Raw genomic sequence first — 57671 nt, 5'->3', positions numbered from 1 at the left:
GCCACCAGATCCACCGCCGGCTCCGTGCACAGTGCACCGCCAACGCGGTCGAGATTGCCGGTGACCAGATTGATCAACTGCACGACCCAATGGCACAGCGTGCCGAAGGCCTGAGTGGAAACACCCATCCGGCCGTAGCAAACGGCGCTTGGCGCAGCGGCGAAGTCCCGGGCCAATTGGCGGATCTGTTCGGCGGGCACCGCGCACAACGGGCTCATGGCTTCGGCGGTGAAACCCGCCACCGCCGCGCGAAGCTCATCCAGACCGTCCACCGGCAAATGACTTTCAGACGTCAGGCCTTCACTGAACAGCGTATTGAGCACACCAAACAACAACGCCGCATCGCCCCCCGGACGCACGAACAAATGCTGATCGGCCATCGCCGCCGTCTCGCTGCGTCGTGGATCGACCACTACCACTTTGCCGCCCCTGGCCTGAATCGCCTTCAGACGCTTCTCGACATCCGGCACGGTCATGATGCTGCCGTTGGACGCCAACGGGTTGCCGCCCAGGATCAGCATGAAGTCCGTGTGATCGATATCCGGGATCGGCAACAGCAAGCCGTGGCCATACATCAGGTAGCTGGTCAGGTGATGGGGCAGTTGATCGACCGACGTCGCCGAATAGCGGTTGCGGGTTTTCAACAGGCCGAGGAAGTAATTGCTGTGGGTCATCAACCCATAGTTGTGGACGCTGGGGTTGCCCTGATACACGGCGACTGCGTTCTGCCCATGACGCTCCTGAATCGCCGAGAGTTTTTCGGCGACCAGCTCGAATGCTTCGTCCCACGCGATGGGCAGCCATTCGCTGCCGACCCGGCGCATGGGCTGACGCAGGCGATCCGGATCATTCTGGATATCTTGCAGCGCGACGGCCTTGGGGCAGATGTGCCCGCGACTGAACGTGTCCTGGGCATCGCCCTTGATCGAGGTGATCTGCACCTGGCCGTCGGTTTCGGTGGTCTCGATGGTCAAGCCGCAGATGGCTTCGCACAAGTGGCAGGCACGGTGATGGAGAGTCTTGGTCATGGCCAGTCTCTGTCTTGTTCTGGGCAGGCAATCACGCCCGCGGGAACAAAACTATGGCCCGCGACCCGGTGCAGCGCCAGCGACGTTTGTCTTGTGAATCGGCGGCCATCAGGGCCGCCGATGGACACGTCAGTTCGCCGGAAGCTGAGGCGGCGCGGCCAGCTGGATTTCCTGGATGGTCTCGATCTGCTCGTGGGCGACGTGGACGCCGGTGAGCTCGCCGATCAGTCGCCAATGCTCGTCGAGCCCGGCGCTGATGGTCGCCATGCGGTCGATCATCTGTCGGCTGGCGGCCTTGACCACGTCGTCATCGCTGCGCAGCAGTTCGAAGGACATCGAGGTCATCGACGCGGTGAGGTGGGTCAATGAGCGTGCCGTGTGGCCCAGCAGTTCCATTAACAGTTTTTCTTTCGATTCCATGCGGAGGCTTCCTGCGTCGCTCGTGATTTATTTATAACCCAGCACTTTGCTTTAGCAAATGTTTCAACCTGCGCATCCGACCAAGCGAAACCGCCGGCTCACCGGTCGCAAACCGACCAGAGCTGTGCCATCCCCGCCGCGCCTGATTGCCAAGCCCGGTGGGGCCAGTGTACAAATGCCTCGTTGCCCTCTCGAAAACTGACCGGAAATCACAGTGTTCGCACTGTTTGCACCCCGGCGCATTTCTGCAAAAACCGTAGCCTATTGGAAAAACGCGACATTTAGTGTCAATATCGCGCCTTCCCCTATTTCGTCGCCCCGTGCGGCTTACGCCGCAGGTCTCGCCCGTTGTTCCGATAAACAAGGCTTTGAGCATCTGCGGTTTGTAGCAAAAAGGTAGTCAATGATGAGCGCAAGGCACTTTCTCTCCCTGATGGATTGCACGCCCGAAGAGCTGGTCAGCGTGATCCGTCGAGGCGTTGAGCTCAAGGACCTGCGTAACCGCGGCGTACTGTTCGAGCCTCTGAAAAACCGCGTCCTGGGGATGATCTTCGAGAAATCCTCGACCCGCACCCGGATCTCTTTCGAGGCCGGCATGATCCAGCTCGGCGGCCAGGCGATCTTTCTGTCGCCGCGCGACACCCAGCTGGGCCGTGGCGAGCCGATCGGCGATTGCGCCATCGTCATGTCGAGCATGCTCGACGCGGTGATGATCCGGACCTTTGCCCACAGCACCCTGACCGAATTCGCTGCCAACTCCCGCGTGCCGGTGATCAACGGCCTGTCCGATGACCTGCACCCGTGCCAGTTGCTGGCCGACATGCAAACCTTTCTCGAGCACCGCGGCTCGATCCAGGGCAAGACCGTGGCCTGGATCGGCGACGGCAACAACATGTGCAACAGCTATATAGAAGCGGCCATCCAGTTCGACTTCCAGTTGCGCGTGGCCTGCCCGGAAGGCTACGAGCCGAATCCTGAATTCGTGGCCAAGGCCGGTGACCGCGTGACCATCGTCCGCGACCCGCAAGAGGCCGTGCGCGGCGCGCATCTGGTGAGTACCGACGTCTGGACCTCCATGGGTCAGGAAGATGAAACCGCCCAGCGCCTCAAACTGTTCGCGCCATACCAGGTCACCCGTGCCCTGCTCGACCTGGCGGCCGAGGACGTGTTATTCCTGCACTGCCTTCCCGCTCACCGCGGTGAAGAAATCAGTCTCGACCTGCTTGATGACCCGCGCTCCGTCGCCTGGGATCAGGCAGAAAACCGTCTCCACGCACAGAAGGCCCTGCTCGAGTTCCTCGTCGAACCGGCATATCACCACGCATGAGTCATGAATTACTGCTGAACCTGCGCAACCTCGCTTGCGGCTATCAAGATCAACGTGTGGTGCAGAACCTCAATCTGCACCTCAACGCCGGCGACATCGGCTGCCTGCTCGGCTCGTCCGGTTGCGGCAAGACCACCACCCTGCGCGCGATTGCCGGTTTCGAACCGGTGCACGAAGGGGAAATCTCTCTCGGCGGTGAAGTGATCTCCAGCGCCGGTTTCACCCTCGCCCCGGAAAAACGCCGGATCGGCATGGTGTTCCAGGACTACGCGCTGTTCCCGCACCTGAGTGTCGCGGACAACATCGCCTTCGGCATCCGCAAGCACCCGAACAAGGAGCGTGTCACCGAAGAGCTGCTGGAACTGGTCAATCTGAAGAACCTCGGCAAACGCTTCCCTCACGAGTTGTCCGGCGGCCAGCAACAACGTGTCGCCCTCGCCCGCGCTTTGGCGCCGGAGCCACAACTGCTGTTGCTCGACGAGCCATTCTCCAACCTCGATGGCGAGTTGCGTCGCAAGCTGAGCCATGAAGTGCGCGACATCCTCAAGGCCCGTGGCACCAGCGCGATTCTGGTGACGCACGACCAGGAAGAAGCCTTCGCCGTCAGCGATCACGTCGGCGTGTTCAAGGAAGGCCGGCTGGAGCAGTGGGACACGCCCTACAACCTCTATCACGAACCGGCGACGCCGTTTGTGGCCAGCTTCATCGGTCAGGGCTACTTCATTCGCGGCCAGCTCGGCAGCCCGGAATCGGTGCAGACCGAACTCGGCGAACTGCGCGGCAATCGCGCCTACACCTGGCCGGTCGGTGGGGCGGTGGATGTGCTGCTGCGTCCGGATGACATCGTTTACGCGCCGGACAGTGGCTTGAAAGCGCGGATCGTCGGCAAGACGTTCCTCGGCGCTTCGACGCTGTACCGCCTGCAACTGCCGACCGGCGCACAGCTGGAGTCGATCTTCCCGAGCCATGCCGACCATCAGGTTGGTGCGGATGTCGGGATTCGGGTGGCGGCGGAACATCTGGTGCTGTTCCAGGCGTCGGGCAGCACGGCCGCTCAAATTCCGGCGACAGAGAACGGCGTCCGCCGTTACAGCGCCGCACGCTGATCTGCACGCAAACAATGAGGGAGCCTGATGGCTCCCTGGTTTTTTGGCTTCAGCCCAGCATCAATGTGCCGCTGGCCACCAGCGTCGCATTCCCGCCGATCTTCACTCGCTCGCCTTCCAGCCGACAAAACAATTCGCCGCCCCGCGCCGAACGCTGGCACGCGGTCAGGCTGGATTTGCCCAGACGTTTCGACCAGTAGGGGATCAGACTGCAATGGGTCGAACCGGTCACCGGGTCTTCATTGATGCCGATGGCCGGGGCGAAATAGCGTGAGACGAAGTCATGCTGATTGCCCGGGGCGGTGACGATGGCGCCCAACCACGGCAATTTGGCGAGGGCGACCATGTCCGGCTGGCAATCAAGCACCGCCTGCTCGGACTCCAACACCACAAACAGCTCGTTGGAACTCAGAACATCCACTGCCTGGACATTCAGCGCCCGCTCGATCTCCACGGTGACGCCTTTCTCCACCGCTTCGATGGCCGGAAAATCCAGCCATAGCGTGCCGCCTTCGCGACTGACGCTCAATGGCCCTGACTTGCAGGTGAAGTCCAGACGCTCGGCCGTTTCCTTATAAATCTCGAACAGCACATAGGCGCTGGCCAGGGTCGCATGACCACACAACGGCACCTCGGTGGTCGGTGTGAACCAGCGGATATGCCACGCCTGTGCTTCGCGCACCATAAACGCGGTCTCCGCCAGATTGTGCTCGGCGGCGATCTTTTGCATCAGTTCGTCCGCGAGCCACGCGTCGAGCCGATAGACCATTGCCGGATTGCCGCTGAACGGCCGGTCACTGAACGCATCGACCTGATGAAACTCGAGCTGCATAACCTTCTCCCTGTGTCAGTCGAACGAGCATGCAGCGCCGGCCGGATCAGCGCCAGTGACAGTGCCGGCCAATTTTCTTCATACAGACGTCAAGGGCGACCGATGTCGGCAAATTTCGCCTGGGTGTGTTCTGCCAATACTGCCGGCGCCAGCTCTACTTCCAGCCCGCGCCGACCGGCGCTGACGTAGATGGTCGCAAAAGGCTGGGCCGAGTTATCGATGAAAGTACGCAGGCGTTTTTTCTGCCCCAGCGGACTGATGCCGCCCAACAAGTAACCGGTGGAACGTTGCGCGGCAGCCGGGTCGGCCATCTCGACTTTTTTCACTCCGGCGGCGTGGGCAAGCCCCTTGAGGTCGAGACTTCCGACGACCGGTACCACGGCCACCAGCAACTCACCCTTCTCACTGGCCGCCAGCAGCGTCTTGAACACCTGCGCCGGATCGAGCCCCAGCTTTTCCGCGGCCTCCAGGCCATACGACGCGGCCTTCGGGTCATGTTCGTAACTGTGCACGCGATGTTCGGCACGAACTTTTTTCAACAAGTCCAACGCAGGGGTCATGGCAGCTCCGGGCTCGGCAGTGGCAAAAAATCCTGCGGCGAATTCTAGGCCATCGTTGTGCAAAAGGCTCTAACACGCGCCACGTTTCCCGGAGTTTGCAGGCTGATAACAGCCGCGCAGACCGGGTGACCTGCAGGATCATTCACATGACTGATAGTTTATTTGTGACTGATGGTTCACTTTCGACCTTTGACAGGTTTGTTTCTTGTCTATATTTTTTCGAATCTGAATAATGAAAGAATTATCGTCATCGCAGCACCCAGCAGTAAACCGGGAACAGGATGGGGATCCTGCCTCGGCGAAAATCGCGCCTTGCCCTTTCGGCAACGCGCCAGACAACAACAAAAACCGAGGTTTTCAATGACAACTGCGTTACAGCAACCTTCGCTCTCGAGCCAGTGTCTGGCCGAGTTTCTGGGCACTGCACTCCTGATCTTTTTCGGTACGGGTTGTGTCGCCGCGCTCAAGGTCGCAGGCGCCAGCTTCGGTCTGTGGGAAATCAGCATCATCTGGGGCGTCGGCGTCAGCATGGCGATCTACCTCACCGCCGGCGTTTCCGGCGCGCACCTGAACCCTGCCGTCAGTATTGCCCTGAGCATTTTTGCCGACTTCGAAAAGCGCAAACTGCCGTTCTACATTCTGGCCCAGGTCGCCGGCGCCTTTTGCGGTGCGCTGCTGGTTTATACGCTGTACAGCAACCTGTTCTTCGATTTCGAACAAACTCACCATATGGTTCGCGGCACTGAAGCCAGCCTCGAACTGGCGTCGGTGTTCTCCACCTTCCCGAACCCGGCGCTGTCGACTGCCCAGGCGTTTCTGGTCGAGGTGATCATCACCGCGATCCTGATGGGCGTGATCATGTCCCTGACCGACGACAACAACGGCCTGCCGAAAGGCCCGCTGGCGCCGCTGCTGATCGGTCTGCTGATTGCCGTGATCGGCAGCTCGATGGGCCCGCTGACCGGTTTCGCGATGAATCCGGCCCGGGACTTCGGTCCTAAACTGATGACTTTCTTCGCCGGCTGGGGTGAAATTTCCTTCACTGGCGCACGTGAAATCCCGTACTTCCTGATTCCGATTTTTGCACCGATTGTCGGTGCCTGCCTCGGCGCTGCCGGGTATCGCGGGCTGATTGCCCGTCACCTGACCGGCGCCACACCTGCTACAAAGGATGCAGAACCGGCCATTGACGGCAAACCAAGAACTTCTTGAAACAGTCGGCGCGGGCTCCTGCCCTTATAGAGCCCGCGCCACGGCCCACTCTCCCTTATTTCGTCCAAGGCAATCGACATGACCGACATTCAGAACAAGAACTACATCATTGCCCTCGATCAGGGTACGACCAGCTCCCGCGCGATCATTTTCGACCGCGACGCGAACGTGGTCTGCACCGCACAACGCGAATTCGCCCAGCATTACCCGCAAGCCGGCTGGGTCGAACACGACCCGATGGAAATCTTCGCCACCCAGAGCGCGGTGATGGTCGAAGCCCTGGCCCAGGCCGGTCTGCACCATGACCAGGTCGCCGCCATCGGCATCACCAACCAGCGTGAAACCACCGTGGTCTGGGACAAGACCACCGGCCGCCCGGTGTACAACGCGATCGTCTGGCAATGCCGCCGTAGCACCGAGATCTGCCAGCAGCTCAAGCGCGACGGTCATGAAGATTACATCCGCGATACCACTGGCCTGGTCACCGACCCGTACTTCTCCGGCACCAAGCTGAAGTGGATCCTCGACAACGTCGAAGGCAGCCGCGAGCGCGCGCGCAACGGCGAATTGCTGTTCGGCACTGTCGACAGCTGGCTGATCTGGAAATTTACCGGCGGCAAGGTCCACGTCACCGACTACACCAACGCCTCGCGCACCATGCTCTTCAACATCCACACGCTGGAGTGGGACGCGAAGATGCTGGAAATCCTCGACATCCCGCGCGAGATGCTGCCGGAAGTCAAAGCGTCGTCGGAAATCTACGGCCGCACCAAAAGCGGCATCGCCATCGGCGGTATCGCCGGCGACCAGCAGGCTGCGCTGTTCGGCCAGATGTGCGTCGAGCCGGGCCAGGCGAAAAACACCTACGGCACCGGTTGCTTCCTGCTGATGAACACCGGCGACAAAGCCGTGAAATCCCGGCACGGCATGCTCACCACCATCGCTTGCGGCCCGCGCGGCGAAGTGGCTTACGCCCTGGAAGGCGCGGTGTTCAACGGCGGTTCGACCGTACAGTGGCTGCGCGATGAACTGAAAATCGTCAACGACGCCCTCGACACCGAATACTTCGCCAATAAAGTGAAGGACAGCAACGGCGTCTATCTGGTGCCGGCCTTCACCGGCCTCGGCGCTCCCTACTGGGACCCGTATGCCCGTGGCGCCCTGTTCGGCCTGACCCGTGGCGTACGTGTGGATCACATCATCCGCGCCGCACTGGAGTCGATCGCCTACCAGACCCGCGACGTTCTCGACGCCATGCAACAGGACTCCGGCGAACGCCTCAAGGCCCTGCGCGTGGATGGCGGTGCAGTGGCGAACAACTTCCTCATGCAGTTCCAGGCCGACATCCTCGGCACTCAGGTCGAGCGTCCGAAAATGCGCGAAACCACGGCGCTGGGCGCAGCTTATCTGGCCGGTCTGGCGTGCGGTTTCTGGGGCAGCCTGGAAGAACTGCGCGGCAAGGCAGTGATCGAGCGCGAGTTCGAACCAAGCCTGGACGAAGCGGCAAAAGAGAAGCTCTACAAAGGCTGGAAAAAAGCCGTCAGCCGCACCCGCGACTGGGAACGTGAGGACGCTGAATAAGCCAGTCTGAGGACTGGTAACGGCATGTAACTGGTCGGGAGCGGATTCCTGCGGCATCATGGGCAAATTTTGCACGGCAGCCCAAAGGAAGCCCCATGAATCTGCCTCCCCGTCAGCAGCAAATCCTCGAACTGGTCCGCGAGCGCGGCTATGTGAGCATCGAGGAAATGGCCACGCTGTTCGTTGTTACCCCGCAAACCATCCGCCGCGATATCAATCAACTGGCGGAAGCCAATCTGCTGCGCCGCTACCATGGCGGCGCCGCCTATGATTCCAGCGTCGAAAACACCGCCTATGCGATGCGCGCCGATCAGATGCGCGATGAAAAGCAACGCATCGGTGAAGCCATCGCCGCGCAGATTCCCGATCACGCCTCGCTGTTCATCAATATCGGCACGACGACCGAATCGATTGCCCGCGCCCTGCTCAATCACAGCCACCTGAAGATCATCACCAACAACCTGCACGTCGCTTCGATGCTCAGCGCCAAGGATGATTTCGATGTGCTGCTGACTGGCGGCAATGTCCGTCGCGATGGCGGCGTGGTCGGTCAGGCGAGTGTGGATTTCATCAATCAGTTCAAGGTCGACTTCGCGCTGGTGGGCATCAGCGGTATCGATGAGGACGGCAGCCTGCTCGACTTCGATTACCAGGAAGTGCGGGTGTCCCAGGCGATCATCGCCAATGCCCGACAGGTGATCCTGGCAGCGGACTCCAGCAAGTTCGGCCGTAACGCTATGATCCGCCTCGGCCCGATCAGCCTGATCGATTGCCTGGTCACCGATCAGCAACCGGTGCCGGCCCTGGCGCAACTGCTGAGTCAGCACAAGATTCGTCTGGAAGTCGTTTAACCCCCCTTTGTTTCTCGTTCCCACGCTCTGCGTGGGAATGCAGCCCGGGACGCTCCGCGTCCCATTCAGAAGATGACGCAGAGCGTCAATGCATGCATTCCCACGCGGACGGTTCGACGCCTCGACATGGGAACGATCACTCCTGCTCCGGCGCCTTACGCGCATCTAATGTTCGAAAATTTTCTTTTAACCGTCCTTCGATGAGTTTTTTCAATCGAAGTCGACTGGCTGCGCGCGTCTTTATGGGCTACCATTTTCGCAAATGAACATTTATGTTCGATTTCCAAGACAGAAAATCAAAAGAGCCCGAGGCCAGCCGATGTCCACCTCTACCTTGCGTACGCCCCCCATCTCCGAGATCTACGACCTCGCCGTCATCGGCGGCGGGATCAATGGCGTGGGGATCGCAGCGGATGCCGCCGGTCGCGGTCTTTCGGTGTTCCTTTGCGAAAAGGACGATCTGGCCAGCCACACCTCGTCGGCCAGCAGCAAGCTGATCCACGGTGGACTGCGCTATCTCGAACATTATGAATTCCGTCTGGTGCGCGAAGCCCTGGCCGAACGCGAAGTGCTGCTGGCCAAGGCCCCGCACATCGTCAAGCCAATGCGTTTCGTCCTGCCGCACCGCCCGCATCTGCGTCCGGCGTGGATGATCCGTGCAGGTCTGTTCCTGTATGACCACCTCGGCAAGCGCGAAAAACTCGCAGGCTCCAAAAGCCTGAAGTTCGGTGCCGACAGCGCGCTGAAAAGCGAAATCAGCAAAGGCTTCGAATACTCCGACTGCTGGGTCGACGACGCCCGCCTCGTGGTTCTGAACGCCATGGCCGCCCGTGAAAAAGGTGCGCACATTCACACCCAGACCCGTTGCGTCAGCGCTCGTCGCGCCAAGGGCCTGTGGCACCTGAACCTGGAACGCGCCGACGGCAGCCTGTTTTCGATCACTGCCAGAGCGCTGGTGAACGCCGCCGGTCCATGGGTCGCCAAGTTCATCCGTGACGACCTGAAGATGGAATCGCCGTACGGCATTCGTCTGATCCAGGGCAGCCACATCATCGTGCCGAAGCTGTACGAAGGCGATCACGCGCACATCCTGCAAAACGAAGATCAGCGCATCGTTTTCACCATTCCGTACCTGAACAACCTGACCCTGATCGGCACCACCGACCGCGAGTACACCGGGGATCCGGCAAAAGTGGCAATCACCGACGGCGAAACCGATTACCTGCTCAAAGTGGTCAACGCCCACTTCAAGAAGCAGATCAGCCGTGACGACATCCTGCACACCTACTCGGGCGTGCGTCCGTTGTGCAACGACGAATCCGACAACCCGTCCGCCGTGACCCGCGACTACACCCTCGCGCTGTCCGGCAGCACCGAAGAAGCGCCGCTGCTGTCGGTGTTTGGCGGCAAGCTGACCACCTATCGCAAACTCGCCGAGTCGGCGATGGCGCAGTTGATGCCGTACTTCACCCAGATGCGCCCGAGCTGGACGGCCACCGCCACCCTGCCGGGTGGTGAAGACATGACCACGCCACAGGCCCTGAGCGCGCTGATCCGCGACAGGTTCGACTGGGTTCCGACCGAAATCGCCCGCCGCTGGGCCACCACTTACGGCAGCCGTACCTGGCGCATGCTCGAAGGCGTGGACAGCCTGACCGACATGGGCGAACACATCGGCGGCGGTCTCTACACCCGTGAAGTCGATTACCTGTGCGCCGAAGAGTGGGCCACCACCGCTCACGACATCCTGTGGCGCCGCAGCAAGCTGGGCCTGTTCACCACCCCGGCCGAACAGGAAAAACTGGCGGCCTACCTGAACCAGGTCGAGCAGAACCGCAACAAGATCGAAGCAGCCTGATCTTCAAGCCGCTCAAACGAAAGCCCCTGAATCGCGAGATTCAGGGGCTTTCGCGTTACTGCGCCAGATGCAGCAGGAGGAAATCGATGAACGCCCGGGATTTGTGCGGCAGATGCGCGGTGTTGGGGAAGACGACGTTGATCGACTGCGATGGCAACGCATAGGCCGGCAACAGGCGAATCAGTCGTCCGCTGGCGATATCATCCTCGACCACCCAGCCCGGCAGCACCGAGACACCGAGCGACGACAAGGTCATCGAACGAATCGCCGTCGAGGAATTGGATTCGAAATGGCTGATGCCATTGACCTCCACCGCCCGCCCCTGATCATCGCGCAAAACCCATTGCGTAGGCGCCTGCAGATTGCTGTTGGCAATCCATGGCACACCGTTCAGATCCTGCGGCAATGCCACCGGATGACGTTCGAGAAATGCCGGAGTCGCCACCAGCACGATCTGATAATCCGCCAGCTTGCGACTCTTGAAGGCCGAATCCGCCAGATTGCCAAGACGCACTACCAGATCCAGTTTTTCCGCCACCAGATCATTCAACGACGAGTTGAAGTTGTAGCTCAGGCGGATTTCCGGATAACGCTCGTTGAACAATGGAATCAACGGAAGAATGAACTTCTCGCCGTACTCGCTGGTTGAACTAATTCGTAACTTTCCGGAAACCCGGTTATTACCCTTGAGCACATTATCAAAGGCATTATCGATATCCGCGACAATGCCCTTGAACTCCTCATAGAAGTCCTGACCTATTTCAGTCAGCGATATGTTTCGGGTATTGCGGATCAGCAGTGTCGCCGAAAGAACTTCTTCCAGCGCCTTGACATGCAGGCTGGCCATGGCTTTGCTGATACTCAGATAGTTCGCGGCCTTGGTGTAAGAGCCAAAGTCGACCACGGCGAGAAATGTCTGAACCCGATTCAGATGAGCATGCATGGCGGTAGCGTTCACTGTTTAATTCCTTCAAACATTGTTTCAAGGATAGTCGTATCGACACTCCAAGTCCATCGCCCCTATGCTTTGCGACAAAGAGGAAATAACAATGAACTATCGCTACAAGATCGCGCTGATCTTTCTGATCGGCTTTTTTATTGACTGCATAAACATATTCATGTCTGCCGTGGCATTGCCAAGTATCTCGGCAACATTGCAAGTAAGCAGTTCTTCGGTGGCCTGGGTGGCCAATGCCTACATTCTCGGTCTGACGCTGATCATTCCTGTCAGCACCTGGCTGGCCGGGCGCTTCGGCAGCCGCGAGATTCTCACCGCCTCGATGCTGGTGTTTACCGGGTCCGTGTGGATGTGCGGCCTGGCCGACAGCTTCCATGAGCTGGTGATCTGGCGATTCGTCCAGGGCATCGGCGGCGGTTTGCTGATTCCGGTGGGCCAGGCGTTGACCTTCAACCTGTTCCAGGGTGAGCAACGGGCGAAAATCTCCACGCTGGTGATGGCCGTGGCCCTGATCGCCCCGGCGATTTCGCCGACCGTCGGTGGCATCATCGTCGACAACAGTTCGTGGCGCTGGGTGTTTTACAGCAACATTCCGTTTTCGCTGATTGCCGCAGGACTATCGTGGTTCTGGATCCGCGAAGCACGCCCCACCAGCCTGCCACGCCCGGACGTCCTCGGTCTGCTATTGGTCAGCGCCGCCCTGGGCAGCCTGCTGATGGGCATGTCGCTGTACGGCGGCGACTATCCTGCCATCGAAGCCATCGCCTGTGTCGCGGCAGGCCTGATGTTCGTGGCGCTGTACCTGCTGCACTACCGTCGCAAAAGCGACGCGATCATTGACCTGAGTCTGCTCAAGAGCAAAAAACTCAGCACCTCGATCTTCATCTATTACGCGATTCCCGGCGTGTTCACCGGGGTCAACCTGATGAGCATCTTCTTTCTACAGAACACCCTGCACTTCAGCGCACGCCTGACCGGCATGTTCATGATCCTCTACGCCATCGGCGCATTCATCGCGATGCTGATCTGCGGCCGGGTCTACAACAGAATCGGCGCCCGACGCCTGTTCACCCTCGGCATGCTGCTGCACAGCGCCGGCATCGCCACCCTGATGCTGGTGGATGCACCGACCGATATCGGGGTGATCGTGATCGCCTACAGCCTGATGGGCATCGGCGGCGGAATCGGCGCCAACACCGCGCAAACCACCTCGCTAATGGACTTCAAGGGCGGCGAGACCCACAAGGCCAGCGTGATCTGGAACATCAACCGACAGATGTCGTTCAGCGTCGGCGCGGCCCTATTTCTGATGATCTACAACCTGCTGCTCAAACAATTCGACTCGACCCCGGCCTATCACGCCACGTTCGCGATTGCCGCGCTGGTCGGACTGTTCCCGCTGTTTCAAATGAGTCAACTGAACCCTCCAAAGGAATGCCATGAACAACAACCCGGTTGAACAAGCACGCCACAGCATCCACCACGTGCATGAGCTGATTCATCGTGTTTTCACCAATGCCGACGGTGCCGGCGAATCCGCCATCGCGCCGCTGATGGATGTCTTCAGCGAAGACTTCAGCATGGTCACCACCTCGGCCGCCGTCGTCGGCCGAGCGCAGGTCGAGCAACTGTTCAAAGGTGCGGTCGGTGCCCGACCCGGCCTTGAGATCGACATCAGCGACCTGCACACGATCTGGCACGAAGGCCCGACCGTCGCCCTGCGCTACAAGGAAACCCATCGCCAGAACCAGCGCGAGAGCTCGCGCATTTCCGTCGCGATCCTGCGCGTGCATCAGCACAGCACCCGCTGGCTGTACCTGCACGAAACGCCGCTGCCCCAGGAAAACCCGGCATGAATTACACCGTTACCCATTGCCGGATGCTGTCGGCATCGATCAAGGAAATCACCGTCAGCGGCGCACCCGCCGCCACGGAGTCGGCCCACGCCGGGGCGCACTTCAAATGGCTGATAGCGCCTTCGGGCGAATGGCGCCATTACTCAACCGTAGAGCTGGGCGACAGCGCCGAAGGCCAATTCACCTTCGCCATCCGTCTCAGTGACGAATCCGCCAGCAGCCACTACCTGCGCTCATTGGTGGCCGGTGATCGGGTGCAGCTCGAAGGCCCGTTCAACACCTTCAACTACCCGCTCGACACCCGGACCGGCCGCGACATCGCCATCGCAGGCGGCATCGGCATCACTCCGTTGACCGGCATCCTGCGCCATCTGACAGCGCTGAAGCGTTCGGCACACCTGCATTACTTTGCCCGCAGCGCTGACGATGCGGCCTATGCCGAAGAGCTGCGCGCACTGCTGCAGGAACGGATGAGCCTGCACCTGTCCGGTCAACGCCCGGCGATTCATCAGGTGCTCGCCGACCTTAGCCCCGCAGACCGGCTCTACGTCTGCGGCCCGACAGCGATGCTCAACGACATCCTGAGCCATGCCAAATCCGCCGGACTGGCCCGTGATCGCATCCATCTGGAGGTGTTCAACGTCGCCAGGGACGAAGGTGCCCAGGGCTTCACGGTCGAGGCGGCGGATTCCGGCGTGAACATCGAGGTCGGCCCCGACCAGAGCTTGCTCGAAGCCCTGGAAGCCGCCGGCCTCGACCCGATCTCCGACTGTCGTCGCGGCGAGTGCGGTGTCTGCGCGCTGGACGTGCTGGAAGGCGACGTCGAGCACCGGGATTTCATCATGAGCGAACAAGAAGCGGCCTGCAGCGCACGGATCTACCCTTGCGTTTCCCGGGCGAAAAGCCAGCGCCTGAAGCTGGCGATCTGAAGAGGACTCCCCCGTTGGACAACTATTTCAATGGCAGAGAAGTGCACAAATCTCTGTTCCTTGATCAACAACTGTTCGAACAGGAGCAGCAGCGTGTCTTTGCCGCCAGCTGGTGCTATCTGGGCCACGACAGCCTGATCCCCGAGACCGGCGACTATTTCACCGCGACCCTCGCCGGCCGACCGCTGGCAATGGTGCGTCAGAAGAACGGTGACATCGTGGTGCTGCACAACCGCTGCCCGCACAAAGGTGTGAAAGTGCTGGCCGAAGCGCGTGGCAATGTGGGTCGCTTCATGCGTTGCCCCTATCACGCCTGGACGTTCAAGACCGACGGCGAGCTGTTGAGCATCCCGGTGAAAAAGGAATACGACGACTGCGACCTGAGCAGTTGCTCGGCCCACAAGGGTATGCAACCCGTCGCGGCGGTGCACAACTATCGCGGCTTCGTGTTCGTGCGCCTGAGTGAAACCGGTATGGGTTTCGACGAGTTTTTCGGCGAGTCGCTGTCGACACTGGACAACATGGTCATGCGTTCTCCGCAAGGTCAGCTGCGTGTGGTCGGTCAACCGCTGCTGCACAGGCATCGCTGCAACTGGAAGATGGTGGTCGACAACCAGACCGACACCTGCCACCCAATGATTGCCCACGAATCCTCGGCGGGCGAAGCCATCCGCCTGTGGAAGGAAACCGACGACCAGAGCCGGCCTGCACCGATGGCCGTGGAGTTGTTCTCGCCGTTCATGGGCTCGTACGAATTCTTCGCCGGCATGGGCATCCGCGTCTGGCCCAACGGCCACGGACACACCGGGGTCAGCAACTCGATCCACAAGGCCTACACGAGCATTCCCGGTTATTGGGAACTGATGGTGGAAAGCTACGGCGAAGACCAGGCCCGGGCCATTCTCGACGACACCCGTCACAACACCGTGTATTTCCCCAACCTGATGGTCAAGGGCCCGATCCAGACCCTGCGGGTGATCCGCCCGGTGAGTGCACAGGAAACCATCGTCGAATCGTGGATCTTCGAACTGCAAGGCGCTCCGGTGCAGTTGCTGGAGCGGACCGTGCAGTACAACAACCTGATCAACTCGCCGTGCTCGATGGTCGCCCATGACGACGTGGAGATGTACGAGCGGGCCACGGAAGGTCTGCACAGCGACGCCAACGAATGGGTCAACGTCGCCCGCCTGTTCGAACCGGGCGAAACCCACGACCAGACGCGCGTGGTGTCCGGCACCAGTGAACTGGCGATGCGCAACTTCTACGACACCTGGCAAAACCTGATGCGGAACGACCATGCACCACGATCAAACTGAACGGGCCATCGAGCGTTTGCTCGAGACCGAAATGCACCTGCTCGACCAACAGGATTTTGAAGCCTGGCAACAATTGCTGAGCGACGACTACACCTACTGGATTCCGATGACCCGCGAACAGCGCAGCCCGCTGCACGAATCCTCGCTGGTGTATGAAGACCGCTTCCTGACCACCCTGCGCATCAACCGTCTGGCCAATGCCCGCAACTTTTCCCAGCAGCCGAAAAGCCGCTGCCTGCACATTACCCAGCGACCACGGATCACGATTGAAGAGCCAACGTACAGCGCCGTCGCCAGCTGCAACCTGCTGTATTGCGAAGCCCGTGGCGACCGCGAATGGCATTACCCGGCCACCGTCGAACATCGTCTGATCAATCTCGACGGCGAGTGGAAAATCCAGGGCAAGAAAATTCTCTTGCTCAATCCCGACCGCGCGCTCGAAAGCCTGCAGCTCATCATCTGACCGACCGAGAATTACCCCTGTGAACTCCATGAACAATCCTGCCAGCCAGGCTACCGCGTGCCTGTCTTTCCCCTATGTCGACCTGCTTTACGATTACGGTCAGTTCCTGCGTAACGCCGACCAGGCCATCGGCTGCCTGCCGGCGCACACTGCGCAAAAACACATCGGCATCGTCGGCGCCGGTCTGACCGGACTGGTGGCGGCCTATGAACTGTTGCGTGCCGGTGCCCGTCGCGTGACGCTGTTCGAGGCTGAAGAAAGCCATATTGGCGGTCGCTTGCTGACCCAGTGCTTCGATGCAGAACAACCGCAGTTCATCGCGGAAATGGGCGCCATGCGCTTTCCGCCGAGCGAGGTCGGACTGTTCCACTACCTCGACAAATTCGGCATCCAGACCACCGAAGCCTTTCCCGATCCGGGGGTGGTCGATACCGAACTGCATTACCGTGGCGAGACCCACCACTGGCCCGCGATGCAACCGCCGCCGGCGTTGTTCAGTACCGTGCACCAGGGCTGGAATGCCTTTCTGCGCGAAGGCGCCGTGCTGGACGACGGCACCTGCCTTGCCCCGCCGCTGCTGCTGACCGACTTGCTCAAGCAGCACAACTTCAGTGAAGTTCAGCCGGAGTGGCAACGCTATCTGGATTGCTTCGGCGACAGCTCGTTCTACTCGGCCATGGTGCGCATCTTCACCAGCCAGAAACCGCCGGGCGGAAAGGTCTGGCGCAAACCGGAAGACTTCCACCTGTTCGGCTCGCTGGGCATCGGTTCCGGAGGGTTCCAGTCAGTCTATCGCGCCTCGTTCACCGAAATCCTGCGGCTGGTGGTCAATGCGCTGGAGGTCAATCAGCGACTGGTGCCGAACGGTATTTCTTCGCTGGCAGAACTGATCGCCGACACCCGCTTCAACGGCATGCAACTGCGCGACATGATTTGTCGCACGCGCATCGAATCGATCAACAAGGGCGCCGACGGGCAAATCCTGCTGGCCGGCAGCAACGGCGAAACCTATGCCTGCGACCGGGTGATCACCACCACTACGACCCGCGCCTTGCAGGTCAATCTCAAGCTGACGCAGAACCAGGCATTCGTGAACCGTGACGTGGCCCGTGCGATCAACGAAACCCACATGGTCGGCTCGTCCAAGCTGTTCATCCTGACCAAAGACAAGTTCTGGCTCAAACACGGCCTGGCGCAGAACATCCAGACCGACACCCTGGTCAAGGGCGTGTACTGCCTGGATTACGCCCCGCAGGATCCAGACTCCTGGGGCGTGGTGCTGATCAGTTACACCTGGGAAGACGACTCGCACAAGATGGTCTCCATGACCGACAAAGTGCAGCGCTGCCTGCGGCTGGTGGATGAGCTGGCGATGAGCGCGCCGGAATTTGCCCGCCACCTGATTCCGCTCGACGGCGATTATCAGCGCTACGTGCTCGAATACGACTGGCTGACCGACAAGCACGCCCTCGGCGCCTTCAAACTGAACTTCCCCGGCGATGACATCTATTCCGAGCGGCTGTTCTATCAGTTCCGCACCGCCCTCGACCCGCGCCAGGACACCGGTCTTTATCTGGCGGGCTGCGGCGCATCGTTCACCGGCGGCTGGGCCGAAGGCTCGATCCAGACGGCCCTGAACGCAGCGTGTTCGGTCATCAGCAGCCTGGGTGGCGACCTGATCGACGGCAATCCGCTCGACGGTCTGGTCCCGCAATACCGCTACTGCTGATGGCGCCCTCCTCTTTTCGCCGAGACCTTCCATGTACAGTCAGTTTTCCATCGAACAGCTCGTCAACGGATTGCGCCGTGGCGAGCTCTGCCTCGACACCTGGCAGCAAGCCCTGCGCGAGCGCCACAAAAAAGCGCAGCATCTGAACAGTTTCATCACCCTCGATCCGACGGCGCTGGGCTACGCCCCGGATGCCGATCGCCTGGCGCCGCTGTACGGGCTGCCGGTGTCCTTCAAGGACAACATCAATGTGCGCGGCATGCCGACCACCGCCGGCACGCCCGGCCTGGCCGATTACCGGCCGCAGAACGATGCCGGCATCGTGGCGCGCTTCAAGCAATTGGGCGCGCGCGTGGTGGGCAAGAACAACATGCACGAACTGTCGTTCGGCGTGACCTCGGCCAACCACAGCCACGGCAGGGTCATCAACCCGGCGAACGAACGTCACAGCGCCGGGGGCAGCAGCGGTGGCTGTGCCGCCGCCGTCGCCGCCGGGCTGGTGCCGTGCGCGGTGGGCACCGACACCGGCGGTTCGGTGCGCATTCCGGCGGCCTTCTGTGGGATCGTCGGCCTGCGCCCGACCACTGGCGAGTATCCGGCCGACGGCATTGTCCCGGTCTCGCAGACCAAGGACACCCCGGGCCTGCTGACACGCACGGTGGAAGACTGTCGGTTCGTCCACGGCCACCTCAGCGGCCAGCACATCGCGCCGCTGCCCGAGGATCGTCCGCTGCGCATCGGCCTGCCCGAACGCTTTCTCTGGGCCGATCTGGACGACAACGTCAGCCGTGACTGCCGCGTCGCCATCGATGCACTCGCCAGCAACGGTGTGGAGATCGTACCGATCGACGACGCGGTGATCGGTGAGATCAACGAATACATCCAGTTCCCGCTGCCGATCTATGAATTCTTCATTGATTTCCCACGCTTCCTGATGAAGGAAGGCCGTGGCGGGGATTTTCTCGACGTCCTGGCGCAAATCGCAGACCCCGGCATCAAGAAAATCCTCACCACACAACTGGAAAGCCCGGCAATTTCCTACACCGATTATGTGCAGGCATTGATGAGCAAAGTCCGGCTGGAGCAGGAGTACCGGCAACTGTTCGAGCATCACCGACTGGACTTGATGGCCTACCCGACGGTCAGTTGCAGCGCGCCACTGCTGACTGATTGCGCGGATGAAAGCCATTTCGAGCGTTTCGTGCGCAATACCGACCCGGCCAGCAACCTGGCAGCGCCGAGCATCACCGTGCCGGTAGCGGCCTCGGGTGCTCTGCCGGTGGGCCTGTCGTTCGATGCACTGCCGGGACAGGACCGTTTCCTGTTGCAGGCCGTGAGCCGGCTGTCAGCACTGTTGAACATCCGATGAGCGCCGCTCGCTCCGAGAGGGGCGAGCTGGATCGAATTCTTCATAACAATATCGATGCAGGCCCTGCCATGCGTGCCACCTCACTCGATTCACCCGCTTCATCCTCCGTCCTCGAACGGCCGCCCTCGATCCTGGGCGGCGCCATGATCATCGGCGGCACCATCGTCGGCGCGGGAATGTTTTCCCTGCCGGTCATCATGTCCGGGCTGTGGTTCTACGGTTCAGTCGCGGTGCTGGTGTTTGCCTGGTTCTGCACCCTGCATTCGGGCCTGATGATTCTCGAGGCCAACCTCAACTACCACGAAGGGGCGAGTTTCTCGACCATCACCCGTGATCTGCTGGGGCATGCCTGGAGCCGGATCAACGGTCTGAGTATCGTCTTCGTGCTCTATACCCTGACCTACGCCTACATTTCCGCCAGTGGTTCAGTGATCCATCACACCGTGCAATCCATGGGCATCTCGCTGTCGCCGCGCCTCGGCGGGCTGGGATTCACCGTACTGGTGGCGTTCATCGTCTGGCTCAGCACCTCGGCGGTGAGCCGGATGACCACTGTGGTGTTTGGCGCGAAGATTCTGGCGTTTTTCCTGACCTTCGGCGGTCTGCTCGGCCATGTACAACCGGCCACGCTGCTCGACCTCAACGGCGGCGAAAGCCGTCACTGGCCCTACCTGCTGGTGACCCTGCCCTTCTGCCTGACCTCGTTCGGTTTCCACGGCAATGTGCCGAGCCTGATGAAGCATTTCGGCAAGGACCCTCGGCGAATCCGCGCCTGCCTGCTGGGCGGGACGCTGATCGCGCTGGGCCTGTATCTGGTGTGGATGCTGTGCAGCATGGGCAATATTCCCCGCGAAGCCTTCAAGGACATCGCCCGGCGCGGCGGCAACATTGATGTGCTGATCAGCGCTCTCGGTTCGCGCCTGGACAGCACCCATGTCGACCTGTTGCTGACCTTCTTCTCCAACTTCGCCGTGGCCTGCTCGTTTCTCGGCGTGACCCTGGGCCTGTTCGATTATCTGGCCGACGTACTCGGCTTCGACGATCAGCCCATGGGCCGCCTGCGAACGGCTGCCGCCACCTTTTTGCCACCGATGATCTGCGGGTTCCTCTGGCCGGAAGGCTTCATTCATGCCATCGGGTTTGCCGGGCTGGCCGCCACGCTCTGGGCCGTGATCACCCCGGCGTTGCTGGCGCGGGCCTCGCGCACTCGCTTTGGCAGCCCGCATTACCGGGTCTGGGGCGGCACGCCCATGATCGCACTGGTGCTGTTTTTCGGGGTGATCTGCGCGGTCTCGCACCTGCTGTTCACCCTGGACCTGCTGCCCGTCTGGCGCTGAACCATTGGCATTCGGTTTTCCGAACGCGACCTGTCGGTCGGTTCGGATTACCGGATCAGAAAGGCTGAAAAACGCCATCACAAAACTTTAATCACCAGCAAAATCAACCAGTTAACCTGTCGCAACTGGTCTGGCACGACTCATGCTCTACACTCCTTCGACGAATGCCTGTTGCGCCAACACAACAGGAGCCGTCAGGCATTCGAAGTACAAAGGGCCCGCTCAACCGGCTCCATAAAAAAAACAATGTCGAGGAAAATTTGATGCGCATCGTTCCCCATATCCTGGGCGCAGCCATTGCTGCCGCTCTGATCAGCACACCAGTTTTCGCTGCCGAGCTCACCGGCACCCTTAAGAAGATCAACGACTCGGGCACCATCACCCTCGGGCATCGTGACAGCTCCATTCCCTTCTCCTACATCGCCGATGCTTCGGGTAAACCCGTGGGCTACTCCCACGACATTCAGGTCGCTATCGTCGAAGCCCTGAAAAAAGACCTGAACAAGCCTGACCTGAACACCAAGTACAACCTGGTCACCTCGCAAACCCGTATTCCTCTGGTGCAGAACGGCACCGTGGACATCGAGTGCGGCTCCACCACCAACAACGCCGAACGCGCCCAGCAAGTCGACTTCACCGTCAACATCTTCGAAATCGGCACCCGCCTGCTGGTCAAGAAAGACAAGGAAGGCAAGCCGTCCTACGCTGACTTCGCCGACCTGAAAGGCAAGAACGTCGTGACCACCGCCGGCACCACGTCCGAGCGCATCATCAAGGCGATGAACGCCGACAAGCAGATGGGCATGAACGTCATCTCCGCCAAGGACCACGGCGAATCCTTCCAGATGCTGGAGAGCGGCCGCGCCGTCGCCTTCATGATGGACGACGCCCTGCTGGCCGGCGAAGAAGCCAAGGCCAAGAAGCCGGACGATTGGGTCATCACCGGTACTCCACAGTCCTTTGAAGCCTACGCGTGCATGGTTCGCAAAGACGATCCGGCCTTCAAGAAGGCCGTAGACGACGCCATCGTCGCGCTCTACAAGTCCGGCGAGATCAACAAGATCTACAGCAAATGGTTCGAAAGCCCGATCCCGCCGAAGGGTCTGAACCTGAACTTCCCGATGAGCGAAAAGGTTAAAGAGCTGATCGCCAACCCGAGCGACAAGCCTGCACCAGACGTAAAAATCTGACGCTGATCTAACCTTGTCACCTGAGGGAGCCCATCCTTCCTCGGGTGACAGTTAATACCTGCTGGTTTCAACTGGAACACTCGACCTGGTGGTTTTCGAGCCGATCGCGTGTGCCTGACGTTCAACGTCAGACGGGAAAGGATCTTCCCCAGGCGGGCACTTGTACATCGATCGAATCGAGGGGAGACCCTAATGAATTACAACTGGGACTGGGGCGTGTTCTTCAAGTCCACCGGCGTGGGCAGCGAGACCTATCTCGACTGGTTCATCTCCGGCCTGGGCTGGACCATCGCCATCGCCATCGTGGCCTGGATCATTGCCCTGTTGCTGGGCTCGCTGCTGGGCATCATGCGCACCGTGCCGAACCGCATCGTGGCGGGCATCGCGACCTGCTACGTCGAACTGTTCCGTAACGTGCCGCTGCTGGTTCAGCTGTTCATCTGGTACTTCCTGGTGCCCGACATGCTGCCGCAGAACCTGCAGGACTGGTACAAGCAGGACCTGAACCCGACCACCTCGGCCTACCTGAGCGTTGTCGTCTGCCTGGGCCTGTTCACCGCCGCCCGGGTCTGCGAACAGGTTCGCACCGGCATCCAGGCGCTGCCGCGTGGCCAGGAATCCGCCGCCCGCGCGATGGGTTTCAAGCTGCCGCAGATCTACTGGAACGTGCTGCTGCCCCAGGCCTACCGGATCATCATTCCGCCGCTCACCTCGGAATTCCTGAACGTGTTCAAGAACTCCTCCGTGGCCTCGCTGATCGGTCTGATGGAGCTTCTGGCGCAAACCAAACAGACCGCCGAGTTCTCGGCCAACCTGTTTGAAGCCTTCACCCTGGCGACCCTGATCTACTTCACCCTGAACATGAGCCTGATGCTGCTGATGCGCATGGTCGAGAAGAAAGTCGCCGTGCCCGGCCTGATCTCCGTGGGGGGTAAATAATGGAATTCGATTTCAGTGGCATCGTTCCGGCCATCCCCGGCCTGTGGAACGGCATGCTGATGACCCTCAAGCTGATGGCGCTGGGCGTGATCGGCGGGATCATCCTCGGTACCCTCCTCGCGCTGATGCGTCTGTCCCACAGCAAACTGCTGTCGAGCATCGCCGGCGCCTACGTCAATTATTTCCGCTCGATCCCGCTGCTGCTGGTGATTACCTGGTTCTACTTGGCAGTGCCGTTCGTGCTGCGCTGGATCACCGGCGAAGACACCCCGATCGGCGCGTTCACCTCGTGCATCGTGGCGTTCATGATGTTCGAAGCGGCGTATTTCTGCGAAATCGTCCGGGCCGGCGTGCAGTCGATTCCCAAGGGCCAGATGGGTGCCGCCCAGGCACTGGGCATGACCTACGGCCAGATGATGCGCCTGATCATCCTGCCCCAGGCGTTCCGCAAGATGACCCCGCTGCTGCTGCAGCAGAGCATCATCCTGTTCCAGGACACCTCGCTGGTCTACACCGTGGGCCTGGTGGACTTCCTCAACGCCTCGCGCGCCAGTGGCGACATCATTGGCCGCTCGAATGAGTTCCTGATCTTCGCAGGTCTCGTGTACTTCACCATCAGCTTTGCCGCCTCGCAGCTGGTCAAGCGTCTGCAAAAAAGGTTCGCCGTATGATCTCTATCAAGAACATCAACAAGTGGTATGGGGACTTCCAGGTGCTGACCGATTGCAGCACCGAGGTCAAAAAGGGTGAAGTGATCGTGGTTTGCGGCCCGTCCGGTTCGGGCAAATCGACCCTGATCAAGTGCGTCAACGCGCTGGAGCCGTTCCAGAAAGGCGACATCGTGGTCGACGGCACGTCGATTGCGGATCCGAAGACCAACCTGCCGAAACTGCGCTCGCGCGTCGGCATGGTGTTCCAGCATTTCGAACTGTTCCCACACCTGACCATCACCGAAAACCTGACCATCGCGCAGATCAAGGTGCTGGGCCGCAGCAAGGAAGAAGCGACCAAGAAAGGCCTACAACTGCTTGAGCGCGTCGGCCTGTCGGCTCACGCCCACAAGCACCCCGGCCAACTGTCCGGCGGTCAGCAACAGCGTGTGGCGATCGCCCGTGCACTGGCGATGGACCCGATCGTCATGCTGTTCGACGAGCCGACCTCGGCGCTGGACCCGGAAATGGTCAACGAAGTGCTCGACGTGATGGTGCAGCTGGCCCACGAAGGCATGACCATGATGTGCGTGACCCACGAAATGGGCTTCGCCCGCAAAGTGGCCGACCGCGTGATCTTCATGGACGCCGGCAAGATCATCGAAGACTGCCCGAAAGAGGAATTCTTCGGCGACATCAATGCCCGCTCCGAACGCGCGCAGCATTTCCTCGAGAAAATCCTGCAGCACTAAAAAACTGCCGGTTTCCCCGACAGCAACTGTCGGGGAATCCGGGTGGTTGACCCAAGGCATCTGTGATGAAATGCGACCCCACTCTCTATCGCGCCACGCCGCCATCACTTGCCGTGAAACCCCGTCTGATCCGCCACCTGTTCCTGCCGCCGCTGGTCATCGCCCTGATGATCGGACTGGGCTACATCGGCTTCTGGACCAGTGAACACTTCGGCATTCGCAGCCTCGGCGAAAACGGCCAGCGCCAGCTGGAACTGCACGCCCGCGCGGTCGAAAGCGAGATCAGCAAATACACCTACCTGCCCAGCCTGCTGGAACTCGAATCGAGCGTTTCGCAGTTGCTCGGCGACCCGACCCCGGAACACCGGCAAACGGTCAACGATTACCTTGAAGGCCTGAACCGGCGCAGCCGCAGTCGGGCCATCTACGTCATGGACACCACCGGTCGCGTCATGGCCACCAGCAACTGGCGCGACGTCGACAGCTACCTCGGTGAAGACCTGTCGTTCCGCGCCTACTTCCAGAATGCCATCCGCGGCCAGCCCGGACGTTTCTACGGGATCGGCAGCACCAACGGCGAACCCGGCTATTACCTGGCCCACGGCCTCGAAGAACACGGCAAGATCATCGGCGTCGCGGTGGTCAAGGTGCGCCTGGAAGCCATGGAAGAACGCTGGCAGCGAGCGCGCCTGGAAGCATTCGTCAGCGATGAAAACGGCATCATCATTCTGTCCAGCGACCCGGCGCGGCGCTTGAAATCGGTGATTGCGCTGAGCGACGAGACCAAGGAAAAACTCGCCCGCAGCCTGCAGTACTACTGGTTCCCGCTGAACGAGCTGCAACCGCTGGCCCGGGAAACCCTGTCCGAAGGCGTGGAAAAACTCACCTTCCCGGCCAACAGCGAAGTGCCGAGCCAACAGGACCGCCATGAAGAAAACATCAGCTATCTGGCGCAAACCCGGCCGCTGAGCGACACCCCGTGGAATTTCACTCTGCTCACCCCGTTGCAGGACCTGCGGCGCGAGGCGATCAATCAAGGGATTCTGGTGGCCGTGGCATTTGCCTTGGTGGCGTTCCTGCTGATCGCCTGGAACGAACGGCGCAAGGTCATCGCCACCCGCCTCGCCGCCCGTGAAGCCTTGCAGGAAGCCAACAATCAGCTGGAGCGTCGGATTACCGAACGCACCGCCGACCTGCGCGCCAGCAACGACCGGCTCAAGAGTCAGATCCGCGAACGGCGTCAGGCCGAAGAAACCTTGCGCCGCGCCCAGGACGAACTGGTGCAGGCCGGCAAACTCGCGGCCATCGGCCAGATGTCGACCAGCATCGCCCACGAACTGAACCAGCCGCTGGCGGCGATGCGCACGCTGTCGGGCAACACCATTCGCTTCCTTGAGCGCGGCCAGCTGGATGTCGCGAGCACCAACCTTAAGACCATCAACGACCTGATCGACCGCATGGGCCGGATCACCGCCAGCCTGCGCTCCTTCGCCCGACGCGGCGACGACAAGGGCCGCGCCAGCCTCGGCAAAGCGGTGGATGCCGCGCTGCAAGTGCTCGGCGCCCGTGTCGAAAAAGCCGCCCTGCAACAGCATCGCCAGTTCGACGATGTGCAGGTGCAGATCGACCAGACACGACTGGAACAGATTCTGGTCAACCTGATCGGCAACGCCCTTGACGCCATGCAGGCGCAACCGCTGCCGGAACTGTGGCTGGAAGGCGAAGAATTCAACGGCAAATATCGCCTGCGGGTACGCGACAACGGTCACGGCATCGACGCCGAAGCGCGCAAGCATCTGTTCGAACCGTTCTTCACCACCAAACCCGGCGAACAGGGTCTGGGCCTCGGCCTGACCCTGTCGGCCAGCCTCGCCGCCGCCACCGGCGGGCATCTGGGTGTCGAACACCCGGCCAGCGGTGGCACCACCTTCGTCCTCAGTTTACCGTTGGTAAGCCCTACTCCTGCCGAGCCAATATGAACAACGACCTTAGTGTGCTGATCGTCGAAGACGATCCCCATGTGCTGCTCGGCTGCCAGCAGGCGCTGACCCTCGAAGACATTCCCTGCATCGGCGTGGGCAGTGCCGAAGAGGCGCTGGAGCAGGTCGGCGACAACTTCGCCGGCATCGTCATCAGCGACATTCGCCTGCCGGGCATCGACGGCCTGGAACTGCTGACCCGCCTCAAGCAACGTGATCGCAGCCTGCCGGTGGTGCTGATCACCGGGCATGGCGACATCTCCATGGCCGTCGGCGCGATGCAGAAAGGCGCCTACGATTTCATGGAAAAACCGTTCTCCCCCGAACGTCTGGTCGATGTGGCCCGTCGCGCGCTGGAGCAACGCAGCCTGAATCGCGAAGTCTCGTCCCTGCGCCGGCAACTGGCCGAACGCGATTCCCTTGAAGGTCGGATCATCGGCCGTTCGCCGGCCATGCAGAACCTGCGGGAGCTGATCGCCAATGTCGCCGACACCTCGGCCAACGTGCTGATCGAAGGGGAAACCGGTACCGGCAAGGAACTGGTCGCCCGTTGCCTGCACGACTTCAGCCGCCGCCACACCAAACAGTTCGTGGCGCTGAACTGCGGCGGTCTGCCGGAAAACCTGTTCGAAAGCGAAATATTCGGCCACGAAGCCAACGCCTTCACCGGCGCCGGCAAGCGGCGGATCGGCAAGATCGAACACGCCGATGGCGGCACGCTATTCCTCGATGAAGTCGAAAGCATGCCACTGCCGTTGCAGATCAAACTGCTGCGGGTGTTACAGGAGCGCACCCTTGAACGCCTCGGCTCGAACCAGAGTGTGGCGGTGGATTGCCGGGTAATTGCGGCCACCAAGTCCGACCTCGACGAATCGAGCAAGGTCGGTGAATTCCGCAGCGACTTGTACTACCGCCTCAACGTGGTGACGCTGGAACTGCCGCCTCTGCGCGAACGCCGCGAAGACATCCTGCAACTGTTCGAACACTTCACCCAGCAATCGGCCCTGCGCTTCGACCGCGCACTGCCGGAGCTGGACAACCAGACGCTGTCGAGCCTGATGAGCCACGACTGGCCGGGCAACGTGCGCGAACTGCGCAACGTCGCCGAGCGTTTTGCCCTCGGTCTGCCGGCGTTCAAGAAAACCGGCGCGGGCAGTACAGGCCAAGGCCTGGCGTTCGCCGAAGCGGTGGAAGCGTTCGAACGCAACCTGCTCAGTGACGCCCTGCAACGCAGCGGCGGCAACCTGACCCAGGCCAGCCTGGAACTGGGGATGGCCAAGACCACGCTGTTCGACAAAGTGAAAAAGTACGGCCTGAGCCATTAAGCGAGAACGACGTGGATCTGATTTTCAAGGCAACGCTCGGCGCGGCAGTGGTGGTGATCCTCGCCATGCTGGCCAAGACCAAAAACTACTACATCGCCGGGCTGGTGCCGCTGTTCCCGACCTTCGCCCTGATCGCCCACTACATCGTCGGCAAGGGCCGTTCGATCGACGACCTGAAGACCACCATCGTCTTCGGTATGTGGTCGATCATCCCGTACTTCGTGTATCTGGCGACGCTGTACGTGATGGTCGACCGCATGCGCCTCGAAGCTTCGCTGGCGGTCGCGGCGGTGGCGTGGCTGATGGCGGCGACGGTGCTGGTGTCGGTGTGGGTACGGCTTCACGCCTGAGTCAAAGCAGGTTGTGCTCTGCCACCGGTTCGATCTGCGCCCAGTGCGACGTGTCTTCGCGATGCTCGCGCAGATACGGCAACACCGCCGCCAGCAACGGCTCCTTGAACGCTTCCTGAAAGCGGTGCGCCAGCCCCGGAATCAAGCGCAACTGACTGCCGCGAATGTGCGCCGCCAGATGCACGCCGTGCATCACCGGCAGCAGCGGATCCGCCGTGCCATGCACCACCAGCGTCGGGACCCGCAGTTGATTGAGCAACGCCACCCGGCTCGGTTCGGCGAGGATCGCCATGATCTGGCGCTTCACGCCTTCAGGGTTGAACGCCCGGTCATAGGACAGCGCCGCCTGATGCAGCAACGCCTGGCGATCATCACTGACTGAAGGGCTGCCCAGCGCCGCCAGCAGATCCGCCTGTTGCTCCAGCGCGATCTGGCGATTGGGAGCACCACGTCGAGCCAGCAATTGCACCAGTGCCGCGCTCGGCGCCGGCAGCCCTTCGGCACCGGAGCTGGTCATGATCAGCGTCAGGCTCTCGACCCGTTGCGGCGCCATCGCCGCCATGTGCTGGGCGATCATCCCGCCCATGCTCGCGCCGAGCACATGGAATTGCTCGACATGCAACGCGTCCATCAGCCCCAGCGCATCGTCGGCCATGTCGGTCAGGCTGTAAGGCGCCGCCACCGGCAACCCGAGTTTGTAGCGCAGCACTTCAAAGGTCAGGTTGGCGTCGGCCGGCGCCTGGCGCCAGGTCGAAAGACCGACATCGCGGTTGTCATAACGGATCACCCGAAAGCCCTGCTGACACAGCGCAACCACCACTTCATCCGGCCAGTGGATCAACTGCCCGCCCAGGCCCATCACCAGCAGCAGCGCCGGATCCGACCCACGGCCGATGCTCTGGAACGCCAGGCTCACCTGCTCCAGATCGACCCGCTCGGTCGGTACATTGACGTCGCAACGCGACGCCGCAGAAGACGCCGGAACGAAAAAAACCGCGGCCAACAACGCCGCGATTGCAAAAATTCCCTTGAACATGAAAAACACCGAAACGCAGAACCCCAGTAGAGCGCGAGTCTGATGAAGTTTGTTCAAGCGCGCTGCCACAGTTCGATGACAGTTTGATGAAGAGTGCCGAGCGGTCGCCACTCTTCATTCGGTGTTGCGTTACGCCAACTGACTGCGCAACTGTCGCGCCGCCGCGACCATGTTGACCAGCGCCGCTTCGGTCTCAGGCCAGGCGCGGGTCTTCAGGCCACAATCGGGGTTGACCCACAACCGCGCTGCCGGAATCCGTTTCACGGCCTTGCTCATCAGCTTGACCATTTCCGCTGTGTCCGGCACTCGCGGCGAGTGGATGTCATAGACGCCCGGGCCGATGTCGTTCGGGTAGTCGAACGCTTCAAAGGCCTCAAGCAATTCCATGTCCGAGCGCGAGGTTTCGATGGTGATCACATCGGCATCCATGTCGGCAATCGCCTTGATCACGTCATTGAATTCGCTGTAGCACATGTGGGTGTGAATCTGGGTTTCGTCCTTTACGCCCGAGGCGGTCAGGCGGAACGCTTCCACCGCCCAGTCGAGGTATTCCTGCCACTGTGCGCGGCGCAGCGGCAAGCCTTCGCGGAACGCGGCTTCGTCGATCTGCACGATCCTGATCCCGGCGTTCTCCAGATCCACCACTTCGTCACGCAGGGCCAGCGCCAGTTGTTGCGCCTGGACCTTGCGCGACACATCTTCGCGGGGGAACGACCACATCAGCATGGTCACAGGGCCGGTCAGCATGCCTTTCATGACCTTGTCGGTCAGGCTCTGGGCGTAGGTGATCCAGTCCACGGTCATGGGGTTCGGACGGGACAGATCGCCATAAATCACCGCTGGTTTGACGCAACGGGAGCCGTAGCTCTGGACCCAGCCGAAACGGGTGATCAGATAGCCGTCCAGTTGCTCGGCAAAGTACTCGACCATGTCATTGCGCTCGGCCTCACCGTGCACCAGCACATCGAGGCCCAGACGTTCCTGCACCTGCACCGCGTGGCGGATTTCGCTGCGCATCGCATCGTGGTAATCGTTGGCCGACAGTTTGCCCTGCTTGAACGCCTGACGGGCCAGACGAATCGACCCGGTCTGCGGGAACGAACCGATGGTGGTGGTCGGGAACGCCGGCAATTTCAGACGCGCCTGTTGCGCGGCGATGCGTTTGGCGAACGGCGAATGACGCTGGCTGTCGCTGGCGTTGATCGCTTCGATCCGCGCCTGCACGGCGGGTTTATGAATACGCGGCGAGCGGGCGCGACGCTCTTGAATCGCGCGGCTTTCGGCCAGCGCGCTTTGCACTTTCGGCGCTTGCGGATCGTTCAGCGCATCACGTAACACAGAGATTTCGCTGCACTTCTGCACGGCGAATGCCAGCCAGCTTTTCAGTTCCGGGTCGAGCTTGTCTTCGCGCTCGACATCCACCGGGCTGTGCAGCAACGAGCAGGAACTGCTGACCCACAGGTTGTCGCCAAAGCGCTCTTGCGCCGGTTGCAACTGCGCCAGTGCCTGCTCCAGTTCGCAGCGCCAGACGTTGCGGCCGTTGACCAGGCCTACCGAAAGAATCTTGTAGGTCGGCAGGCGATCCAGCACCTGACCGAGCTGATCCGGCGCCCGCACGGCGTCGATGTGCAAGCCCTGCACCGGCAAGCCGACGGCCAGGCCGAGGTTGTCTTGCAGGCCACTGAAATAGGTCGCCACCAGTTTCTTCAGCGGCGAGTACTGAAGGATGTGATAGGCGCGTTCGAAGGCACTTTTCCAGGCTTGCGGCAGGTCGAGGGTGAGGATCGGTTCGTCGATCTGCACCCACTCCACGCCCTGTGCGGCGAGGCGACCGAGGATTTCGTTGTACACCGGCAGCAGGCGCTCAAGCAGATCGAGTTTGTCGAAGTCGTTGCCTTTCGCCTTGCCCAGCCACAGGTAAGTCAGCGGGCCGATGATCACCGGTTTGACGTTGTGACCGAGGGCTTTGGCTTCTTCGACTTCATCGAACAGCTGTTCCCAGCTCAGCTTGAATTGCTGGTCTGTGCTGAATTCCGGGACCAGGTAGTGGTAGTTGGTGTCGAACCACTTGGTCAGCTCTTGTGCGTACTGAGTTTTGCCGTGCTCACCACCGCAGCAGGACGATGTGGCGCCACGGGCCATGGCAAACAGCGTGTCGAGGGTCGGCAGCCCGCGCTCGTCGCGCACACCGTCGAAGCGCTCAGGGATCACACCGAAGGTCAGCGAGTGGGTCAGCACCTGGTCGTACCAGGCGAAGTCGCCGACCGGCAGCAAGTCGATGCCGGCGTCCTTCTGCAATTGCCAGTGTCTGGCGCGCAGCTCGCGGCCGACCTGATTCAGAGCGGCCTGATCGAGATCGCCTTTCCAATAGGCTTCGAGGGCTTTTTTCAGTTCGCGGTCGGCGCCAATGCGCGGGAAACCCAGAGTGTGAGCCACGGCCATGTCGAATGTTCTCCATTGCGTAAAAGATGGCGCCATTGTCGACAGCCAGGTCAACATGAGACAAACTCAACCTTTTCGTGTTGATCACAAATTTTACTCATGGAGCCTGCGGTGCTTGAGATCCGTCACCTGAAAACCCTGCACGCCCTGCGCGAAGCCGACAGCCTGGTGGATGCGGCCGATCGCCTGCACCTGACCCAGTCGGCGTTGTCCCACCAGTTCAAGGAACTGGAAGAGCGCATGGGCATGCCGCTGTTCGTGCGCAAGACCAAACCCGTACGCTTCACCAGCGCCGGCCTGCGCCTGCTGCAACTGGCCGACGCGACCCTGCCGCTGCTGCGCGCCGCCGAACGCGACATCGGGCGTCTGGCCGGGGGCACCGCCGGGCGTCTGCACATGGCCATCGAATGTCACAGCTGCTTCCAGTGGCTGATGCCGACCATCGATCAGTTCCGCGATGCCTGGCCGGAAGTCGAACTCGACCTCGCTTCGGGTTTCTCCTTTGCCCCGCTGCCGGCGCTGGCTCGTGGCGATCTGGATCTGGTGGTGACGTCCGACCCGCTGGAAATCGCCGGCATCACCTACGTGCCGCTGTTCACCTACGAAGCCATGCTCGCAGTCGCCAACCAGCACGCATTGGCGAGCAAACCGTACATCGTCCCCGAAGATCTGCTGAGCGAAACCCTGATCACTTATCCGGTGGAACGGGATCGTCTCGATATCTTCACTCGCTTCCTCGAACCGGCCGACATCGAACCGGCGCAGGTGCGCACCTCAGAGCTGACGGTGATGATGATGCAACTGGTGGCCAGCGGCCGTGGTGTGTGCGGCATGCCGCACTGGGCACTGCATGAATACAGCTCGCGGGGCTACGTGAAGGGTAAGCGGCTGGGCGAGAAAGGCTTGTTTGCAACGCTGTACGCGGCGATCCGCGCCGACATGCTGGACGCGCCGTATATGCGCGATTTCCTGCTGACGGCCAAGGACACCTCGTTCTCGACGCTGGATGGGGTCAGCGCGGTTCGTTGAGGCTGGCGGTTGGCACGAAAAGCGCGCACCACATATGGATCTTGTCGAAGTAGTCCTCACCGACCCGAACCGCCGATTTATGTCCTACGTTAGCAGACGTTGCGCAAGCCTTGACCACTCGTCTGGACTGTCAAAGTTGACAGGTGCGCAACTTTCTACCGACGGCGCTCAATGGTGCATGCCTGCTGCCATTCCGGTAAGGGGCTGAGCCTGCAAAGGAGCGCTACCCATGAATACCAATGAAGTACTGAGTGAAGACTTTGGAAATGAAAGAGTCTTATTTCAACCCGATATTACATATACGATCCCCAGCGGAGAAATAACACTTTTGCCTCACAGTTTACCCCTGAATAGCGGAATTCTAAGTGCAACTTGGGCTCACTCTCCCGGAAAAAACGAAGAGAGCTCATTATGCGTAGAAAATGGAGGAGTGAAATATACATTTAACTCTACTTACTCTTACGTGAGTTTTTGGTTCGCGATAAGCAGGGGAGGCACTGGTCGCCCGTATGATTCTTATTCGATAAGATTTTATGATGCACAGGAAACGCTACTCCACACTACCATTGCGCAGGCACAGGAGTCGATTTCCTATCATCCGATATCATTTTCCGGGAAGGGAATAAAAAGCGTGCAAATTCAACTTGGAGATGAGGATGTCGGTGGATATCAAATAACTACCGCAGCTGATTTTTTTCAATTCAGAGTTTAGGAGATGCAGGACGCGGGAACGCGTTAATTAACCAGCTCCGGCAGGAAAAAGGGACCGTCAAGGTTAAAAGCCCCCACAGCCCGCAGCAATGCGGGTGAAATAAGTGGGGGGCATTAATTACCTGCCAGGTCATCAAAGCCAGGCAACTCATCAGGGCGGTTGAGTACCTGTCGAAAGTTCTCCATGGCTTGGTGGGGGGGCGAGTATTGGCAGGCCATGCAGTTCGCGTTGGGAAATTCCGATTCCTCTACAGGAAAACGTGAACATGTGGTCTTCCGTCAGACCGTGACTATGCGGAATAAAGGCCGCTTCGCAGCCCCGCAGGAGCAAGTTCCCTCGCCACGAAAGTCCGACCAGGACTTCAGCGAGATTCACACCACATATGGATCTTGTCGAAATATTCCTCACCGACCCGAACCGCCAGGGGTTCCAGACCAAACTGGATGAAGCCGCAGCGCTGGTATAGCTTGAATGCGGCTTCATTGCCGGCGGTGACGGTCAGTTGAATGACTTTCAGTGCCGGATGCTGCTGCGCTTCCTCCAGCACGGCCTCCATCAATTTCAGTCCCAGCCCGCGTTGACGAAACCCGGCCGACACATACATGCCGAACACCGTTGCCTTGTGCCGGGCCTTCTCCCGAGGCTCGAACGCCAGGCCGACAATGCCCGCCAGCCGACTGCCTTCGAACGCGCCAAACACCGCGTCGAGCTTGCTGGTCAGCCGTGATTCCCACCAGCTCAGCGGCATCACTGCGCGCTCGCGCACACTGGAAGTGAACGCTTGCGGATGCCGGTCATAGGCTTCCAGCATCAATTCGCGATAGGCCAACGCATGACTGGCGTCGAGCCGTTCGATCCACATTTTCAGGCGGCCTTGCGTTGTTCAAGCATCAGCCGCACGGCCAGTGCGCCCAGCACAAAGCCCATGAAATAACGCTGCACCGCCAGCCAGGTCGGGTTGTTGACGAACCACGACGCGATACCGGCCGCCGACAGGGCGATCAACAGGTTGACGCTGAAACTGACGCTGATCTGGGTCAGCCCGAGAATGATGCTCTGGCTGAACACCGAGCCGTGCTCCGGCGTGATGAACTGCGGAAACACCGAGAGGTAGAACACCGCGATTTTCGGGTTCAGCGCGCTGGTGAGAAACCCCATGGTGATGAGCTTGCGCGACGAGTCCGCCGGCAATGCCTGCACCTCGAATGGCGAGCGGGCGCCGGGTTTCACTGCCTGCCAAGCCAGCCACAACAGGTACAGCGCGCCGGCCCACTTCAACACCTCATATGCCATCGGGACCGCGAGAAACACCGCCGTCAAACCGGCTGCCGCCGCGAACATATGCACGAAGAACCCAGCCACCACGCCCACCAGCGACGTGACCCCGGCCTTGCGGCCCTGACAGATCGAACGGGAGATCAGGTAAATCATGTTCGGCCCAGGCGTCAGTACCATCAGCAGCGCGGCGGCGGCAAAAATCAGCAGGTCTTGAAGCGGGATCATGACGAAGTCCTTTGCACGAATGATCAGGCGATCGCAGTCAGCGAGGCTCGATAAAACGGCAGGATCAGGTCACGTGTCAATGGGGCGAGAACGACATTGCCGTCGGTGGCCGGGTCGATCCAGATCACCTCTTCGATCTCGGCGGCCGGAGACACCCTGGCGTCGATGGTCAGCTGAAAGATCTCGGCCTGCACGACGAATCCCGGCTCGTTGGCGGCGGGTGCCGAGAACTGGCCGAGAAAACTCGCCTGCGCCGGATCGATCAGCAGTCCCAGTTCTTCTTCCAGCTCACGGGCCAGCGCATGCACCGGCAGCTCATGGGCTTCGATTTTGCCGCCGGGCTGCATGAACGCCGTGGTGTCGCGCTTGCGCACCAGCAGGGTCTGGCCGTCGGGGTTGAGCAGCAGCGCGGCAGCGATGCGGATCGTGGAATTATTTGCGGTCGACATGAACGAAAAGCCTATGACTCAAAAACGGCAAGGATCACACGCTTGCCGCTCGTGAGGCAAAGGCTCGACCGCACGTCAGGCCGCTTCCTGGAAATCCATTTCCGGCGGCTGACGACGGAACCCGCCGGTCAGCACCGCCAGATACACCACACCAATCGCCAGCCAGCTCAGGCCCAGATACAGCGCCAGGTGATCGAGGCTGACCATCAGCCACAAGTCCGCCGCCAGGCCGATGAACGGGAAGATCAGGAACAGGATCAGCTCGCGCAGGCCTTTTTTCTCGCCGCCGATCCAGTAGTGAAAAATCACCGACAGATTGACCAGGCTGAACGCCAGGAACGCGCCGAAGTTGATGAACGAAGTCGAGGTGGTCACGTCGAGCTTCAGCGCCAGCAAAGCCACCACCGCACACAGCAGGATGCTGTTGACCGGCGTACCGAAGCGCTCGTGCAAGGTGCCGAAAAACGACTTGGGCAGCACACCGTCACGGCCCATCGCAAACAACAGCCGCGAACCGCTGGCCTGCGCCGACAGGCCTGAGGCGAACTGACCGACGATCAGGCCGATCAGGAAGATCGACACGAACAGGTCGCCACCGATATTGCGCGCAATTTCGTAGGCCGCCGAGTCGACGCTGTCGAACTGGAACGATGGATGGGCGATCTGCACGAAGTACGATACGCCGACGAAAATCAGCCCGCCGATCAGGGTGATCAACATGATTGCCCGAGGAATGGTGCGGCGTGGATCACGGGTTTCTTCGGTGAGGGTGCTGACCGCGTCGAAACCGAGAAACGAGTAGCAGGCGATGGCGGCCCCGCTCATGATCAGCGGCATCTGCATGTCGCCATTGAAGAACGGTTTGATCGACCACAGCGGCGTGCTGGCATCGCCACCGACGTAGTGCACGCACAGCGCGACAAAGGCGATCAGCACCAGGAACTGCACCAGCATCAGCAAGGCGTTGATGCCGTTGGCCAGTTTCAGGCCGATGATGTTGATCGCGCTGGTGATGCCGATGAACGCCAGCACCCAGATCCACTGCGGGATCGACGGGAAGGCCGACGCGAGGTATGCGGCGCCGATCAGCCAGATCGCCATCGGCAGAAACAGATAATCGAGCAGCACCGCCCACCCGGCGATGAAGCCGAGTTTCGGGCTGATGGCCTTGCGCACGTAGCTGTAGGCCGAGCCCGCCACCGGGAACGCGGCGGCCATGCGGCCATAACTCATGGCGGTGAAAAACATCGCCACCAGCGCCGCCAGATACGCGGCGGGCACCATGCCGGCGGTGGACTGGGCGAGGATGCCGAACGTGCCGAGGACAATGATCGGCGTCATGTAGGCGATGCCGAACAGCACCACCGACCCCAGCGAAAGGGTGCGTTGCAAACGAGCCATGGGCGACTTACTCCGGATTTTATTGGATTTATGGCAGAGGCCGAGTTCGGCGAATGTTTCGGGTGTTGCTTTGTTTTTGCTGATCGTTCCCACGCTCCGCGTGGGAATGCAGCCCGGGACGCTCTGCGTCCCAAGAGCGGACGCAGAGCGTCCATGGAGGCATTCCCACGCAGAGCGTGGGAACGATCGGGTACAACGGGTCAAGGGATCAGCAGCTCTCGTACTCCCGAGGCGTGCTCGACCACCTCCCCCGGCAACTTCAACCGCTGATCATCCAGATAGCGATAATCCTTGCGCGCCAGCGCCAACTGGCCGAAATCCAGCTCGACACTGAACCGCCCTTCTTCACGTCCAGCCTCGAACAGCACCGTTCCCAGCGGATCCACCAGCGCACTGCCGCCGGCAAACATCAACCCGTCATCCCCGGCTTCCACGCGGTTGACCATCAACGCAAACGCCTGGTTTTCCTGAGCCCGGGCCATGATCGCAGTGCGGTGGGTCGGGCCGTACGGGTCCATGTTGCCGTTGGTCACGATCAACATCTGCGCCCCCAGTTGCGCCAGGGCGCGGGCCGATTCCGGGAACTCGATGTCGTAACAGATCAGCAGACCGACCCGCACACCGTTCCACAAACACGTTGCATATCGATCACCCGCTTCGAACACACCACGATCCGACGCCCAGAGGTGGGTCTTGCGGTATTTCAGGGCGATACCTTCGGGGGTGATCAGCAGCGTGGTGTTGTAGAAGCGGCCGTCATCGTTCTCGGCCATGCCGATCACCACCGCCAGGTTGCGTTCACGGGCGGCGGCCTGCACGGCGCTGACGGTCGGGCCGTCGACCGGTTCGGCGACCTGCGCCACGGTGTCAGCGGTCGGGAAGCCCATCAGGTGGGTCTCGGGGAACACGATCAATTGCGTGTCGGTGGCGCAGGCCGCAATCGCGGCGAGGGCGCGTTCGAGGTTGTACGCCGTGTCTTTGTCACGGCCCGCCAGTTGGGCGAGTTCGACTTTCATGGGGAGTCCTTGTGATGAGCGCCGGGGGCGGAAAGATTGCCCGGCGGCTGTCTGTGGGCCAGTATGCTTCGCATTCGACCGGCCAGGGAATTACGCGGCCGGGGTAACCCGATAGGGGTAGAGGCATGACTGTTTCGTTTGACGACATCACCTGGCACCGCGCCGTCGGGCAGTTGATCGACGCCCTCGACAAGCCGAATTTCTGGGCGCAACTGGTGCGCCTGCTCGACCAGTACGTCACGTTCGATAGCTGGGTGGCGCTGCTGTTCAGCGCCGACCGTCACCCGCAGGTGTTCGCCGAATGCCCCGGTGCCGACGGCAGTCCCGACCAGCTGTTTCAGGATTATCTGCGCGGGTTGTACCTGCTCGATCCGTTCTACATCGCCTGCCGCGAGCAATCGCGCACCGGGTTGTATCGCCTGTCGGAGGTCGCGCCGGAGCACTTCGAACTGACCGAGTATTACCAGCGATACTTTCGTCTGAATGTGGTGGCCGACGAAATCCAGTTCAATTGCCAGCTCGAAGGCGACCGCACGCTGTGCCTGTCACTGGGCAGCCAGCAGCGCTTCACCGGCGAGCAGATTGCCCTGCTGTCGCTGATCCAGCCGTGGGTGCTCGGCCTGTTGCGCCAGCGCCTGCCTTATGAAATCAACGAAACCGTGGCCCTCGCCCCGGCGCCTGCGCAACCGGACTGGCGGGTGCAGCTCGAAGCGTCGGTGCAGCAACTCAAGGGCGCGCAGCTGACCGCCCGGGAGCTGGACGTCGGGCGCCTGATGCTCAGCGGTTGCTCCAGTAAAGAAATCGCCCGTAAGCTGGAAATCTCTGTTGAAACCGTGAAAGTCCATAAGAAACACATGTACAGCAAGCTGGGGATCAAATCCCAGTCGGAGCTGTTTTCGATCTTTCTGCAGGCGCAGAACGCCTGATACAGCGCTGTGAGCTTTTCTGTGGGAGCGAGCTTGCTCGCGAAAGGGCCGCCATAACCGACTTATGCGTTGACTGGCCCACCGCTATCGCGAGCAAGCTCGCTCCCACAGGGATCTGCGGCGCTGAACAATCCAAGTCCGAACCAAGGAAACCGTATGAGCCTGTCACTCCTGAGCCGCTACGCCTTCTTTGCCGTCTGCGTGATTTTCACCCTCGCCAGCCTGCCCTTTCTCGAACACGACTGGCTGTGGCCGATCACCGCCGTCACCGGCGTATTGAGCCTGATCGGTCTGTTCGACCTGATGCAGAGCCCGCACGCGGTGCGCCGCAATTACCCGATCCTGGGCAACATCCGTTATCTGGTCGAGGGGATTCGCCCGGAAATCCGCCAGTACCTGCTGGAATCCGACAGCGACGCCCTGCCCTTCTCTCGCGCCCAGCGTTCGCTGGTGTATTCGCGAGCGAAGAATGAAACCGCCGACAAGCCGTTCGGCACCCTGATCGACGTCTACCAATCCGGCTTCGAATTCATCGGTCATTCGATGCGCCCGGCACCGTTGAGCGACCCGAGCAGCTTTCGCGTCACCGTCGGTGGCCCGCAGTGCACCCAGCCTTACTCGGCATCGGTGTTCAACATCTCGGCCATGAGTTTTGGCTCCCTCAGCGCCAACGCGATCCGCGCGCTGAACCAAGGCGCCAAACTCGGCAACTTCGCTCACGACACCGGCGAAGGCAGCATCAGCCCCTATCACCGCGAACACGGCGGCGACCTGACCTGGGAACTGGGCAGCGGCTATTTCGGCTGCCGCACCAGCGACGGCCGTTTCGACCCGGAACGTTTCGCCGCCCAGGCGCAGACCCCGCAGGTGCGGATGATCGAAATCAAGATGAGCCAGGGCGCCAAACCGGGCCACGGCGGAATTCTGCCCAAGCACAAAGTGACCCAGGAAATCGCCGACACCCGCGGCATCCTGATGGGCGAAGACTGCATCTCGCCGTCGCGCCACAGCGCGTTTTCCACGCCGATCGAGATGATGCATTTCATCCAGCAGCTGCGTGAACTGTCCGGCGGCAAACCGGTGGGCTTCAAGTTCTGCCTCGGCCATCCGTGGGAGTTCATGGGCATCGCCAAGGCCATGCTGGAGACCGGCATCCTGCCGGACTTCATCGTGGTCGACGGCAAGGAAGGCGGCACCGGCGCCGCCCCGGTGGAGTTCACCGACCACATCGGCGTGCCGATGCGCGAAGGCCTGCTGTTTGTTCACAACACCCTGGTGGGGCTGAATCTGCGCGACAAGATCAAGCTCGGCGCCAGCGGCAAGATCGTCAGCGCCTTCGACATCGCCAGCGTGCTCGCCATCGGCGCCGACTGGGCCAACTCGGCGCGCGGCTTCATGTTCGCCATCGGCTGCATCCAGTCGCAAAGCTGCCACACCAACAAATGTCCGACCGGCGTCGCCACCCAGGACACCCTGCGCCAGCGTGCGCTGGTGGTGCCGGACAAGGCCCAGCGGGTCTACAACTTTCACCGCAATACGCTCAAGGCGCTGGCGGAAATGCTCGCCGCCGCCGGCCTCGACCATCCGTCGCAACTCTCGGCCAAGCATTTGGTACGGCGCATGTCGGCGACCGAGATCAAACTGTTTTCACAGCTGCACGTGTTCCTGAAACCGGGGGAGTTGCTCACCGGGGAAGTGAACGGCGAGTTCTATTCGCGGATGTGGCAGATGGCGCGGGCGGACAGTTTTGAACCGCAGGAAGTCGTAGCTGCTTGAATGATTCAGGGCCTGTCAACGCCGGCAGGCCCTCACTTGTGAACAAACAAGCGGGCTTCGATATCACCTCCGTCAAGGCTCCGAATCTTGATCCATTGGTTCGAGAACAAAGAGAGATCTTTGGCATTCGATTTGTGCGCGACCCACCACACTCGTTTTGCATCCAGCCCCCTTATCGAATCATCATCAATCAGCATTGATTGTTGCGGTGCCGGGATCAGCGCCCATCCCGAACGATCCGGATATCCGGAAAGCCGTACACTTGTCATCCCTACAAAAATCTTTGGTGATATGCCCGTTTTGTTGTAGTTCGCGAACGGCAAATACCAATACAGATTGTCAAACACGATCTCGTCGCCTGAACGGCTCTGGGCATTCAAGGCAATCGCCAGTGCCTCCATCCCTGCACTGTTGTTTCGACGCCTGGAGAGGTCTGCCATTCCCTGAAGTTCGCCCAGTAGAAACGCTGCCATGAGCAGCAAGGCAAGTGTCCGTCGACGATGCCACCACTTATCAATAGCCACCGCAACGATCAATGGAATCGCGATAGCTGCAAAGTAAAAGTAGCGGAGGATAAACGCTGGTTTCACCAGGGAAATCGCTAGCAAAAACAGCAATGGAATAAAGAAATATCCCACCAAAAGCCAGGCATACCGTCGTGAGTCACGATGTTGCATCAGTACGGTAAACGCGCAGGCGATGATAAAAACAGACGGCCAGACTCGCCACCATGTCGCCCAGCTTACTGACTCGCTCGTACCGGTTATTTGCCATATGAGGGTAAATACCGATTGCCAGGTGAGCGGCGCTATCCAGCCGAAATCCGGTCGGCTGAGCAGTTGATCAGTCAGTACAGGCAGCCAGGGCACATACAGTAGAACGATCATGCCGTTAGCCAGAATCCAGGCACGCCCCCCAATTGCCTTCTCTTGAAGTTCGGAGCACGTTTTCCACCAGAAAAGCCAATGAATGGCTACGCACAGGAACGCAAAGTAATGCGTATAGAACGCAGCAACCATCAATAAAACATAGGAAATCGCAAACCGTTTTTTTTCGGGTGCCCGTGTCCAACACACCAGAGCCATCGTTGCGCCAATCAGCCAAAACCCCAGCAGGGTGTACATTCGGGCCTCCTGACTGTAGCCGGCGGATAACGGCAGCAACGCCAGCAGCAACGCAGCAATCCAGGTGGCCCGGCGCGTGGAAATCAGGCTCATCAACCTGACACACAACAACAGCGTTCCCACATCCGCCAGCGCACTCATCGCCCGGGCCGGCAGTGCTCCCTCCCCCCACAACATCACCCAGTAATGCAGCAGCACGTAATACAGTGGAGGATGAACATCCAGCGCAGTCAGTGCCAAAATGCGCGCTGGCGTTTCGCGTGCGAGCAACAGACTGTAGGCCTCGTCATACCAGATACTCGGCACATCGATGGCGTAAAACCGCACGATCAGGGCGAGGAATACAACCGCCAGAAGGGCCAGTCTGTCGATCCTCAAGGAAGTGAACCCCGCGGAGGCCGCAACGCTCGCAAGGCTTTTCATGTCTGACGCCCCCGAAACAGCACAAACCGGAAAAAGCAGTACCCCAGCAACAGATTCAACAGCGAAAACACGGACACCGTCGCCAGTCCCGGCAAATTCCGCGCATCACCGAACTCACCTGTGCCATAACTCAAAACGCCCATCACGCTCATGAAGCCCAGATAGGCCAGCACTGACGTTCCAGTCTCGAATGTGTAGAGCGCGTTCATGTAAAACGAGAAGGCGGCGGCGATACAAAACGCGGCGAAGTTACTTGCCGACTGAGTCGCCTGAACGGCGCTGGTCAACACGAAAAAAATCTGCCAGTGAATCAACATGCCGCCGAGGCCGATGGCCGTTTGTGCGGAAAACCCTTTCCACAAGATTCTCATCGCCAATCCTTGCTGTCGCGGCAACCGTCGAGTGCTTCAAGCTAGGGCAGAGCGTGAGCAGGGTCTACTGTCAGAAATTACAGGAGGGGGGTGGTTTCAGACCGACGGTCACCATTGCAGCAAGCGGCCATGGGGCGGCTCTTTCATGACGATGAAACCGTAATCACCGATCAGATAGATGCGGTAATAGAGTCGATCAACCAAGGCTGGAAACCCCTGATAGCCGACGCGGGTGGCGTTGCGCCGCTCGCGCTCGGCAACCACGTTGGTGATGCCGGTCGACGGCAGGTTTTCCGCGAGCATGAAGTAGTCGATATTCAGCAGATAGCGCAGTACCGGTAACTGTTTGAACGTGCCCGTCGCACTTGCCAGCCAGCGATCGGAGTAAGTGACCGACATATAAATCCGTTTGGCGTCGCGCAGTTCGCGATGGGAAGAAATGTCGTGACTGAGGCTGTAGAGAGCACTGTTGGCGAAGGTCTTTTCCATCGTCAGTACTCGCCCGTAAGCGAAGGACAGCGACAACGTGGCCACAAGCGGAATCGCCAACAACAGGGGCAGCCGCGAGTGCAGCGACGTCAATCCGGTACAGGCCAGATAGAACAGCAACATCAGCAGCACGCCGAACCCCATCAGGGTACGCGCACCTTCATTGAAGTCGCGAAACAGCAGCGTCATCCCCGGTACCAGCAGCACAACCAGCGGCAATGCCAGCAGGCAACTGAAGCTCAGGAGCAACCCCTTGGCGCGCGACATGTTGCGCTCACGAATCTGCCGCCCCAACTGCACGCCCCCGAACACGGCACACAGCACCAGCCCGACAAACACCACCGTGTAGCCGCCGTGAAACAACAGCGCGACCTTCTCCATCACCCGACCGATATTGATGCCGATCTGCAGCAGCGGATCAGCGCTCGCGTCAAGCAATTGCGTGCGTGCCGAGTCCGTGAACGGATAAGCCGTGACGCTGTAAATCATCACGGCCAGCAACAGTTGCGCCAGCCGCCAGCCTGACCGGCACCAGAGTTCACCCCACGGCACTCGCCGATGAACATTGCGCAGCAATTCCACGCAGCACAACCCGAGAAACACATTCAGGCTGATCTGATACAACCCGATCGCCAGCGCCAGCAACATCGACGGCACCAGCCAGCGCTGAATGCGTGAAGCGCCGCCAAACGTGATCGCGTAGATCACCGCGACCAGACTCAGCGCCATGCCGGCCCCGTCGTATTGATAGGACAGGTTCTGCAACAGGAACGGGTTGTACCAGAGCGGCAACGGCACCAGACAACAGGCCAGCGTCGGTTCGGGGAAATAGTGGAAGGTCAGCCGGGTCAGCGCGAACGACATGGCCACCGTGGCGAGCAACAGCGGCAACGGGAAAATGTTCGGCGCAGCGCCAGTGAAAGTCAGCGCTTGATAAAACCAGTCCATGAACAACCGCCCCTGCCGCGCCCAGGCATTGCCGGCAGCGAGGGTGCGCCAGTTGTCGTCGATGTAGGGAAAGTCGACGAGGATCAGCGGCAGGATGTACAGCATCGTGGCGAGCAGAAAGAACAACACGACCTGACGGCGGCCGAGTTCTCGTACGAGAAAATCGCTGATCCTCATACCTGCGCCTCTGTTCACGGCTGCGCTGGAAACGACGTAGATAAACCTTCGAACATGACTCTGAATCAGAAGTCGTTTTTTGCGGCGCTTTCAGACCAGCGGCATCACTTCGCCCCATGAAAAAGCCCCGGACTTTCGGCCGGGGCTTTCAGGTTTCAGCGACAACGAATTACGAAGCCGAACGCATCGCGCCCTGTACCGAATCCTTTGGTTGCAACTTGAACACGTAGAACAGAACGGTCAGCAGGACCAGGAACGCCGGGCCTACATACAGCGCCACGCGAGTGTCCGGGAAATACGCCATCAGGCCGACCACCAGCACCAGGAACGCCAGCGCCAGATACGAGCTGACCGGGAACAGCCACATCTTGTACTTGAGACCTGCACGTTCGCTGGCGCTCAGGCCTTTGCGGAATTTCAACTGGGCCAGCAGGATCATCACCCAGGTCCAGATCGCGCCGAAGGTAGCAATCGAAGTCACCCAGACGAAGACCTTTTCCGGCACCAGATAATTCAGCAGCACGCCCAGCAGCAGGGCGAAGATCGAAAGCAGCAATGCCCGACGCGGTACGCCGTTGCCCGAGGTGCGAGCGAAGCCGGCCGGCGCCTGGCCGTTCTGCGCCAGGCTGTAGAGCATGCGCCCGGTACTGAAGATGCCGCCGTTGCACGACGACAGCGCGGCGGTGATCACCACGAAGTTGATGATGCCGGCGGCAGTCTTGATGCCCAGACGTTCAAAGGTCATCACGAACGGACTGCCCTGGGTGCCGATTTCGTTCCACGGATAGATCGACAGAATCACGAACAGTGCGCCGACGTAGAACAGCAGGATGCGCCAGAACACCGAGCCGATCGCATTCGGGATGGTCTTGTGCGGGTTCTTCGCTTCGCCGGCGGTCAGGCCGATCATTTCCACACCGAGGTAGGCGAACATCACCATTTGCAGGGACATCAACACGCCCGTCACGCCGTTGGGCATGAAGCCGCCGTGGGCCCACAGATTGGAAATCCCCAGCGCCACACCGTCGTTGCCGAAGCCGAAAGCGATGATGCCGATGCCGCCGAGCACCATGGCGATGATGGTGACGATCTTGATCAGGGCGAACCAGAACTCGAATTCACCGAAGGCCTTCACCGCGATCAGGTTGATCGAACCCATGCTGACCAGTGCCGCCAGCGCCCAGATCCAGCGCGGCACATCGGGGAACCAGATGCCCATGTACACCGCCACCGCCGTGATTTCGGCGACGCAGGTCACCAGCCACAGGAACCAGTAGTTCCAGCCGGTCAGAAAGCCCGCCAGCGGACCGAGATAATCCTGTGCATAACGGCTGAAAGAACCGGCGACCGGGTTGTGCACGGCCATTTCACCGAGGGCGCGCATGATCACCAGGATCGCCAGACCGCCGATGATGTAAGACAGCATGATCGCCGGGCCGGCCATTTCGATGGCCTTGGCCGAACCGAGAAACAGGCCGACACCGATGCAGGCGCCGAGCGCCATCAGGCGAATATGCCGTTCACCGAGTTCGCGTTTGAGCGGGCCGCCTTGAGCGGTTTCGCCATGGGGCGGGTGATTGCCGACTGGCATGGGGGACTTCCTCGTCTTGTTATTGGATGTGACCACCGAGTGTTCAAGCGTCGGCCGATAAGCCTGCGCCTGGGTCAAAACCGGCCCTGCTTCGTGGGCAGGACCGTCCCGCAGAAGCAACCTGCGGGATCAGCGGGGCGTGCAGTATAAAAAGCTTGCGACAGGTTTTTTCACTCTATAAGGCATCTGATTCAGACGTAAACCTCGTCAAATACGCGGCTTACGAGACAAATCGTCCTGCATTTTGAGGATTATTCACCGCGCAAATGGGCGCCGAGTATTGCACAGCAATGGTGCAGCGTCATGCCGCGACCAAAGTCGCATCGACCTCAAGACCTCTCTGTTCCGGCCCTTTCAGGCTTGCAATCACTTGCCGGAGGGTGGCAGCCGGATTTGCAGATTTGTTCAGGGTGCCCTCTTCACAATTTTTTCACCCACGCCAACCACCGACTAAGCTTCAGACAAGTCCGATCAATCTGCGTGAATGGATCAATCGACTATGGGCGCTTTGTGGCAAACCGATTCGAGTGAAAAAGTGGTTCCGACTGAACGTGTGGATGAAGCGCCTGTCCCTGAAAAACCCCGTCGTAACCGGCATGGGTGGAAGGCTTTCTGGCTCCTGTTGGTGATCATCGCGATTGTCGTGGGTCTGGCTGCGATGAAGGAAATGCGCACCTCGCGATTTCAGTCCCGCGAGCTCAGCCAGTACGCCGCCAAACTCAAGTACGAATTGCAACCGGGCCCCAGCGACGCCATCCGCTATCCGGGCAACGGGCCGTTCGACCTGCGTCTGGGCTACAGCTCGCTGGACGAGTTCCTGCCACGGCTGATCAAGCGCAACTACGTGATCACCGAACAGACGCGTTTCTCCCCGGCCCTGCTCAACTACACCGACAAGGGCCTGTTCGTGCCCTATTCCGAAAAGATCCAGGCCGGGTTGTCGATCACCGATTGCCGCGCCGCACCGCTGTATCAGTACAACTACCCCCAGCAGCTGTATTCGAGTTTCGACACAATCCCGCCGGTGGTAGTCAACAGCCTGTTGTTCATCGAAAACCGCTTTCTGCTCGACCCAAAGCAACCCTTGGCCAACCCGGCGGTGGACTGGCCGCGCTTCGGCATGGCCGCGTGGTCGCAGGTCGCCAAGTTGCTGCACTTGCCGGGGCAGTCGGCCGGTGGCAGTACCCTGGCGACGCAACTTGAGAAATATCGTCATTCGCCCGATGGCCTGACGGTGTCCGGCGCGGAGAAGATCCGCCAGATGATTTCCGCCAGCGTGCGCGCCTACCAGGGCGGCCCGGACACCTTGCAGGCGCGGCAGAACATCATTCGTGATTACCTCAACAGCGTGCCGCTGTCGGCGGTGCCGGGGCATGGCGAAGTACACGGCATGGCCGAGGGCCTGCGGGTCTGGTATGGCGCCGATTTCAACGAGGCCAACCGCAAACTCTCGAGCACTGAAACCGATCCGAAGAGCATGGCGGACAAGGGCCTGGCCCTGCGCGAAATGCTCTCGCTGATGATCGCCCAGCGCCGTCCTTCGCATTACCTGACCAAGGGCCGCGAAGAGCTGGTCGAACTGACCAACAGCCACTTGCGCGTGCTCAAGCAGAACGGTGTGATCGACGCCACTCTCGCCGATGCGGCGCTGGCCAGCACCATCAGCTACCGTGACTGGCAGACCCAGCCGACCATTCAGCCGATCGAAACCAACAAAGGCATCAGCGTCGCCCGCAGCCGGTTGGCGTCGATGCTCAACCGTCCGCTGTACGACCTCGACCGTCTAGACCTGTCCGCTACCAGCACCTTGCAAGGCGAGCTGCAGACCCAGGCCACCGCCTACCTGAAACGACTGGCCGACCCGGCCTACGCCACCGAAGTCGGTCTGATGGGTGAACGCCTGCTGACGCCCACCAGCACCACACAGGTGCGTTACAGCTTCACCCTGTTCGAGCTGACCCCGGACGGCTCGCGCGTGCGGGTGCAGACCGACAGCACCGATCAGCCGTTCGACATCAACGAGGGCAGCAAGCTGGAACTGGGCTCCACCGCCAAGATGCGCGTGCTGACAACCTACCTGCAAATCATCGCGGAGCTGCATGACAAATACGGCGCCATGACCGGGCCGGAACTGAAAAAAATCGACGTGCCGGATCAGGATCGCCTGAGCCGGTGGGTGATCGACTACCTGATCCAGAACAAGGATCACGATCTGTCGAAGCTGCTCGGCGCCGCCCTCGACCGCAAATACTCGGCCAGCCCCGGTGAAGCGTTTTTCACCGGTGGCGGGCTGCATGTGTTCCATAACTTTCGCAAGGAAGACAACGGCCGCATGCCGACCTTGCGCGATGCCCTGCGCGAGTCGATCAACCTGCCGTTCATTCGCCTGATGCGCGATCTGGTGCGCTACACCACCTACTCCGGCCCCAACAACAGCGCCGAACTGCTCAAGGACGACCGCGACCCGCGCCGTCAGGAATACCTCGCCTCGTTCGCCGACCGCGAAGGCACCTCGTTCCTGCTCAAGTTCTGGAAGAAGTACAAGAACAAGGACACCCAGGCCCGCCTCGACACCTTCCTCGACAGCATGCGCCCGACGCCGATCCGCATGGCCGCCGTGCACCGTTACCTGCTGCCCGAAGCCAGCCAGGAAGACTTCAATACTTTTGTGCGCTCGCACCTCAAGGGCGTCAAAATCACCGAAAAACTCACCGACGAACGCCTCGAACGGCTTTATCTGGCCTACGGTCCCGGTACCTATGACCTGCCGGACCAGGGCTTCATCGCCAAGGTCCACCCGCTGGACCTGTGGCTGATCGGCTACCTGCTCAACCACCCGGACGCGACCTGGAGCCAGATCGTCAAGGCCAGTCAGTTCGAGCGTCAGGAAGTCTACAGCTGGCTGTTCAAGAGCAAGCACAAAGGCGCCCGCGACAGTCGGATCCGCACCATGCTGGAAATCGAGGCGTTCCTCGAGATCCATCAGCGCTGGCAGAAAGTCGGCTATCCGTTCGATCACCTGGTGCCGTCACTGGCCACCGCCATCGGCAGCTCCGGCGACCGCCCCGCTGCGCTGGCCGAGCTGATCGGCACCATCCTCAATGACGGCGTGCGCATGCCGACCCTGCGCATCGACAGCCTGCACTTTGCCGCCGGCACGCCTTACGAAACGAAACTGGTCAACGACCCTCATGTCGGTAAACGGGTGATGCCGTCCGAAGTCGCCACGGCAATGCGTGAAGCGTTGTCGCAAGTGGTGGACTCGGGAACGGCCAAACGTGTTTCCGGCAGTTTCAAACTGAACGATGGAACACCGCTGACCATGGGCGGAAAAACCGGTACAGGCGACAACCGAATCGAGGCCATCGGTTCCGGCGGGCGCATTCTGAGTTCCAAGTCGATCAACCGCACCGCGACCTTCGTGTTCTACATCGGCGATCACCATTTCGGCACGCTCACGGCGTTCGTTCCAGGGCGGTCGGCGGAGAGCTTCAAATTCACCTCGGCCCTGCCGGTGCAGGTGCTCAAGGGCATGGCGCCGATCCTGATGCCGTATCTGCAACCCGGCAGCGACTCGCAATGTCGGCCGTCGCCCGTTTCTCAGGTAGCACTGGCGAACCTGCCATCGCTTAACACCGAATGAAGTTGCGGGGGCAATAACTATTTGTTTTATGCATTCCAATATTCAATCGTTCCCCTGTCTGGCTCGCACTCGAGAAACAAACTTTTGAACTAATCCTCCGCATACTTGAACGTTAGGCTCAACATTCCTGACTTATTCAAGGCTGCACCCATGACTGCAAAAACCGAATACAAAGGGCAACATTACGAATTAATCAAATCGCGGATCGATCCGGTTTTTACCGATATGAAACCGCATCACGGCGAAGTATTGAAAAATATAAAACCGCGTCGTGAATACTGGATGCAGCCGCGACTGGCCAGCGTCCATCGCAGTGCCTGGGCAGCCCGCAACGCTGCCGACAAGGCACTGGCCCGACTGAAAGATATTCACGCGTTTGCCGAACCGTTATTGAGGACACGCTTGCGGGAGAAAACCGGCATCGACGTCGATATCAGGAATACATTTCTGATTCTGTATCGCGAAAGCAGATCGCCTTGGTACGTCAGAAATATTTTGAGTGGTTCAACCTCAAGAAAAATTTCATTGCTCGAAGCTGCCCTGAACAACTTCGCCTATAACGAAACTTACGCATCGAATTCCGCGTTCGTCCTCAAAATGCAACTTGTAAACGATCAGTACGACATTTCCCCACTGGATCGACTGATGACCGTGGCCCAATTCCAGACGCTGTGTCGCGAACTGGATATCGGCAGGCTTTATCAGGCACATCTTCAGGAAATGCTGTTGAACGACGACCCGGTAGCGCGCAGTTACGTAAAGACGCAGGTCGTGCAAAGCCAGAAGGCCGCGCTGCGGGTGGCCGCACGCGTGGCGCTGGCAAAGAAAGACATCGACCGTGAAGGTGTGCAGCTGATCCGTGCCCTGCTCGACGGTCGGGTGGCACTCAGGCTCGGCCAGCAGCGGATGCAGGCTTGCGAGCTGACCATCATGGATCTGAAGATGACCGGCATCCTGATTCTGCGCCCCGACCCCGGGTATCCGCTGTCCTCGTCGCGGATCATCGCCTACGTTCCGCACGACCCGGAACATCCGTTGAAAGAATACGCCACCCACCTCGACTTTCTGACCGAGCTGACTCGCCAGTTGCAGAAGAACGACACACTGCCCTCCACCGGAGGCAGCTACTGGCAGTTCTTCAGCCAATTCGTCGATCACAAGGACCGCGGGTATTTCTTTGCCGATCTCAAGCAGCGTCTGCTGCATGTGAAATGGTATCCACACAAACGTGGAGACTCACGTCCTTCCTGGCGCGAAACACCGGTCAGCCATCCCAACCTGCAATACGGTGCGATACCGTTCAGCGGTGCCTTGTGGGCATCGCTCTATCAGCGCCAGCTCGACAAAATCCTCAACGATGCGCGCAACATCGCCGTGCCTACCGCCGATGCGGACGAGAATGCTCGCGCAGACTGGTGGGCGAACGCTTTCGCAATTGTCCAGGACATCCTGAACGTGGCGGTGATGGTGGCTGCACCCTTTGTGCCTGTCGTCGGTCTGGCAATGCTCGGCTACACCGCCTGGCAATTGACCAATGAAGTCATCGAGGGGGCGGTGGATCTGGCACTGGGTCATTGGGAAGAGGCTGCGGAACATGTGGTGGGAGTGGTCAACGACGTCCTGCAACTGGCGGCTTTCGCCAGTGGTGCGGTGGTCGCCAGGCCGTTTCTGCTGAAGTTTTCGCCGCTGATTGAAAACATGAAAGCCGTACGCTCGTTCGATGGCAGCACACGGTTGTGGCACCCGGACCTCCAACCGTACGAGCTGTCGCAACCGGCCTTGCCGGAGGGCGCCAGACCGGATGCCCTGGGTCTGCACCAACATGCCGGCAAGACCATTCTGCCGCTGGAGGGCAGGCACTATTCAGTCAGGTTCGACCGCGAAAGCGGCCAATACCGTGTCGAGCACCCTTCCCGACCGCAGGCTTACTCCCCGCGGCTGAAGCACAACGGAGCGGGGGCCTGGACTCACGAAGCAGAGACCCCGCATGACTGGGATGGCCCGCAACTGATGCGACGTCTGGGGCACTCGGTCGACGTTTACAGTGATGTCGAACTGGAAAGGATACGTCGCATCAGTGGCACGCCGATCGACGCGTTGCGCCGGATGCATGTGGAAAACAGCCCGCCACCGCCCCTGCTCGAGGACACGCTGAACCGCACCCGTATCCGCGAGGAAACAAAAGGGCTCGGCGAGCGCATTCGCAGCGCAGAGCCCCTTCCCCCGGATTCGCACTGGTTTGACCGAATGATCACCGACATGCCTGGCTGGCCAGCCGACAAGGCCGTCAAAGTCTGGCAAAACAATGATCTGACCGGCGCTTACCGGCAATACGGCAACCCCCTTGCGTTTGATCATCAGACGCTGTCCATCGGACTTGACGACGTATTGGACAACCGCTTGCCCGAGCGAGTGGTGGAGTTCCTCGATGACGCCGACATGCAGTCACTGCTGGGCGGGGACTATCCCAAAGCCCGGCGGGCACAGGTCTTGCGCAATCGATTGGCCGACGCCGTGCAAACCCGCGAAAGCGAAATTTTCGACTACCAGTACCGCTTGAGAAACCAGGCCACCGATGCCGGGGCCCAGTTGATCCAGCGCCATTTCCCTCCCTTGTCGGCACGAATCGCCGAATCGCTGACAAACGAGGCGACAGCCGCCGAGCACGGCATCATGAGCGAGCAGCAACACATCCCTTTGCGCCTGAAAAGTCAGGCCCGGGAAACCGCGTTCGAGGTACTCGCCACCCGGGCCAGCGAGGGCTTGCATGATCCGGCATGGCTGGTGCCGGATACCGAACGTCTCACGCTCGGCGCGCTGAGGATCTACACCGACACGTTCTCAGATTTGCGCATAGAGGTTCGCGAAGGCACGCATGACGGCCGGTTGCGAAGCAGCGCCGGCCCGGACGATGCCACAACAGTGCGCAGATTGATCCGGGATGAACACGGTCGTTATGAGGTACGCGACGGTGAGAACAACAAACTGCACGACGCTGCTGACTTCTATGATTCCATACTGGCCGCCCTGCCCGAAGGCAAACGCCGTGCACTGGGCTATCGCACGGGCCAGGGGCAATCGTTCAGACAATGGGTGATGCTCTGCACCGAAACGCCAGCCGAACGCAGGACAATCCTGGCACGCTCCCCGATCCGTCCTGTTATCCCGCTGGAAACCGAGCTGCTGTTGCGCGGACCGAGGCTGTCCAAGGCGCCGCTGACCGTGGAAGAAAAAGTCGGAAATCTCTATCCGCACTTCAGCGAAACAGAAGTGGCGACGTTCGCCCGGTCATTGCAGGCCACCGGCGATGCCCACTGGAAAATCGCGCGGCTTGAAAGTGAACTCACGACGCTGAAGCAAACACTCGACTCTTGGGCATTCAGGTTCCGGAGCCAGGGTGCCCCCGTGGACTTCGAGAACATGGGCGTCCCGCAAACCTGGTGGGAGTATCAACACAAAGGCGGACGCTTCCTTGCAGAGCGTCTGTTGGAGTGCTTCGAACGCAGGTCCGAGGTGTTCCAGGAACGCAGCATCAGCCTTGAGAGCGGCTACGCGCTGGACTTGTCGAAAGAGATGCTGCCCCATGACCTCCAGCAATGGTGGGGGCAATTACCGGACGGCCTCAAACCCTGGCTCGATCAGATCACGACACTGAATCTGGACGGCCAGAGTTTTTCTTTAACGGCCGACGGCTTGCTGAAGGATTTCCCTCAACTGCGTCAATTGAGTGCCAGACACTGCAACCTCAGGACCCTGCCCGCCGGCATCGACCGGATGCAGCGTCTGGAAACCCTGCGTCTGAACAACAACCTGTTGCAGCTGACGCCTGCCAATACTCAGCTTTTGAACACGCTGACGCGCCTGGAAACCCTGAGACTGGACAACAACCCAATCAGCATGCCCCTGTCGGTCGGGCGCATGCCGAGATTGCGGATCCTGAGTCTGATCAATACACAGATCGACAGCTGGCCGCTGGGCCTGTTCGATGTTCCCCGCCCCCGAGGGTTCTTTCTTGATCTGGGCAACAACCCGCTCAGGTACATTCCCGAAGTGCGGCCCGGCTCCGATGAGGCTTACCTGATCGCCCGCACGCGTGTTCGTCTGGAACAAATGGCCAGCCAGGCACGCTCCACTTACGAAAGCTATCGCACGTCCGTGGGTCTGCGTCCGTCACACACTTACGCCACCGTTGCTGAAGACTTGCTGGAGCAATGGCCGATTTCCATGGACACCGAAGTGGCTGATGAAACGCCCGGCATCGGGGCGCTTCGTCCGGAAGCGTGGCATGACCTGGCGAGTGAACCCGGCTCCGACGGCTTCTTCCAGGTGCTGCAGGGTCTGACCCGTTCTGCCGATTACGAACTGGGTGGAGAGACACTGAATCAATTGACCGAGCGTGTCTGGCGAATGATCGACGCCATGAACATCGATACCCGGCTGCGCGAAGAACTGTTCCTGATGTCGACTGCCCCCGAAGGTTGCGAAGACGCCGGCGCCCAGTTGTTCAACAGCATGGGAATACGCGTGCTGGAATCGGAAGCACGCACTTATTCCAGTTCTCCCGATGAGCTTGAACGGCGACTGGTGACACTGGCCAAAGGTGCTGCGCGCCTCAGGCAAGTCAACGAGATTGCCCGGGCCGATATCGCGGCCCGCCAGGGCGCAGCTGACGATGTGGAAGTCCACCTGGCCTATGAAACCGGTCTGGCCAGACGCCTTGAACTGCCCTGGCAATCCGAGGCCATGAAATTCCGTGCGATCGCCGGGGTCACCGACGAAACCATCGATGCGGCCGGCGACAGGATTCTCGATGCCGAGGCCGATGGCGGTCTGGTCGACCAGATGCTCGACCAATTTTTCTGGGATCGTTATTTGCGTGAAACCTGGTCGGGAGAAATCGAAGCCAACGCGCGCGTGTACCAGGAACAGGTCGACCTGCTGATCGATTTGCAGGAAGCCCAGGAACGCTGGAGCGAAGGAAAGGATCGCTCCCCCGAGCTCAGACGCACCCTCAGTGAATTGGCTCAGCGCCTGTCGATCCCGGAGGATCTGCTCTTCACAGAGGAAAAAACCAGTCAGATGACCTTTGACGATTGGCTTGAAAGCATCGGTCGGCAGGAAAAGGCACTGAAACAACGGCTGACCCGCGAGGCCATGGCTCGCGCGGGGATCTGAGCCGCTGCGCAGCCCTTAAGGCAACCGGTCAGGTTGCCTTAAGGGGTGGGCTCAGACTTCCGAATCCCAGATCACTGTGACATTGCCGGCGTAACGCCGGGCCTGGCCGGGCTGCAGCATCTGCTCGACATAGTCCTTGGGTATTTCGAAATGCAGCGTGCCCGGCGCCCGGTCCAGAAACCGGCCCGGCTGAAATCCCGGGACACTCGGACTTGCCGACAACGGCCGATGCCGCACCGGCTGGCCCGCACTGTCAGTGATGCTGTCGGGCAGGCTGACGCTGACGAACACCTGCGCCTGTGTGCTGCCTCCCGCCGAGTCCTGCAACCCGCAAGACTGCGCGCCGCCGTGCTGGCACTCAAGGAACATCTTGAAGCGCGAGGAGGACGAAATGTTGAACGTCTGGTCGCGAAACAACCGTGCCGGTTTTCGCCCCTGTTGCAACCAGGCCTGCCAGCCCCCCTCGGGCACCAGCACGACCTTGTTGCCGCCGGGAGGAATATCGACTTTCAGAACGTGCTGGACATCCAGCACGAACCGGAAAGTCACGGCCGACGCATCCGGCAGCAGATTGTCGCCGGTGTCGATGTCCATGCCTGGCCCGACACCGTAGGCCAACTGACCGGTGTACAGGCCGGCAGACATCGTCAACGGATCCGGCATGTGCAATTCGTAGCCCACGTCCAGATAGCCATAGGACATCCAGGGAATCATGAACGCGGCCCGTTTGGCGCAGATACCTTCGGTCGGCGTCTTCCAGAAGAACTGGAAAAAATCCGGGCCGTGAGACGGCATCGCCCCGGGCCGGCAGGGCAGCGGCGCGACACCCCAACTGGTGCCCCACAACTTGTAGTGCGCCTGCTGATCGTCGGTCTCGCCCGTCAGATTGGCCGCCGTGTCGCTGAGCACATACTGTGAACCGAACCCGCCGATGCGCATGTCCACTGTCGCGGTCTCGCCGGTAAAGACATTGGTGACCATCAGGCTGCGCCACTGCGCCGGCATGTTGAACATCGCGCCGTTGCGCTCGGACGAGCCCGGCTCCAGCGCCTGCACTGAAGCGAATCGCAACGGCAGCCGGACGCCCGATAACGGTTTGCAATCGTTGGGATAAGTGGCGCAGTAACCGCTCTGCGGCGTCTGGTTGATGAAGCTGTTGGTCTGCGGATTGGCGGGATCAGGTACATAGACCGCCCTGATTTCCTGAGTCACCGCGTGCGCTGATGAGCAGATCAACCAGCCGTAGAGACCCGCCTGCCACTTTGCCTTGCCAAATCTGTTGAATGTTCGCAACCCTGAAACCATTACCAGCTCCTTGCTCAGCAAACGGTCTTTTATTGGTTCAACGATCAACCCGTCGGGGCTGCCACATTGAAGATGATGTTGACGGTGCCGTAGTAATCACCCGGCGTATAACCGTTGGCAGGCCCCCGCGGCTCGATTTCCAGCTGCACCCTCTTGCCCGCGACAGCCTCCTCGCGCGACACGACCTGAACCGGAACAGGGTGATGGCTCAACTCCGTACCGTTGAAGTTGATGCGCAGACTGATGTCATCCCGTGAATCCAGGCCGCTGGAGAGAAAGGGAAAGCTTTCGAGGCGGGCTTCGATGGCACTGCTGTCAGTGCGCACATCGAAGTTCTTGCGCAAGCCGCCAAGGGTCGAAGTGGCGATGTCCCAGGGCAGCGTCTGTTGATGGTGTATCCAGTCCGTTTCGCTCGGTATCACATAAAATTCCAGGGTTGGAATATCCACCGAGACTTCAAAAATGTGCTTTTCCTGTGCTGCGAAGGCTTCACCGGCCATCGGCGTCAAAACGCCAACGCACACGGCGATCACCACTTGCTTGATCATGTCGCTTTCCTTTGCATCGATGGAAAATCCGCCTCCCTGGCGGCTGCCCAGCCCGGCAATGATCGCGATCTTTCCTTTATCCGTCCGCAAACGGATACCGATCAGCGACTGCCGCTTGTTACTCTCCCGGGGCCCTCGCGTTGAACACGACCAGTACGTTGCCGAAATAATCTCCCGCCTTGTAACCACCGGCCGGCATGATCGGATCGATCTCCAGCGGCACTCGCTTGCCTATCGCGGCCTCCTCCTTTGACAGCACCTGACGGTACGCCGGAGCGGCACTCAGCTCCACGTTGTTGAAGCGCACCCGCAGATCGATATTCTCGCCGGGCCTGCCCGTCGACAGGTACGGCGCGCTTTCCAGCCGAGCCTCGATGGCGCTGGTGTCATGCCGCACATCGAAGTTCCTGCTGAACCCACCGAGGGTCGAATCCGGGTAGTTCCAGGCCAGAATCTGCGGTCGGTGGATCCAGTCCGGTTCCGACGGCAGGATGTAAAACGGTCGGCTGGGGGATGGTCAGCGTCACTTCGAAATGCAGCGTTTCCCGAGCCGCCGAGACAGCGGTTGCGGTCAACGTGCTGATTGCCGCCAGTACGGCGGCCACACAATACTTGTTCATGTCATTTCCTGCGGGTCAGCGGCTGACGACCTTGAGATCCTGCTTGCGCTCGCCTTCGACGAGCTTGAAGCGATACTCGCGGCCCTTTTCCTTGTCGAAAGCGAACGTGCGGCCGGCCATCACGTGGTGTTTGACGGTCGCGCCGCAGTCGGTTTCCTTTACCAGTGAACAGCTCTTGAACTCGTCGACCACAACCACCGTGTTGCCGTTGTTGCGCACTTCATACCGACTGCCGGTGTCGTTGAGGACCGTGTCGTAGCGAGTGTCTTTCGGCCGTACGAAAAACACCGTGCCGAAACCGGTCATCACGTTGACGCCCGCCGAAAGGGTCTTCTTGTAGTCTTCGCGCTCTTCGCTGGACACCACAAAATCGTCCTCCTTCTCCGGCACCACCGGCACGAAGCGCACACGGAAATAGCGCTCGCGGTCGCGCTCCCCCATATACAGCAGACGCGTGCCCTGCATGCCCTGGGCCGGAATGATCAGGCGTGCCGGGCTGGCCATCAGGCCGTTGCGCGACGCGCCATCAGCGGCGCTCGCAACCGGAACCTCCTGGGGCTGGCCCTGGCCGTCGTAGACGATCTCCAGCACGTTGACCTTGACGAATGCCGTGCTGTCGCCGCTGTTGAACACCCGTTTCAGGTAGGTGCTTTTGTCGCCGTCCAGGTAGTCGTACACCGTGCCCACATTGATTTGCGGTCCGGCCTGGGCCGTGGTCCAGAACACCGCGCACAGCAACAGCAAAAACAGATGTCTCATCCTTTCAACCTCATGAAAATCACAATGCCCCGTTGGCAGATGCTCATACTTCCGAATCGAAAATGATCGTGGCGTTGCCCCACAGCGTGCCGTTCATGCCGGGCTTCAAAAAATCCAGAAACCTGGGAGAGATGAAGAAGCGCAACATGCCTTGTTTGCGATCGACATAACGGCTGGGCTCGAACGGTCCAAGCCAGGTGTTGTAAGTCAGCGTGCCGGACCAGCCATCGGTATTCCCGGGGCCGACAATGCCGGGTGGCATCGTCAGCCGGACCTGGAACTTGGAGAAGC

49 protein-coding genes (2 of these 49 running past the window's edge) are annotated in these 57671 nt (G+C 60.3%); 27 read left to right on the top strand and 22 right to left on the bottom strand.

What is annotated here, in order from left to right:
* Positions 1 to 1028, bottom strand: partial view of a molybdopterin oxidoreductase family protein gene (locus MKZ87_RS12725; RefSeq protein ID WP_085699682.1) — the 5' end (the start) only. 1078 nt of this gene lie to the left of the window's left edge; the window shows 1028 of its 2106 coding nt (coding positions 1-1028); it begins with the start codon at positions 1026 to 1028; its stop codon lies off the left edge, out of view.
* A 129-nt stretch (positions 1029 to 1157) separates the two neighbouring features.
* Positions 1158 to 1448, bottom strand: coding sequence for a hypothetical protein (locus tag MKZ87_RS12720; RefSeq protein WP_007953190.1), 291 nt, complete (start codon positions 1446 to 1448; stop codon positions 1158 to 1160).
* A 406-nt stretch (positions 1449 to 1854) separates the two neighbouring features.
* On the opposite strand from MKZ87_RS12720, the gene argF reads away from it, so the two are divergent.
* Complete coding sequence (argF, locus tag MKZ87_RS12715) at positions 1855 to 2775, top strand: ornithine carbamoyltransferase (RefSeq protein ID WP_227233406.1); 921 nt, start codon at positions 1855 to 1857, stop codon at positions 2773 to 2775.
* Positions 2772 to 3881 carry an ABC transporter ATP-binding protein gene (locus MKZ87_RS12710; RefSeq protein ID WP_085699686.1) on the top strand — a complete coding sequence of 370 codons (1110 nt, stop codon included), beginning with the start codon at positions 2772 to 2774 and terminating at the stop codon, positions 3879 to 3881. Before argF ends, MKZ87_RS12710 begins: the two co-directional genes overlap by 4 nt.
* A gap of 49 nt (positions 3882 to 3930) precedes the next feature.
* Here the strand turns inward: MKZ87_RS12710 and MKZ87_RS12705 are convergent, their stop codons facing one another.
* Positions 3931 to 4713, bottom strand: a complete 783-nt coding sequence (locus MKZ87_RS12705) for a PhzF family phenazine biosynthesis protein (RefSeq protein WP_266201029.1) — start codon at positions 4711 to 4713, stop codon at positions 3931 to 3933.
* A gap of 89 nt (positions 4714 to 4802) precedes the next feature.
* The gene (ybaK, locus tag MKZ87_RS12700; protein WP_007953184.1) at positions 4803 to 5273 is read right to left on the bottom strand and encodes a Cys-tRNA(Pro) deacylase; all 471 of its coding nucleotides are present in this window, start codon (positions 5271 to 5273) and stop codon (positions 4803 to 4805) included.
* A gap of 360 nt (positions 5274 to 5633) precedes the next feature.
* Here ybaK and MKZ87_RS12695 point away from each other — a divergent pair, with 360 nt between their 5' ends.
* The 4 genes from MKZ87_RS12695 to glpD all read left to right on the top strand — a co-directional run bounded on the left by MKZ87_RS12695 (position 5634) and on the right by glpD (position 10775).
* Entirely contained in the window at positions 5634 to 6485 is an 852-nt protein-coding gene (locus MKZ87_RS12695) for an MIP/aquaporin family protein (RefSeq protein ID WP_007953183.1), read from the top strand.
* A gap of 78 nt (positions 6486 to 6563) precedes the next feature.
* Complete coding sequence (glpK, locus tag MKZ87_RS12690) at positions 6564 to 8066, top strand: glycerol kinase GlpK (protein ID WP_085699692.1); 1503 nt, start codon at positions 6564 to 6566, stop codon at positions 8064 to 8066.
* A 95-nt stretch (positions 8067 to 8161) separates the two neighbouring features.
* Positions 8162 to 8917: a DeoR/GlpR family transcriptional regulator gene (locus MKZ87_RS12685; protein WP_007953179.1), complete on the top strand. Its 756-nt coding sequence runs from the start codon at positions 8162 to 8164 to the stop codon at positions 8915 to 8917.
* Positions 8918 to 9236: 319 nt separating this feature from the next.
* A complete protein-coding gene (gene glpD, locus MKZ87_RS12680; RefSeq protein ID WP_085701713.1) occupies positions 9237 to 10775 on the top strand; it encodes a glycerol-3-phosphate dehydrogenase in 1539 nt (512 codons plus the stop codon).
* A gap of 55 nt (positions 10776 to 10830) precedes the next feature.
* On the opposite strand, the gene MKZ87_RS12675 is transcribed toward glpD, so the two are convergent.
* The gene (locus MKZ87_RS12675; RefSeq protein WP_085699898.1) at positions 10831 to 11718 is read right to left on the bottom strand and encodes a LysR family transcriptional regulator; all 888 of its coding nucleotides are present in this window, start codon (positions 11716 to 11718) and stop codon (positions 10831 to 10833) included.
* 106 nt (positions 11719 to 11824) lie between these two features.
* On the opposite strand from MKZ87_RS12675, the gene MKZ87_RS12670 reads away from it, so the two are divergent.
* The 15 genes from MKZ87_RS12670 (at position 11825) to MKZ87_RS12600 (ending at position 27917) form a co-directional block, all read left to right on the top strand.
* Positions 11825 to 13192, top strand: coding sequence for an MFS transporter (locus MKZ87_RS12670; protein ID WP_266201023.1), 1368 nt, complete (start codon positions 11825 to 11827; stop codon positions 13190 to 13192).
* Positions 13173 to 13589 (top strand): DUF4440 domain-containing protein, encoded by a 417-nt coding sequence (locus tag MKZ87_RS12665; protein WP_085701715.1) that lies wholly within the window; start codon positions 13173 to 13175, stop codon positions 13587 to 13589. The genes MKZ87_RS12670 and MKZ87_RS12665 overlap by 20 nt, the downstream gene beginning before the upstream one ends.
* Positions 13586 to 14518: a PDR/VanB family oxidoreductase gene (locus MKZ87_RS12660; protein ID WP_266201020.1), complete on the top strand. Its 933-nt coding sequence runs from the start codon at positions 13586 to 13588 to the stop codon at positions 14516 to 14518. The genes MKZ87_RS12665 and MKZ87_RS12660 overlap by 4 nt, the downstream gene beginning before the upstream one ends.
* Positions 14519 to 14559: 41 nt before the next feature.
* The gene (locus MKZ87_RS12655; RefSeq protein ID WP_256574577.1) at positions 14560 to 15834 is read left to right on the top strand and encodes an aromatic ring-hydroxylating dioxygenase subunit alpha; all 1275 of its coding nucleotides are present in this window, start codon (positions 14560 to 14562) and stop codon (positions 15832 to 15834) included.
* Complete coding sequence (locus tag MKZ87_RS12650; protein ID WP_266201018.1) at positions 15815 to 16297, top strand: aromatic-ring-hydroxylating dioxygenase subunit beta; 483 nt, start codon at positions 15815 to 15817, stop codon at positions 16295 to 16297. The genes MKZ87_RS12655 and MKZ87_RS12650 overlap by 20 nt, the downstream gene beginning before the upstream one ends.
* A 28-nt stretch (positions 16298 to 16325) precedes the next feature.
* Positions 16326 to 18026: an NAD(P)/FAD-dependent oxidoreductase gene (locus tag MKZ87_RS12645; RefSeq protein ID WP_266201017.1), complete on the top strand. Its 1701-nt coding sequence runs from the start codon at positions 16326 to 16328 to the stop codon at positions 18024 to 18026.
* A 31-nt stretch (positions 18027 to 18057) separates the two neighbouring features.
* Positions 18058 to 19395: an amidase family protein gene (locus MKZ87_RS12640; protein ID WP_266201016.1), complete on the top strand. Its 1338-nt coding sequence runs from the start codon at positions 18058 to 18060 to the stop codon at positions 19393 to 19395.
* Between the two features lie 68 nt (positions 19396 to 19463).
* A complete protein-coding gene (mtr, locus tag MKZ87_RS12635; RefSeq protein ID WP_266201015.1) occupies positions 19464 to 20732 on the top strand; it encodes a tryptophan permease in 1269 nt (422 codons plus the stop codon).
* Positions 20733 to 20995: 263 nt separating this feature from the next.
* Positions 20996 to 21922 carry a glutamate/aspartate ABC transporter substrate-binding protein gene (locus tag MKZ87_RS12630; protein ID WP_085699710.1) on the top strand — a complete coding sequence of 309 codons (927 nt, stop codon included), beginning with the start codon at positions 20996 to 20998 and terminating at the stop codon, positions 21920 to 21922.
* A 192-nt stretch (positions 21923 to 22114) separates the two neighbouring features.
* Complete coding sequence (locus MKZ87_RS12625) at positions 22115 to 22861, top strand: amino acid ABC transporter permease (RefSeq protein ID WP_085684522.1); 747 nt, start codon at positions 22115 to 22117, stop codon at positions 22859 to 22861.
* Entirely contained in the window at positions 22861 to 23532 is a 672-nt protein-coding gene (locus MKZ87_RS12620; protein WP_085699712.1) for an amino acid ABC transporter permease, read from the top strand. The genes MKZ87_RS12625 and MKZ87_RS12620 overlap by 1 nt, the downstream gene beginning before the upstream one ends.
* Positions 23529 to 24263, top strand: coding sequence for an amino acid ABC transporter ATP-binding protein (locus tag MKZ87_RS12615; protein WP_007927141.1), 735 nt, complete (start codon positions 23529 to 23531; stop codon positions 24261 to 24263). The genes MKZ87_RS12620 and MKZ87_RS12615 overlap by 4 nt, the downstream gene beginning before the upstream one ends.
* 65 nt (positions 24264 to 24328) lie before the next feature.
* Positions 24329 to 26242 carry a sensor histidine kinase gene (locus tag MKZ87_RS12610; protein ID WP_085699716.1) on the top strand — a complete coding sequence of 638 codons (1914 nt, stop codon included), beginning with the start codon at positions 24329 to 24331 and terminating at the stop codon, positions 26240 to 26242.
* Positions 26239 to 27567: a sigma-54-dependent transcriptional regulator gene (locus tag MKZ87_RS12605; protein WP_085699718.1), complete on the top strand. Its 1329-nt coding sequence runs from the start codon at positions 26239 to 26241 to the stop codon at positions 27565 to 27567. The genes MKZ87_RS12610 and MKZ87_RS12605 overlap by 4 nt, the downstream gene beginning before the upstream one ends.
* 20 nt (positions 27568 to 27587) lie before the next feature.
* Positions 27588 to 27917 (top strand): GlpM family protein, encoded by a 330-nt coding sequence (locus tag MKZ87_RS12600; RefSeq protein WP_227235632.1) that lies wholly within the window; start codon positions 27588 to 27590, stop codon positions 27915 to 27917.
* A 1-nt stretch (position 27918) separates the two neighbouring features.
* Here MKZ87_RS12600 and MKZ87_RS12595 read toward each other — a convergent pair whose 3' ends face one another.
* Together MKZ87_RS12595 and metE are read right to left on the bottom strand one after the other, a co-directional pair.
* Complete coding sequence (locus MKZ87_RS12595) at positions 27919 to 28953, bottom strand: alpha/beta fold hydrolase (RefSeq protein WP_266201004.1); 1035 nt, start codon at positions 28951 to 28953, stop codon at positions 27919 to 27921.
* Between the two features lie 129 nt (positions 28954 to 29082).
* The gene (gene metE, locus MKZ87_RS12590; RefSeq protein ID WP_266201002.1) at positions 29083 to 31395 is read right to left on the bottom strand and encodes a 5-methyltetrahydropteroyltriglutamate--homocysteine S-methyltransferase; all 2313 of its coding nucleotides are present in this window, start codon (positions 31393 to 31395) and stop codon (positions 29083 to 29085) included.
* 111 nt (positions 31396 to 31506) lie between these two features.
* On the opposite strand from metE, the gene metR reads away from it, so the two are divergent.
* Together metR and MKZ87_RS12580 are read left to right on the top strand one after the other, a co-directional pair.
* Positions 31507 to 32424, top strand: a complete 918-nt coding sequence (gene metR, locus MKZ87_RS12585; RefSeq protein WP_085699725.1) for a transcriptional regulator MetR — start codon at positions 31507 to 31509, stop codon at positions 32422 to 32424.
* Positions 32425 to 32653: 229 nt separating this feature from the next.
* Positions 32654 to 33136, top strand: coding sequence for a hypothetical protein (locus MKZ87_RS12580; RefSeq protein ID WP_139832616.1), 483 nt, complete (start codon positions 32654 to 32656; stop codon positions 33134 to 33136).
* Between the two features lie 361 nt (positions 33137 to 33497).
* On the opposite strand, the gene MKZ87_RS12575 is transcribed toward MKZ87_RS12580, so the two are convergent.
* The 5 genes from MKZ87_RS12575 to MKZ87_RS12555 all read right to left on the bottom strand — a co-directional run bounded on the left by MKZ87_RS12575 (position 33498) and on the right by MKZ87_RS12555 (position 37505).
* Positions 33498 to 33998, bottom strand: a complete 501-nt coding sequence (locus MKZ87_RS12575) for a GNAT family N-acetyltransferase (protein WP_227233419.1) — start codon at positions 33996 to 33998, stop codon at positions 33498 to 33500.
* A 2-nt stretch (positions 33999 to 34000) separates the two neighbouring features.
* Positions 34001 to 34639, bottom strand: coding sequence for a LysE family translocator (locus tag MKZ87_RS12570; RefSeq protein ID WP_085699729.1), 639 nt, complete (start codon positions 34637 to 34639; stop codon positions 34001 to 34003).
* Between the two features lie 23 nt (positions 34640 to 34662).
* Positions 34663 to 35088: an NUDIX hydrolase gene (locus MKZ87_RS12565; RefSeq protein WP_085701726.1), complete on the bottom strand. Its 426-nt coding sequence runs from the start codon at positions 35086 to 35088 to the stop codon at positions 34663 to 34665.
* A gap of 75 nt (positions 35089 to 35163) precedes the next feature.
* Complete coding sequence (locus tag MKZ87_RS12560) at positions 35164 to 36489, bottom strand: APC family permease (protein WP_266200999.1); 1326 nt, start codon at positions 36487 to 36489, stop codon at positions 35164 to 35166.
* Between the two features lie 200 nt (positions 36490 to 36689).
* Complete coding sequence (locus tag MKZ87_RS12555) at positions 36690 to 37505, bottom strand: carbon-nitrogen hydrolase family protein (protein ID WP_266200997.1); 816 nt, start codon at positions 37503 to 37505, stop codon at positions 36690 to 36692.
* Between the two features lie 125 nt (positions 37506 to 37630).
* On the opposite strand from MKZ87_RS12555, the gene MKZ87_RS12550 reads away from it, so the two are divergent.
* Together MKZ87_RS12550 and MKZ87_RS12545 are read left to right on the top strand one after the other, a co-directional pair.
* The gene (locus tag MKZ87_RS12550; protein WP_085701729.1) at positions 37631 to 38431 is read left to right on the top strand and encodes a helix-turn-helix transcriptional regulator; all 801 of its coding nucleotides are present in this window, start codon (positions 37631 to 37633) and stop codon (positions 38429 to 38431) included.
* A 156-nt stretch (positions 38432 to 38587) separates the two neighbouring features.
* Positions 38588 to 40207: an FMN-binding glutamate synthase family protein gene (locus MKZ87_RS12545; protein WP_085699741.1), complete on the top strand. Its 1620-nt coding sequence runs from the start codon at positions 38588 to 38590 to the stop codon at positions 40205 to 40207.
* A gap of 32 nt (positions 40208 to 40239) precedes the next feature.
* Here MKZ87_RS12545 and MKZ87_RS12540 read toward each other — a convergent pair whose 3' ends face one another.
* From MKZ87_RS12540 to MKZ87_RS12525, 4 genes are all read right to left on the bottom strand, one after another.
* Positions 40240 to 41754 carry a glycosyltransferase family 39 protein gene (locus tag MKZ87_RS12540; protein WP_266200996.1) on the bottom strand — a complete coding sequence of 505 codons (1515 nt, stop codon included), beginning with the start codon at positions 41752 to 41754 and terminating at the stop codon, positions 40240 to 40242.
* Positions 41751 to 42125, bottom strand: a complete 375-nt coding sequence (locus tag MKZ87_RS12535; RefSeq protein WP_085701731.1) for a GtrA family protein — start codon at positions 42123 to 42125, stop codon at positions 41751 to 41753. The genes MKZ87_RS12540 and MKZ87_RS12535 overlap by 4 nt, the downstream gene beginning before the upstream one ends.
* 108 nt (positions 42126 to 42233) lie before the next feature.
* Positions 42234 to 43739 carry a glucosyltransferase domain-containing protein gene (locus tag MKZ87_RS12530; RefSeq protein ID WP_266200995.1) on the bottom strand — a complete coding sequence of 502 codons (1506 nt, stop codon included), beginning with the start codon at positions 43737 to 43739 and terminating at the stop codon, positions 42234 to 42236.
* 169 nt (positions 43740 to 43908) lie between these two features.
* Positions 43909 to 45330: an amino acid permease gene (locus MKZ87_RS12525; protein ID WP_234205909.1), complete on the bottom strand. Its 1422-nt coding sequence runs from the start codon at positions 45328 to 45330 to the stop codon at positions 43909 to 43911.
* A gap of 499 nt (positions 45331 to 45829) precedes the next feature.
* On the opposite strand from MKZ87_RS12525, the gene MKZ87_RS12520 reads away from it, so the two are divergent.
* Positions 45830 to 48973 carry a transglycosylase domain-containing protein gene (locus tag MKZ87_RS12520; RefSeq protein ID WP_227233429.1) on the top strand — a complete coding sequence of 1048 codons (3144 nt, stop codon included), beginning with the start codon at positions 45830 to 45832 and terminating at the stop codon, positions 48971 to 48973.
* A gap of 150 nt (positions 48974 to 49123) precedes the next feature.
* Positions 49124 to 54148 (top strand): NEL-type E3 ubiquitin ligase domain-containing protein, encoded by a 5025-nt coding sequence (locus MKZ87_RS12515; RefSeq protein WP_266200994.1) that lies wholly within the window; start codon positions 49124 to 49126, stop codon positions 54146 to 54148.
* A gap of 51 nt (positions 54149 to 54199) precedes the next feature.
* Here the strand turns inward: MKZ87_RS12515 and MKZ87_RS12510 are convergent, their stop codons facing one another.
* From MKZ87_RS12510 to MKZ87_RS12490, 6 genes are all read right to left on the bottom strand, one after another.
* Positions 54200 to 55453 (bottom strand): hypothetical protein, encoded by a 1254-nt coding sequence (locus MKZ87_RS12510; protein WP_085701736.1) that lies wholly within the window; start codon positions 55451 to 55453, stop codon positions 54200 to 54202.
* A gap of 44 nt (positions 55454 to 55497) precedes the next feature.
* Positions 55498 to 56001, bottom strand: a complete 504-nt coding sequence (locus MKZ87_RS12505) for a CS1 type fimbrial major subunit (protein WP_266200993.1) — start codon at positions 55999 to 56001, stop codon at positions 55498 to 55500.
* A gap of 118 nt (positions 56002 to 56119) precedes the next feature.
* Positions 56120 to 56398 carry a hypothetical protein gene (locus MKZ87_RS28950; RefSeq protein ID WP_323873472.1) on the bottom strand — a complete coding sequence of 93 codons (279 nt, stop codon included), beginning with the start codon at positions 56396 to 56398 and terminating at the stop codon, positions 56120 to 56122.
* Positions 56388 to 56621 (bottom strand): hypothetical protein, encoded by a 234-nt coding sequence (locus MKZ87_RS28945; protein ID WP_323873471.1) that lies wholly within the window; start codon positions 56619 to 56621, stop codon positions 56388 to 56390. Before MKZ87_RS28945 ends, MKZ87_RS28950 begins: the two co-directional genes overlap by 11 nt.
* Positions 56622 to 56636: 15 nt before the next feature.
* Positions 56637 to 57380, bottom strand: coding sequence for a pilus assembly protein (locus MKZ87_RS12495; protein ID WP_085701739.1), 744 nt, complete (start codon positions 57378 to 57380; stop codon positions 56637 to 56639).
* A 43-nt stretch (positions 57381 to 57423) separates the two neighbouring features.
* Positions 57424 to 57671 carry the final stretch of a hypothetical protein gene (locus tag MKZ87_RS12490; protein ID WP_266200992.1) on the bottom strand. It continues 961 nt past the right edge of the window, so 248 of the gene's 1209 nt are visible here — the last part of the coding sequence; its start codon lies beyond the right edge, outside the window; its stop codon occupies positions 57424 to 57426.

Origin of the sequence: Pseudomonas sp. MCal1, assembly GCF_026341415.1 — a bacterium.
GTDB lineage: Bacteria > Pseudomonadota > Gammaproteobacteria > Pseudomonadales > Pseudomonadaceae > Aquipseudomonas.
Note: the sequence above shows the minus strand (reverse complement) of the source record. Positions and strands in the feature narration are given on the sequence as shown.

Bases quoted from the DNA above. Each gene is read 5' to 3' on its own strand.
- MKZ87_RS12720 (WP_007953190.1), bottom strand. From the start codon at position 1,448: ATGGAATCGAAAGAAAAACTGTTAATGGAACTGCTGGGCCACACGGCA.
- argF (WP_227233406.1), top strand. From the start codon at position 1,855: ATGAGCGCAAGGCACTTTCTCTCCCTGATGGATTGCACGCCCGAAGAG.
- MKZ87_RS12710 (WP_085699686.1), top strand. From the start codon at position 2,772: ATGAGTCATGAATTACTGCTGAACCTGCGCAACCTCGCTTGCGGCTAT.
- MKZ87_RS12705 (WP_266201029.1), bottom strand. From the start codon at position 4,713: ATGCAGCTCGAGTTTCATCAGGTCGATGCGTTCAGTGACCGGCCGTTC.
- ybaK (WP_007953184.1), bottom strand. From the start codon at position 5,273: ATGACCCCTGCGTTGGACTTGTTGAAAAAAGTTCGTGCCGAACATCGC.
- MKZ87_RS12695 (WP_007953183.1), top strand. From the start codon at position 5,634: ATGACAACTGCGTTACAGCAACCTTCGCTCTCGAGCCAGTGTCTGGCC.
- glpK (WP_085699692.1), top strand. From the start codon at position 6,564: ATGACCGACATTCAGAACAAGAACTACATCATTGCCCTCGATCAGGGT.
- MKZ87_RS12685 (WP_007953179.1), top strand. From the start codon at position 8,162: ATGAATCTGCCTCCCCGTCAGCAGCAAATCCTCGAACTGGTCCGCGAG.
- glpD (WP_085701713.1), top strand. From the start codon at position 9,237: ATGTCCACCTCTACCTTGCGTACGCCCCCCATCTCCGAGATCTACGAC.
- MKZ87_RS12675 (WP_085699898.1), bottom strand. From the start codon at position 11,718: ATGCATGCTCATCTGAATCGGGTTCAGACATTTCTCGCCGTGGTCGAC.
- MKZ87_RS12670 (WP_266201023.1), top strand. From the start codon at position 11,825: ATGAACTATCGCTACAAGATCGCGCTGATCTTTCTGATCGGCTTTTTT.
- MKZ87_RS12665 (WP_085701715.1), top strand. From the start codon at position 13,173: ATGAACAACAACCCGGTTGAACAAGCACGCCACAGCATCCACCACGTG.
- MKZ87_RS12660 (WP_266201020.1), top strand. From the start codon at position 13,586: ATGAATTACACCGTTACCCATTGCCGGATGCTGTCGGCATCGATCAAG.
- MKZ87_RS12650 (WP_266201018.1), top strand. From the start codon at position 15,815: ATGCACCACGATCAAACTGAACGGGCCATCGAGCGTTTGCTCGAGACC.
- MKZ87_RS12645 (WP_266201017.1), top strand. From the start codon at position 16,326: ATGAACAATCCTGCCAGCCAGGCTACCGCGTGCCTGTCTTTCCCCTAT.
- MKZ87_RS12640 (WP_266201016.1), top strand. From the start codon at position 18,058: ATGTACAGTCAGTTTTCCATCGAACAGCTCGTCAACGGATTGCGCCGT.
- mtr (WP_266201015.1), top strand. From the start codon at position 19,464: ATGCGTGCCACCTCACTCGATTCACCCGCTTCATCCTCCGTCCTCGAA.
- MKZ87_RS12630 (WP_085699710.1), top strand. From the start codon at position 20,996: ATGCGCATCGTTCCCCATATCCTGGGCGCAGCCATTGCTGCCGCTCTG.
- MKZ87_RS12625 (WP_085684522.1), top strand. From the start codon at position 22,115: ATGAATTACAACTGGGACTGGGGCGTGTTCTTCAAGTCCACCGGCGTG.
- MKZ87_RS12620 (WP_085699712.1), top strand. From the start codon at position 22,861: ATGGAATTCGATTTCAGTGGCATCGTTCCGGCCATCCCCGGCCTGTGG.
- MKZ87_RS12615 (WP_007927141.1), top strand. From the start codon at position 23,529: ATGATCTCTATCAAGAACATCAACAAGTGGTATGGGGACTTCCAGGTG.
- MKZ87_RS12610 (WP_085699716.1), top strand. From the start codon at position 24,329: ATGAAATGCGACCCCACTCTCTATCGCGCCACGCCGCCATCACTTGCC.
- MKZ87_RS12605 (WP_085699718.1), top strand. From the start codon at position 26,239: ATGAACAACGACCTTAGTGTGCTGATCGTCGAAGACGATCCCCATGTG.
- MKZ87_RS12595 (WP_266201004.1), bottom strand. From the start codon at position 28,953: ATGTTCAAGGGAATTTTTGCAATCGCGGCGTTGTTGGCCGCGGTTTTT.
- metE (WP_266201002.1), bottom strand. From the start codon at position 31,395: ATGGCCGTGGCTCACACTCTGGGTTTCCCGCGCATTGGCGCCGACCGC.
- MKZ87_RS12580 (WP_139832616.1), top strand. From the start codon at position 32,654: ATGAATACCAATGAAGTACTGAGTGAAGACTTTGGAAATGAAAGAGTC.
- MKZ87_RS12575 (WP_227233419.1), bottom strand. From the start codon at position 33,998: ATGTGGATCGAACGGCTCGACGCCAGTCATGCGTTGGCCTATCGCGAA.
- MKZ87_RS12570 (WP_085699729.1), bottom strand. From the start codon at position 34,639: ATGATCCCGCTTCAAGACCTGCTGATTTTTGCCGCCGCCGCGCTGCTG.
- MKZ87_RS12565 (WP_085701726.1), bottom strand. From the start codon at position 35,088: ATGTCGACCGCAAATAATTCCACGATCCGCATCGCTGCCGCGCTGCTG.
- MKZ87_RS12560 (WP_266200999.1), bottom strand. From the start codon at position 36,489: ATGGCTCGTTTGCAACGCACCCTTTCGCTGGGGTCGGTGGTGCTGTTC.
- MKZ87_RS12555 (WP_266200997.1), bottom strand. From the start codon at position 37,505: ATGAAAGTCGAACTCGCCCAACTGGCGGGCCGTGACAAAGACACGGCG.
- MKZ87_RS12550 (WP_085701729.1), top strand. From the start codon at position 37,631: ATGACTGTTTCGTTTGACGACATCACCTGGCACCGCGCCGTCGGGCAG.
- MKZ87_RS12545 (WP_085699741.1), top strand. From the start codon at position 38,588: ATGAGCCTGTCACTCCTGAGCCGCTACGCCTTCTTTGCCGTCTGCGTG.
- MKZ87_RS12540 (WP_266200996.1), bottom strand. From the start codon at position 41,754: ATGAAAAGCCTTGCGAGCGTTGCGGCCTCCGCGGGGTTCACTTCCTTG.
- MKZ87_RS12535 (WP_085701731.1), bottom strand. From the start codon at position 42,125: ATGAGAATCTTGTGGAAAGGGTTTTCCGCACAAACGGCCATCGGCCTC.
- MKZ87_RS12530 (WP_266200995.1), bottom strand. From the start codon at position 43,739: ATGAGGATCAGCGATTTTCTCGTACGAGAACTCGGCCGCCGTCAGGTC.
- MKZ87_RS12525 (WP_234205909.1), bottom strand. From the start codon at position 45,330: ATGCCAGTCGGCAATCACCCGCCCCATGGCGAAACCGCTCAAGGCGGC.
- MKZ87_RS12520 (WP_227233429.1), top strand. From the start codon at position 45,830: ATGGGCGCTTTGTGGCAAACCGATTCGAGTGAAAAAGTGGTTCCGACT.
- MKZ87_RS12515 (WP_266200994.1), top strand. From the start codon at position 49,124: ATGACTGCAAAAACCGAATACAAAGGGCAACATTACGAATTAATCAAA.
- MKZ87_RS12510 (WP_085701736.1), bottom strand. From the start codon at position 55,453: ATGGTTTCAGGGTTGCGAACATTCAACAGATTTGGCAAGGCAAAGTGG.
- MKZ87_RS12505 (WP_266200993.1), bottom strand. From the start codon at position 56,001: ATGATCAAGCAAGTGGTGATCGCCGTGTGCGTTGGCGTTTTGACGCCG.
- MKZ87_RS28945 (WP_323873471.1), bottom strand. From the start codon at position 56,621: ATGAACAAGTATTGTGTGGCCGCCGTACTGGCGGCAATCAGCACGTTG.
- MKZ87_RS12495 (WP_085701739.1), bottom strand. From the start codon at position 57,380: ATGAGACATCTGTTTTTGCTGTTGCTGTGCGCGGTGTTCTGGACCACG.